The organism is Cohnella sp. (assembly GCF_041640265.1).
In the GTDB taxonomy this organism is placed as follows: domain Bacteria; phylum Bacillota; class Bacilli; order Paenibacillales; family Paenibacillaceae; genus Cohnella.
In genome coordinates this window covers 173,015-230,685 of record NZ_JBEQAP010000001.1, presented here as the reverse complement: position 1 = coordinate 230,685, position 57,671 = coordinate 173,015, and the positions used below count along the sequence as shown (strand labels likewise).

Annotated in this window: 48 protein-coding genes (1 of these 48 cut by a window edge); 39 read left to right on the top strand and 9 right to left on the bottom strand. The window is 46.7% G+C overall.

All coding sequences use genetic code 11. From position 1 onward, the window contains the following. The 9 genes from ACESLK_RS01085 to ACESLK_RS01045 all read left to right on the top strand — a co-directional run. On the top strand, nucleotides 1-1,186 hold the 3' portion of the coding sequence (locus ACESLK_RS01085) for an FGGY-family carbohydrate kinase (RefSeq protein WP_372660887.1). 374 nt of this gene lie to the left of the window's left edge; the window shows 1,186 of its 1,560 coding nt (coding positions 375-1,560); the start codon falls outside the window, past its left edge; it ends in the stop codon at nucleotides 1,184-1,186. Beyond that, nucleotides 1,173-1,955 (top strand): SDR family NAD(P)-dependent oxidoreductase, encoded by a 783-nt coding sequence (locus ACESLK_RS01080; protein WP_372660884.1) that lies wholly within the window; start codon nucleotides 1,173-1,175, stop codon nucleotides 1,953-1,955. Before ACESLK_RS01085 ends, ACESLK_RS01080 begins: the two co-directional genes overlap by 14 nt. Nucleotides 1,956-2,002: 47 nt before the next feature. Beyond that, complete coding sequence (locus ACESLK_RS01075) at nucleotides 2,003-3,622, top strand: gamma-glutamyltransferase family protein (RefSeq protein WP_372660881.1); 1,620 nt, start codon at nucleotides 2,003-2,005, stop codon at nucleotides 3,620-3,622. A gap of 60 nt (nucleotides 3,623-3,682) precedes the next feature. Then, nucleotides 3,683-4,501 carry a BtpA/SgcQ family protein gene (locus tag ACESLK_RS01070; RefSeq protein ID WP_372660878.1) on the top strand — a complete coding sequence of 273 codons (819 nt, stop codon included), beginning with the start codon at nucleotides 3,683-3,685 and terminating at the stop codon, nucleotides 4,499-4,501. A gap of 16 nt (nucleotides 4,502-4,517) precedes the next feature. Beyond that, the gene (locus tag ACESLK_RS01065) at nucleotides 4,518-5,126 is read left to right on the top strand and encodes a DUF1349 domain-containing protein (protein ID WP_372660875.1); all 609 of its coding nucleotides are present in this window, start codon (nucleotides 4,518-4,520) and stop codon (nucleotides 5,124-5,126) included. Between the two features lie 24 nt (nucleotides 5,127-5,150). Beyond that, nucleotides 5,151-6,314, top strand: coding sequence for an iron-containing alcohol dehydrogenase (locus tag ACESLK_RS01060; RefSeq protein WP_372660872.1), 1,164 nt, complete (start codon nucleotides 5,151-5,153; stop codon nucleotides 6,312-6,314). Between the two features lie 22 nt (nucleotides 6,315-6,336). Beyond that, nucleotides 6,337-7,380, top strand: coding sequence for a zinc-dependent alcohol dehydrogenase (locus ACESLK_RS01055; protein WP_372660870.1), 1,044 nt, complete (start codon nucleotides 6,337-6,339; stop codon nucleotides 7,378-7,380). Between the two features lie 15 nt (nucleotides 7,381-7,395). Then, a complete protein-coding gene (locus ACESLK_RS01050; protein ID WP_372660867.1) occupies nucleotides 7,396-8,157 on the top strand; it encodes an HAD-IA family hydrolase in 762 nt (253 codons plus the stop codon). Nucleotides 8,158-8,390: 233 nt separating this feature from the next. After that, the gene (locus tag ACESLK_RS01045) at nucleotides 8,391-9,602 is read left to right on the top strand and encodes a TetR/AcrR family transcriptional regulator (RefSeq protein ID WP_372660864.1); all 1,212 of its coding nucleotides are present in this window, start codon (nucleotides 8,391-8,393) and stop codon (nucleotides 9,600-9,602) included. A 5-nt stretch (nucleotides 9,603-9,607) separates the two neighbouring features. Here ACESLK_RS01045 and chrA read toward each other — a convergent pair whose 3' ends face one another. The 4 genes from chrA to ACESLK_RS01025 form a co-directional block, all read right to left on the bottom strand. Continuing rightward, entirely contained in the window at nucleotides 9,608-10,159 is a 552-nt protein-coding gene (gene chrA / locus ACESLK_RS01040; RefSeq protein WP_372660861.1) for a chromate efflux transporter ChrA, read from the bottom strand. Continuing rightward, nucleotides 10,156-10,755: a chromate efflux transporter ChrB gene (chrB, locus tag ACESLK_RS01035; protein ID WP_372660858.1), complete on the bottom strand. Its 600-nt coding sequence runs from the start codon at nucleotides 10,753-10,755 to the stop codon at nucleotides 10,156-10,158. The genes chrA and chrB overlap by 4 nt, the downstream gene beginning before the upstream one ends. A 3-nt stretch (nucleotides 10,756-10,758) precedes the next feature. Further along, nucleotides 10,759-11,211: a chromate efflux transcriptional regulator ChrS gene (chrS, locus tag ACESLK_RS01030; RefSeq protein ID WP_372660856.1), complete on the bottom strand. Its 453-nt coding sequence runs from the start codon at nucleotides 11,209-11,211 to the stop codon at nucleotides 10,759-10,761. 756 nt (nucleotides 11,212-11,967) lie between these two features. Beyond that, nucleotides 11,968-12,300, bottom strand: a complete 333-nt coding sequence (locus ACESLK_RS01025) for an SRPBCC domain-containing protein (RefSeq protein ID WP_372660853.1) — start codon at nucleotides 12,298-12,300, stop codon at nucleotides 11,968-11,970. An 84-nt stretch (nucleotides 12,301-12,384) separates the two neighbouring features. Here ACESLK_RS01025 and ACESLK_RS01020 point away from each other — a divergent pair, with 84 nt between their 5' ends. From ACESLK_RS01020 to ACESLK_RS01005, 4 genes are all read left to right on the top strand, one after another. Further along, nucleotides 12,385-13,281: a S1C family serine protease gene (locus tag ACESLK_RS01020; RefSeq protein ID WP_372660850.1), complete on the top strand. Its 897-nt coding sequence runs from the start codon at nucleotides 12,385-12,387 to the stop codon at nucleotides 13,279-13,281. A 391-nt stretch (nucleotides 13,282-13,672) separates the two neighbouring features. Further along, a complete protein-coding gene (locus tag ACESLK_RS01015) occupies nucleotides 13,673-14,707 on the top strand; it encodes an ABC transporter substrate-binding protein (protein ID WP_372660847.1) in 1,035 nt (344 codons plus the stop codon). A 133-nt stretch (nucleotides 14,708-14,840) separates the two neighbouring features. Next, entirely contained in the window at nucleotides 14,841-16,478 is a 1,638-nt protein-coding gene (locus ACESLK_RS01010; protein ID WP_372660844.1) for an ABC transporter permease, read from the top strand. Next, nucleotides 16,475-17,527 carry an ABC transporter ATP-binding protein gene (locus ACESLK_RS01005; RefSeq protein WP_372660841.1) on the top strand — a complete coding sequence of 351 codons (1,053 nt, stop codon included), beginning with the start codon at nucleotides 16,475-16,477 and terminating at the stop codon, nucleotides 17,525-17,527. The genes ACESLK_RS01010 and ACESLK_RS01005 overlap by 4 nt, the downstream gene beginning before the upstream one ends. A 183-nt stretch (nucleotides 17,528-17,710) precedes the next feature. On the opposite strand, the gene catR is transcribed toward ACESLK_RS01005, so the two are convergent. Beyond that, nucleotides 17,711-18,049 carry a catDE operon transcriptional regulator CatR gene (gene catR / locus ACESLK_RS01000; protein ID WP_372660838.1) on the bottom strand — a complete coding sequence of 113 codons (339 nt, stop codon included), beginning with the start codon at nucleotides 18,047-18,049 and terminating at the stop codon, nucleotides 17,711-17,713. Nucleotides 18,050-18,246: 197 nt separating this feature from the next. Between catR and ACESLK_RS00995 the strand changes: the two genes are divergently transcribed. From ACESLK_RS00995 to ACESLK_RS00900, 20 genes are all read left to right on the top strand, one after another. Continuing rightward, on the top strand, nucleotides 18,247-18,801 hold the full coding sequence (locus ACESLK_RS00995; RefSeq protein WP_372660835.1) for an NADPH-dependent FMN reductase: 555 nt from the start codon (nucleotides 18,247-18,249) through the stop codon (nucleotides 18,799-18,801). A 132-nt stretch (nucleotides 18,802-18,933) separates the two neighbouring features. After that, nucleotides 18,934-20,409 (top strand): amidase family protein, encoded by a 1,476-nt coding sequence (locus ACESLK_RS00990; protein ID WP_372660832.1) that lies wholly within the window; start codon nucleotides 18,934-18,936, stop codon nucleotides 20,407-20,409. 127 nt (nucleotides 20,410-20,536) lie between these two features. Then, entirely contained in the window at nucleotides 20,537-22,849 is a 2,313-nt protein-coding gene (locus tag ACESLK_RS00985) for a glycoside hydrolase family 95 protein (protein ID WP_372660829.1), read from the top strand. A gap of 118 nt (nucleotides 22,850-22,967) precedes the next feature. Further along, the gene (locus ACESLK_RS00980; protein ID WP_372660826.1) at nucleotides 22,968-25,268 is read left to right on the top strand and encodes a helix-turn-helix domain-containing protein; all 2,301 of its coding nucleotides are present in this window, start codon (nucleotides 22,968-22,970) and stop codon (nucleotides 25,266-25,268) included. Nucleotides 25,269-25,284: 16 nt separating this feature from the next. Continuing rightward, nucleotides 25,285-26,913 (top strand): extracellular solute-binding protein, encoded by a 1,629-nt coding sequence (locus ACESLK_RS00975; protein WP_372660823.1) that lies wholly within the window; start codon nucleotides 25,285-25,287, stop codon nucleotides 26,911-26,913. A gap of 529 nt (nucleotides 26,914-27,442) precedes the next feature. Beyond that, a complete protein-coding gene (locus ACESLK_RS00970) occupies nucleotides 27,443-27,580 on the top strand; it encodes a hypothetical protein (RefSeq protein WP_372660820.1) in 138 nt (45 codons plus the stop codon). Nucleotides 27,581-27,619: 39 nt separating this feature from the next. Continuing rightward, nucleotides 27,620-28,276 (top strand): FMN-dependent NADH-azoreductase, encoded by a 657-nt coding sequence (locus tag ACESLK_RS00965; RefSeq protein WP_372660817.1) that lies wholly within the window; start codon nucleotides 27,620-27,622, stop codon nucleotides 28,274-28,276. Nucleotides 28,277-28,616: 340 nt separating this feature from the next. Continuing rightward, a complete protein-coding gene (locus ACESLK_RS00960; RefSeq protein ID WP_372661377.1) occupies nucleotides 28,617-29,549 on the top strand; it encodes an ABC transporter permease in 933 nt (310 codons plus the stop codon). A gap of 15 nt (nucleotides 29,550-29,564) precedes the next feature. Then, the gene (locus ACESLK_RS00955) at nucleotides 29,565-30,464 is read left to right on the top strand and encodes a carbohydrate ABC transporter permease (protein ID WP_372660814.1); all 900 of its coding nucleotides are present in this window, start codon (nucleotides 29,565-29,567) and stop codon (nucleotides 30,462-30,464) included. A gap of 110 nt (nucleotides 30,465-30,574) precedes the next feature. Further along, nucleotides 30,575-32,251, top strand: coding sequence for a type 2 periplasmic-binding domain-containing protein (locus ACESLK_RS00950; RefSeq protein WP_372660811.1), 1,677 nt, complete (start codon nucleotides 30,575-30,577; stop codon nucleotides 32,249-32,251). An 86-nt stretch (nucleotides 32,252-32,337) separates the two neighbouring features. Next, nucleotides 32,338-36,894, top strand: coding sequence for a X2-like carbohydrate binding domain-containing protein (locus ACESLK_RS00945; RefSeq protein WP_372660808.1), 4,557 nt, complete (start codon nucleotides 32,338-32,340; stop codon nucleotides 36,892-36,894). A 79-nt stretch (nucleotides 36,895-36,973) separates the two neighbouring features. Further along, nucleotides 36,974-39,349 (top strand): glycosyl hydrolase family 95 catalytic domain-containing protein, encoded by a 2,376-nt coding sequence (locus ACESLK_RS00940; protein WP_372660805.1) that lies wholly within the window; start codon nucleotides 36,974-36,976, stop codon nucleotides 39,347-39,349. A gap of 32 nt (nucleotides 39,350-39,381) precedes the next feature. Further along, nucleotides 39,382-40,527 (top strand): SGNH/GDSL hydrolase family protein, encoded by a 1,146-nt coding sequence (locus ACESLK_RS00935; protein ID WP_372660802.1) that lies wholly within the window; start codon nucleotides 39,382-39,384, stop codon nucleotides 40,525-40,527. A 68-nt stretch (nucleotides 40,528-40,595) separates the two neighbouring features. Continuing rightward, a complete protein-coding gene (locus ACESLK_RS00930) occupies nucleotides 40,596-41,408 on the top strand; it encodes an SDR family NAD(P)-dependent oxidoreductase (RefSeq protein ID WP_372660799.1) in 813 nt (270 codons plus the stop codon). A gap of 289 nt (nucleotides 41,409-41,697) precedes the next feature. Next, the gene (locus ACESLK_RS00925) at nucleotides 41,698-42,795 is read left to right on the top strand and encodes a mandelate racemase/muconate lactonizing enzyme family protein (RefSeq protein ID WP_372660796.1); all 1,098 of its coding nucleotides are present in this window, start codon (nucleotides 41,698-41,700) and stop codon (nucleotides 42,793-42,795) included. Nucleotides 42,796-42,830: 35 nt separating this feature from the next. Continuing rightward, nucleotides 42,831-43,604, top strand: coding sequence for an SDR family NAD(P)-dependent oxidoreductase (locus ACESLK_RS00920; RefSeq protein WP_372660793.1), 774 nt, complete (start codon nucleotides 42,831-42,833; stop codon nucleotides 43,602-43,604). A gap of 35 nt (nucleotides 43,605-43,639) precedes the next feature. Beyond that, nucleotides 43,640-44,551: a fumarylacetoacetate hydrolase family protein gene (locus tag ACESLK_RS00915; RefSeq protein ID WP_372660790.1), complete on the top strand. Its 912-nt coding sequence runs from the start codon at nucleotides 43,640-43,642 to the stop codon at nucleotides 44,549-44,551. Nucleotides 44,552-44,594: 43 nt separating this feature from the next. After that, complete coding sequence (locus ACESLK_RS00910) at nucleotides 44,595-45,554, top strand: alpha/beta fold hydrolase (protein WP_372660787.1); 960 nt, start codon at nucleotides 44,595-44,597, stop codon at nucleotides 45,552-45,554. 116 nt (nucleotides 45,555-45,670) lie between these two features. Next, nucleotides 45,671-47,596, top strand: a complete 1,926-nt coding sequence (locus tag ACESLK_RS00905; protein WP_372660783.1) for an LTA synthase family protein — start codon at nucleotides 45,671-45,673, stop codon at nucleotides 47,594-47,596. An 84-nt stretch (nucleotides 47,597-47,680) separates the two neighbouring features. Next, entirely contained in the window at nucleotides 47,681-48,436 is a 756-nt protein-coding gene (locus tag ACESLK_RS00900) for a class I SAM-dependent methyltransferase (protein WP_372660780.1), read from the top strand. Between the two features lie 32 nt (nucleotides 48,437-48,468). On the opposite strand, the gene ACESLK_RS00895 is transcribed toward ACESLK_RS00900, so the two are convergent. Then, complete coding sequence (locus ACESLK_RS00895) at nucleotides 48,469-50,163, bottom strand: GMC oxidoreductase (RefSeq protein ID WP_372660777.1); 1,695 nt, start codon at nucleotides 50,161-50,163, stop codon at nucleotides 48,469-48,471. A gap of 71 nt (nucleotides 50,164-50,234) precedes the next feature. Here ACESLK_RS00895 and ACESLK_RS00890 point away from each other — a divergent pair, with 71 nt between their 5' ends. The 6 genes from ACESLK_RS00890 (at nucleotide 50,235) to ACESLK_RS00865 (ending at nucleotide 54,543) form a co-directional block, all read left to right on the top strand. Beyond that, nucleotides 50,235-50,642, top strand: a complete 408-nt coding sequence (locus ACESLK_RS00890; protein ID WP_372660774.1) for a P-loop NTPase family protein — start codon at nucleotides 50,235-50,237, stop codon at nucleotides 50,640-50,642. Between the two features lie 182 nt (nucleotides 50,643-50,824). Continuing rightward, complete coding sequence (locus ACESLK_RS00885; RefSeq protein WP_372660771.1) at nucleotides 50,825-51,436, top strand: DUF4253 domain-containing protein; 612 nt, start codon at nucleotides 50,825-50,827, stop codon at nucleotides 51,434-51,436. A 377-nt stretch (nucleotides 51,437-51,813) separates the two neighbouring features. Beyond that, on the top strand, nucleotides 51,814-52,275 hold the full coding sequence (locus tag ACESLK_RS00880) for a GNAT family N-acetyltransferase (protein ID WP_372660768.1): 462 nt from the start codon (nucleotides 51,814-51,816) through the stop codon (nucleotides 52,273-52,275). Nucleotides 52,276-52,497: 222 nt separating this feature from the next. Continuing rightward, a complete protein-coding gene (locus tag ACESLK_RS00875; protein ID WP_372660765.1) occupies nucleotides 52,498-52,929 on the top strand; it encodes a GNAT family N-acetyltransferase in 432 nt (143 codons plus the stop codon). 620 nt (nucleotides 52,930-53,549) lie between these two features. Continuing rightward, nucleotides 53,550-53,861: a hypothetical protein gene (locus ACESLK_RS00870; protein WP_372660762.1), complete on the top strand. Its 312-nt coding sequence runs from the start codon at nucleotides 53,550-53,552 to the stop codon at nucleotides 53,859-53,861. A 607-nt stretch (nucleotides 53,862-54,468) separates the two neighbouring features. Further along, nucleotides 54,469-54,543 (top strand): DUF4259 domain-containing protein, encoded by a 75-nt coding sequence (locus ACESLK_RS00865; protein ID WP_372661375.1) that lies wholly within the window; start codon nucleotides 54,469-54,471, stop codon nucleotides 54,541-54,543. A gap of 809 nt (nucleotides 54,544-55,352) precedes the next feature. Here ACESLK_RS00865 and ACESLK_RS00860 read toward each other — a convergent pair. From ACESLK_RS00860 to ACESLK_RS00850, 3 genes are all read right to left on the bottom strand, one after another. After that, a complete protein-coding gene (locus ACESLK_RS00860; protein WP_372660760.1) occupies nucleotides 55,353-56,045 on the bottom strand; it encodes a hypothetical protein in 693 nt (230 codons plus the stop codon). Nucleotides 56,046-56,263: 218 nt separating this feature from the next. Further along, nucleotides 56,264-56,986 carry a YheC/YheD family protein gene (locus ACESLK_RS00855; RefSeq protein ID WP_372660757.1) on the bottom strand — a complete coding sequence of 241 codons (723 nt, stop codon included), beginning with the start codon at nucleotides 56,984-56,986 and terminating at the stop codon, nucleotides 56,264-56,266. Between the two features lie 3 nt (nucleotides 56,987-56,989). Beyond that, a complete protein-coding gene (locus ACESLK_RS00850; protein WP_372660754.1) occupies nucleotides 56,990-57,250 on the bottom strand; it encodes a hypothetical protein in 261 nt (86 codons plus the stop codon). Nucleotides 57,251-57,671 lie beyond the last annotated feature (421 nt).

The following is a 57,671-nucleotide window of genomic DNA, read 5'->3' as shown; positions in this document are numbered from 1 at the left end:
GCGGCTGTTCGCGGAGACCGGAGGCTTCACGAATCAGCAGCACGTGCTGCCGCGATTATTATGGATCCGAGAGCATGAACCGAATGTGTGGGAACGGATCTCCACCGTTTGCGGCTCCTATGATTATATCAATTACAAATTGACCGGAGCCAAATCTCTGGAGATCAATTGGGCAGTCGAGAGCGGTATGTTCGATATTCGCAGCCGCAGGTGGCTGAGTGAGCAGTTCGAGCTGCTCGGATTGTCACCGGACACCTTCCCTGAAGTAAAGGAGTCCGCCGAAGTCATGGGTTTCATTTCCGGGGAAGCTGCGGCCCTAACCGGCTTGAAGGCAGGGACTCCGGTCATTGCGGGGAGCGCAGACCATATCGCTTCGACCTTGGCCGCAGGGATCATCGAATCGGGAGAGCTTCTGATTAAATTCGGAGGTGCGGGCGACATTCTTTATTGCATGAACGAAATCCGTCCTGCGCCGGAGCTGTTCTTCGATTATCACGTATATCCCGGCAAGTATCTGCTTAACGGTTGCATGGCTTCCAGCGGTTCGCTGGTCAAATGGTTCTCGAACGAGTTGCTTCAGGATGAGTCTATTGACTTGTTTAATCGTCTGGATCTTGCGGCCGAGAAGGTGAGACCCGGCTCTGACGGCCTGATTATACTTCCCTATTTTATCGGGGAGAAAACCCCGATCTTTGACCCTGAGGCCAGAGGAGTTATGTTCGGAATGAGCCTGGCTCACAAACGCGAGCATATGTTCAGGGCTATTCTCGAATCGGTAATCTACGGATTCCGTCATCATATCGAAGTCATACACGGTTTGGGCTATGAACCAACAAAGATCTTAGCCACCAACGGAGGAGCGAAGAGCAAGTTCTGGTGCCAGATCGCCTCGGATGTGCTGAATGCGGAGATTCGCTCCTACCCTTCCCATCCGGGCTCCGCTCTCGGAGTCGCTTTTCTGGCCGGGAAAACGATTGGCGTCTACAAGCAATGGGAGCAGATTAGGGACTTCCTGACGGATTACCGAGATTTCAAGCCCAATCCGAATAATGTGGCCGTATACGACAAGGCGTATGCCATTTACAGAGAGCTTTACACTCAGCTTAAACCAATGTTTACCTCCGTCAATCATTTGTATGACGGGACGGGCATAAGACAGGAGGAGCAAGTTTATGAAAGATCTTGATGGTCAAGTCGCCGTAGTTACGGGAGCTGCGAGCGGTATCGGCAAGAGCATCGCCGTTCGTCTGGCGGAAGCAGGAGCATCGGTGGTCGTATGCGATAGAAATGGAGAAGCGGCGAAGGAAGCTTCGGCGTCACTGCCTTCGATCGGAACGAGCAAGCATTACTCCGTTGCCGTCGACGTAACGAATAAGCAGCAGGTTCAGGCCTCAGTCGAAGCTATTATCGCTGAGAGCGGCACGATAGACATATTAGTTAACAATGCCGGCGTCTCAACAATGAACAGAATCGAGAATCTCACTGAAGAAGAGTGGGATTTCAACTTCAATGTAAACGCGAAAGGGGTATTCCTGTTCACGCAAGCGGTATTCCCGCATATGAAGTCGCGCAAGAAAGGGAAGATCATCAATACAGCTTCCATGGCGGGCAAAAGAGGCGTTCCTTTGCTTGCTCATTACGCGGCATCCAAATGGGCCGTTATCGGCTTCACCAAAAGCGCGGCTATCGAGATGGCTCCTTACGGGATCACGGTCAATTGCGTTTGCCCTGGCTTCGTGAAGACGAGCATGCAAGAGCGGGAGCTGAGCTGGGAAGCTGAGCTAAGAGGAATGACTCCGGAGGAAGTGAAGGAAGAATATGTTCGCTTGACCCCGCTCGGACGAATACAAGAGCCTGAGGATGTAGCAAAGGCTGTCTGGTTCTTGGCGACCGATGAAGCGGGCTTCATTACGGGTGAGGCATTGGACGTAACGGGTGGAGCTCATCTGCTGTAACGGACAGTGAGAATATAGAGTCACTTCAATTTATGGGGGAATCGTCTATGAGCTTTGATTTTGACCCTTTATATTATCCGAACGCTTCACGGAGAACGGCTGTCTACGCGAGGAAGGGAATGGTTGCAACCTCCCAGCAGCTGGCGGCTCAGGCGGGGCTTGACATTCTTAAGAAAGGCGGGAACGCCGTCGATGCAGCGGTGGCTGCCGCAGCCTGCCTTACCGTCGTCGAGCCGACTTCCAACGGAATCGGCGGAGACGCGTTTGCGTTAGTCTGGATGAAGGGAAGCCTGCACGGCTTAAACGCAAGCGGACCGGCTCCCGAGGCTATTTCCATCGATAAGTTGAAGGAACAGGGCTTCTCGGAGATGCCCAAGTACGGCTGGCACCCGGTGAACGTGCCTGGAGTTCCTGCGGCTTGGGCCGAGCTGTCCAAGAAGTTCGGACGGCTGCCGTTCCGCGAATTGCTGGAGCCGGCGATCCGCTATGCGCGTGAAGGGTTCGCGGTGTCTCCGACCTTGAGTTACTTCTGGAAGCAGGCTTATCATCGACACAACAAAGAAATGCCTAAGGAATTAATCAAGCAGTGGAGCGATGTCTTTACACTTGACGGACTTCCTCCTGAGGCCGGCCAAATCTGGTCGTCCGAAAGGCATGCGACTACGCTGTCCGATATTGCGGACACTTGCGCGGAATCCTTCTACCGGGGGGAATTGGCCGATCGAATGGACCGTTTCTCCAGGGAGAGCGGCGGATATTTGCGTAAATCGGATTTGGAGAAATTCGTCCCCGAGTGGGTCGATCCGATCAGTGCCCGATATAAGGGCTATGACGTTTGGGAGATTCCTCCCAACGGACAAGGGATCGTCACGCTGATGGCTCTAAACATCTTTAAGGGATTGGATACAAGCAAGGACGATCCGGCACGTTACTGCCATCGCCAGATCGAAGCGATGAAGCTGGCGTTAGAGGACGGGCTCGAAGAGGTTACTGATATGTCCCGGATAAAGGCGGGCATCGTGGAGTCGCTTCTGTCGGAGGAGTATGCGGCTCGGCAGAGGCAGAGAATTTCCGAAACGGCGATGACTCCGCGCACGCCTCCAATTCCAACTGGGGGCACAGTCTATCTATGTACAGCGGACGATGAAGGCAATATGGTGTCTTATATTCAAAGCAATTATATGGAATTCGGCTCTGGGCTCGTCGTGCCCGGTACCGGAATCGCTCTTCACAACCGCGGTCATTCCTTCTCGCTGAACCCGGCGCACCGCAATGCGCTGGAGCCCGGTAAAAAAACTTATCACACGATCATACCGGGATTTCTGTCCCGCGACGGTCAGCCGGTCGGACCGTTCGGCGTCATGGGTGCATTCATGCAGCCGCAGGGGCATTTTCAAGTCATAATCAATGCCTTAGATGCCAAGCTGAATCCCCAGGCCATATTGGATATGCCCCGTTGGAGATGGGATGAAGGAAAGAGGATTCTTATCGAACCGACTTTCCCGATGGAGCTTGCACAAGCGTTGGAGCAGCGGGGACATGAAGTGGTGGTCGGGGACAACCCTGGCATGTTTGGCAGAGGTCAGATCATCTGGCGGGACCCGGATACAGGCGTGCTGTGCGGAGGAACAGATCCTCGAACGGACGGAGCGGTCGCATCATGGTGATAAAAGGATGAACCGGCTTAAAACTATTAACAATAACTTTTCATTTAGGGGTGTGCTTCTATGAGTTGGTTAAAAGATGTCATTGGAACCGAGAAAGCCATTATCGCGATGTGTCATTTCAATGCCCTGCCTGGAGATCCTTACTACGATCACGGCAAAGGGATGGAAGATGTAGTTGCGTGGGCGAGGAAAGACTTGCTTGCTCTTCAGGAAGGCGGGGTGGACGCGGTGATGTTCTCAAACGAATTCAGTCTCCCTTACCTTACGGATGTCCGTACGGAGACGGTGGCTGCCATGGCCAGAATTATCGGCGAACTATTGCCGGACATCAGAATTCCTTTCGGAGTTAATGTATTATGGGATGCGAAAAAATCGCTTGATCTCGCTGCAGCGACCGGAGCAAAATTCGTGCGCGAAATATTCTCCGGTGTGTACGCGAGCGATTTCGGGATGTGGAACACCAACGTGGGGGAAACGGTACGCCATCAGAGAAATATTAACGCAACGAACGTGAAGCTGCTGTTCAATATCGTGCCTGAAGCCGCTCAGTATCTTGCGAATCGGGATATTGAGAGTATAGCGCGGTCAACCGTGTTCAACAACAGACCCGACGCCTTGTGCGTATCCGGACTGACTGCAGGGGCCGAGACGGACTCGCAGGTGTTAAAGCGGGTCAAGGAGACGGTGCCGGACACGGTTGTGCTCGCCAATACGGGAATGAGGCTCGATAACGTGGAGAAACAGCTGGCGGTGGCCGACGGGGCGGTTGTCGGAACGACGTTTAAGTACGACGGGAAATTCGAGAACCACGTCGATGTAACGAGGGTTAAGGCGTTTATGGATAAGGTAAAGGAATTCAGAGGAGCGCTTGTAAGATGAACAAGGAGAAGATCATATGAACTGGTTGGAGAAAAATCCGATAGTTTGGACGGATTCGGGATTAAGTTGGATAAATGAAGCCCGCACATGGAGCTTGATAGAAGGACATCCCTTGATTCTTACCGCTCCGCAGCATGCCGATTTCTTCAATGATCCTAGTCTCGGTTCTATCGTATCTACAGCCCCGTTTCTTTATGCCAGAGTTCAGGGCAATTTCGTCGCTTCGATTCAGCTAAGCGTCGATATGATTGCCCAATGCGACTCCGGCTGTCTGATGATGATGTCCGACGAGCTGAATTGGGCCAAAATATGCTTTGAGTTCATGAACAAGGTTCCTACTGTCGTAACGGTAGTTACTCGAACGAAATCGGATGATTGCAATTCTAAGGCGGTTGCAGTCACAGCACCCTTTTTCAGATTGACGCGATTCGGCAACTGCTTCGCTTTTCATTATTCCGAAGACGGCGATCAATGGGAACTGGTTCGATATTTCAGCATGGAGGTACCAAACGAATTGAAGGTGGGACTGGTAGCGCAGTCCCCGTTCGGATCTGGCTGCACCGTTTTCTTTCATTCCTTCGAGACGAATAGTAACGTCAATGACGATGTCAGGACAGTGAAGTAACGAGTATAGAGGAGGTATAGGGAATTGAATTCATTCGTTCATCTGAATCCGACTCGGCTTATTTTCGGCAAAGGAACGTTGAGTCAGCTTGGCAGTCAATTGAAGCCGTTCGTTAAGAAGGTTCTGGTTGTTTACGGAGGAGGAAGCATTAAACGCAACGGTATCTATGAGGATGTAATGGAGCAACTAATAGGGACCGGGGCCTCTGTATTCGAGCTTAGCGGAGTCGAACCGAATCCGCGACTCACGACCGTGCACAAAGGCATTGACATATGCAGAAAGAGCGATATCGATTTTATTCTTGCTGTAGGAGGCGGCAGCGTCATCGATTGCGTCAAAGCGATTGCCGTTGGAGTTAAGTATGACGGCGATGTCTGGGACATTATCAGCAAGAAGCAGTCTCCTCAATCGGCTCTGCCTTATGGAACGGTTCTTACGCTTGCGGCCACCGGCTCGGAGATGAACGCGGCATCTGTCATCACGAATTGGGAAACGAAGGAGAAGTATGGCTGGTACGCGCACTTCAATCACCCTCAGTTCTCCATCCTTGATCCTGTTTTCACGTTTTCGGTTCCGCTGGATCAAACGGTAAACGGCATTGTAGACATCATGTCTCATATATTCGAGCAATATTTCCACCATAAACCGAACTCCCCTGTACAAGACGGGTTCTGCGAATCGCTGCTTAGAACAGTTATCGCTGCGGCGCCCAAATTGGTGAGCAATTTGGAAGACTACGAATCTCGCGAAACGATTCTTTATGCCGGGACGATGGCGCTGAATGGGACGCTCTCGATGGGGACGGGAGGAGATTGGGCGACGCACAACATTGAGCATGCCGTCAGCGCGGTGTATGATATCGCGCACGGAGCCGGCCTCGCCGTTTTGTTCCCTTGCTGGATGGAGCATGTGGTGAACGAGGGGCTTGAGCGGTTCAAGCAGATGGCCGTCCATGTGTTCGGAATCGACCCGGCCGGCAAGACGGATCGGGAGACAGCCATGGAAGGAATCCAGGCGCTGCGCAATTTCTGGAAGTCGATAGGGGCTCCGAGCCGGCTTGCGGACTTTCAGATCGGTGACGAGCAGCTGGAAGTTATGGCAGACAAAGCAATGGCTAAAGGATCCTTCGGGGAGATTAAGAGGCTGCAACGCGAGGACGTCCTCTCTATTTATAGCCGAGCTCTATAAACTCCAGAGAGGAGCTGATCAAATGAAGAGTTTGATCGTTGACGAGAATGGAACGCTTTCAGTCCGAGAAATAACAAAGCCAGTTTACGGTGAGTATCAGGCGCTGGTCAAAATGGTGAGCTGCGGAATTTGCCGCGGAACCGATTCGAAGCTGATTCATGGAGAGTTTAAAGGGTTTAACACGTATCCTGCAGCGCTTGGGCATGAGGGAGTTGGCCGTGTGGTGGAGAAAGGATCGCTTGCACGGCATCTGAAAGTCGGAGATCTTGTACTGTTACCATTTCTGGAGAGAGTAACGGATGGAATTCATTCCGCTTTGGGGGCTTTTTCCGAGTATGCTGTCGTAGCGGATAGTATGTCTCTGCTGGAGGATGGCAAGGGACCGGGAGCTCCTGAATTCTCGGAAACCTATTATGCCCAGCAAGTGCTGCCTGCCGATATCGATATTACAGCCGCGCCGATGATCGTAACGTTCCGTGAAGTGCTTGGAGCTTGTAAGCGCTTCAATTTCCGGCCAAATGCCAGCGTTGTCGTATTCGGCGCCGGTCCCGTAGGACTGACCTTTATGAAATTTGCTAAATTGCTTGGCATGGGACCGGTGATTGCCTTAGTAACGAGCGATGCAAGGGTGGGTGAAGCGCTGGAGGCTGGAGCAGATTATGCTTTTAACAGCAAGAAATGTGATTTGGTTGCCGAGGTGCGGAACATATGCAAGGACGGCGTAAACTTTGCAGTGGATGCGGTCGGCAAAAACGAAATCATCAATCAAAGCATGGAATTGCTTGCGCCTTACGGACATATTTGCATCTATGGCATCTCACCTGAAACTCAAATGCAGTTGGATTGGAGTAAAGCACCGTATAATTGGTATTTGGATTTCAACCAAAGGCCATCCAAATTGGATGAGTCCGAAAGTCATCTTCAGGTGATGAACTGGATTGAATTAGGCGTTCTGAAGTCGAAATCTTTCGTCTCGAACGTGTTCAGCTTCGACCGGATTTTAGAGGCATTTGAACTAATCGGTCAAAAAAGCGGTTTGAAGAAGACGGTTATTACATTCGAGTAAAAGGGGTGATATAGCGTGGGGATACTGCAAGTGAACAGACGGCGGTTTGACGTGGATGTTGTTGTCTTCGATAAAGACGGATTGCTGTTCGATTCCCAGCATTTCTGGAAATGTCTTGCAGAGGCCCGGCTGAGCTGGTTATCGCGGCATGTCGGAAAAACAGGTATCCGCGATTGGTGCGAGCAATTCGGAATTCGGGAGGAAGCTGGGAAGATAACGGGCGCCGATCCGAACGGAATTTTCGCGCTGGCGTCTCCGCAGGAAGAAATCATCGTAACCGCTTCTGTGCTTAGAAGGCATAAAGGGGGCGATTGGGGAGAATGCAGGCGCGAAGCGATGTCCATATTCGAAAAGTCGGATCGCGATTTTGATCTCATTAACGCGCTGCTGCCGAAGCGGGGCTTCCCCGATGTGTTCAACAGATTGCGTACAGCGGGCATCGTGTACGGAATTGCGACATCCGACGATTTGTCCCGTACTTTAACATCGATTGGCCGTTTCGCACGAACCGACGATCTGAAGTTCATCGTCACGCCGGTCGATGTCCGCCGCGGGAAACCGAACCCGGATATGCTCGAACTTATTGCCGAGCAAACAGACGCCAGTCTTAATCGAATAGCTATGATAGGAGATTCCTTCGTTGATGTTCAGATGGCCAAGGAGGCAGGCTGTATCGGAATCGGCATTCCCGACGATCCTGTCATGCTGGAGAAGATGCGGCCTTTTGCAGACGAAATCGTGAATTCGCTTGAAGAGATATCGGTTGTGAACGGCTAACCATTTCAGGGGAAGGCATTTCGCTTAACGCAAGCCGGTCCATACTGGGGTGAATTCCTCGATGCGACCGGCTTTTTGGGTATTTTGGATTTTATAAGTTATCTTTGATGACATCAAATAGGAAGCTTATTTGCGGCCGCTTCTGGTCGAGGTTGGGGTCGTTTGCCCGACGAGCGGGTTGTACGTAATAGACTCCCAGATCGATCAGCTGCCGGAGACGGTCGGCAACTGGTATGAGACATCGGCGAAGGCGCGCAGCGCCGTTCTCGGCAAGGGGGCATGAGAGGAGACAGAACGAATTGGCCACGAAAACGTTGGATGAAGAAAAGTCGGCGGTGCAGATGCGAATTCTGAACGCGGCTGAGGATATTTTCGCTCGGACCGGGTTTGTAGGCTGCCGCATGAACGACATCGCGGCGAAAGCGGGCGTCAACCAGGCGCTTATCCACTATTACTTCGAATCCAAAGAGAAACTGTACATGGAAGTCGTAACACGGCTTTTCGAGCAGTGGGAGCTCCATATGAACGAGATCCTTCTTGAAGACGGGATGCCTCAGGCGCTGCTGCGAAAATATATCAAGGAGCATTTCGAGCTGAAGTGTAAACTGCCGAACCTGCACAAGCTCTACCACCGCGAATCGCTGGAAGGCGGCGATTTGTTCAAGAAGTACGCCTCGGCCAAGTGGTTCGGGGATACGGAGGAGAAGGTGCGGATGTTCGCGGAATGGAAGAAGGACGGGCTCATTCAGGGCCAGATCCATGAGCGCATGCTGCTGCAACTGATTTGGGGCATGATGAATCAGTACTATTACCGCAGAGAGAGCAATTTACGGGAAGAGATGAAGCTGCAAGGCTCCTATGAGGAAATGAAAGAGCTGTTGGTCGATCAGATCATCCAAATGACGCTGTACGGGGTGCTGCCCCGCGGCGAAGGGCAAAGCAGGGCGGGAGGCGGCATGGCCATCTCCCGGAGCGCATGCGTGCTGCTTCCGAGTGAAACTCGCCGGAGAGACTCCGAAGATATCGACGAGCTGCTATACGAGTTGCGCATTCTGCACGGAATGGAGCTGCACATCGTTGAGAGTGCGAGCGAGCTTCTGGAGGGGGTCAACGAGGACAATCCTTGTCTTGTCATCGTCTTGACAGCGACGGATTTCGGGGAAGTTCCTGCGCCCGTGCACGAGCTGTTGACCCGCCTGGAGGCGGAACCGGGTGTGATCGTCGACCGCTTCGTCGCCGTATGGGCGGTGGCAAGGGAGGGGAAGGCCGGCGAGCAGTTGCAGCGAACGCTGGAAGAGGCGTTTAACCGCCTCGGCGCATTCGCGGTATCCCGCGTGTCCGGCCGGAGCGGCCGCGAGTATGCTGAGCGCTGCGCTAAACAGCACGCAACGAGGTGGGTCGTGCAGCCTGAGCTGATACTTCGGCAGTCAACCGGAACTGTATGACGTACTCACAAATTAACATTAAAGTGCGGCACTACCAAGCCGCCGTATATGAAGGCGCAGAGGATGACAAATGCAGGATGTATTTTACGTTTCTCCATCGCCCACAAAGCAATAGCGGCAATGATTAGCGATTGCCATATTCCGATGGAGTCGATGGAGGTTTTACCCATCTTCCAAGTTAGAAGCAGCATCAAGATAGCGATGACAGGCTGGACGAGCAGCGTCATTCCTTTGACCACCGAGGATTGCCGGTAACGCTGCAATATCTTGAGGAGTACGATGAGAGCTGCAGAGGAAGGGATAATAGTTGCCGCCAAAGCAACGATTACGCCTCCGGTTCCTGCGACTTCATAACCTGTGAAAGCAGCGATTTTGGTAGCTATGGGACCGGGCAACGTATTGCCTAGTGCGAGTATATTGGAAAACTGATGATCGGTCATCCAATGATAATGGGTGACGATTTCTTGATACATTAGCGGAATGGATGCAGGACCTCCCCCATACCCAAGCGCATTCGCCAGGAAAAACCCGAGGATAAGGTCGATGATGTGGTTCATGATGCCGCACCTTCTTCTTTATTCTTTCTTGCTTTTAATTTGCTCAAAACCTTGAAATGAACGGCTCCATAGGCGAGAAAAAGGACAATGACGATGGACGGATGAAGCGGAATGAGCTGAATCATAACGAATGCAATACCGCAAAAGACCACCGCCATTATTCTCCCTAGCCCTTTGTAAGCCCTCTTCGCGAATTCATAGGCCATGACTCCAAGCATGACGGAGATGACGGGCATAACGGCTGCAATCATACCCTGGATAACCGGGGAATTGCTCAGATACTCCACGAATGAAAGCAAACAAATCATTGCAATTGCGGAAGGAAGAATATGCGTAAGTACCGCAACGATGGAACCAAGGACGCCCTTCTTACGATAGCCTAGGTAAGCGGCCATCTTAGTTGCGATTGGACCAGGCAGCGCGTTGGCGATAGCGAGAATTTCACCGAATTCATCATCATCCATCCAGCGGAAACGAGTAACCGCCTCGTATCGGATTAAGGGAATAACGGACGGGCCGCCTCCGTACCCAAGAATACCTGTTTTCCCCATAGCCCAAGCAAGCTGGTAGTAATGTCTATCTTTTTTCTCCTTCATATTTTACAACCTCATTCCCATGCGACTTTTATACCTTGTAATCAACACCTGACAGTCGACGCTCATAACGCCGGGTAGTCTATAAAGCTTGTCGTTCAGGAAAGCTTCCATTTCCATATTGTCAGTAAACAAACCGTGCATATGAAGCTTGCTGGGACCGGTCATGTGATATAGGCTCGTGACGGCCGGTTCATCGGCAAGCTGGTCTGCGACGGCTTTCAGGCACTTCGGTTCGACCTCGACATTAAAGAAAGCCGATACGGTGATTCCGATTTTCTCGGGATTAATGACTGCGGTAAATCGCTCAATGACACCCTCTTCCATAAGGGTGTTTATTCGTGCTTGTATCGCAACGCGCGAAAGTCCGATGTTCTTGGCCAAATCCGTGTAGGATATTCTTCCGTTCTTGTTCAGCGCTTTGATGATTTGTCGATCGATCTCATCGATATGCTGCAATGGATCAGCTCCTCCGACTATAATTCGATATGAAAGTTTATTTATTGAATATATTACTATACGAAAGAAACTATATCCATAATTAATCTAAATAATCTGTAATTAGAACGAATAAATTTCGAATTGTTATTCATTTTACACATCTCAATTCATGATTTGCAGACGATATCATTTCTAGAAACATAAGGTTACTTCGAATATCGATAAAACTCAACGACGGCACTCAAGTGAATTGGACTGTGGCAAATTCCTGTTTTTGAACATTGTAATGGAATGAATAGGCTTGGATCATTCGAATAACGATAAATACGTAACCAAAAGGGGTTGTCCCATAAGGTCGTTAAAGACCTTATGGGACAACCCCTGTTTATTGGTAGAACCTGTATTTACTACAGTTAATATTGCCTAAAAACGACTTATTCGCCAACCAACCTGCATTTCCTACAGGTGTTCAACCCAAAATTGGCTATAATGACTCGACTAACCCCAAACACCTGTATTTTTTGCAGTTCAAACGTTCTAAAAACAGTTGTTGGCGAAAGAACCTGCGCTTTTTACAGTTGATCCTGCAAAATAAATGGAGACGATCGGTGGAATCTAGCATTAAAAAATATAGAAACAAGATTCCCTGAACAAATCACTTTTGGGACAGCCCCTTTTCAAACAATTAACTTTTACATTTTCGCCAAATGCTCTGCAAGACGATTTAAGGTTTGGTTTCCACCTTCGATGGCTCCATGCTCCCTGACAACCTTATCACGTGCTTCTTTCGATATAAAGAGACTTTGCTTCGGTTTTGTTACCTTGATCATCAAACGTTATTGTCACCTGAAATCGCTCGGGATCGTTCTCCTCATCCGAGCCATGGGCATACACCAGGCGTTCGGGTTTTACAACCTCTTCATAAACAATCTTATTCGGATAATCGACGCCATCGGGACCGTGCATGATGAAACGCCAAACACCTACAGGTTTTACGTCCATTTCATGAATGGTGTTGGTGAATCCATTAGGTCCCCACCATTGCGCTACGTGTTTTGGATTGGTCCATGCCTCGAACACAAGCTCGCGAATTTTCTTTTTCTTCATGCTATTTTTAGTTCCACTTAAGATTCGTTTAAGGTGCAGCCTGCATGATAGATACATAGGAAGCAACAAGAGAGGATGATTCAAATGACTTTTAATTCGATGAGGGCTATACTTGCATCGTTTCTGGTTGGCGCAGTCGTAATCGGCGGCTTCTCTTATATGGCGGACAAAGAGAATTTGTTCAGTGGGGGCGGGGAGGCTGCCAACGGAATTATTGGTGACGTAAGCAGCAGCGCATCACAGCAGACTTCAGGATTGGCAACGGCAGCTCTTAGCGCAAGCGGTGATATTTCTTCGGTATATGAGACAGCTAGTCCGGCTGTTGTGAAGATCGAGAATTACATGACGGCTGGACAAACCAATCCGAATTCACGTCATTTTTTCTTCGGCGGTGTTCAGAGTGATCACAGGCAGCAGCAACAGAGCAGCGAGTTGGTGTTAGCGGGCGAGGGGTCAGGATTTTTCTTCAAGGAAGACGGCTATATTCTGACCAATGAGCATGTTATTTCAGATGCTAAGGAGGTTAAGGTTTCGGTAGAAGGCTATAATGAGCCGCTAGTTGCGAAGGTCGTTGGCTCAAGCTATAAACTGGATCTAGCCGTACTGAAGGTGGAGAGCCCGGATGAGAAGGCATTTCCTGCGCTGATACTCGGAAATTCTGATGAGACTAGCATCGGAGAATGGGTGATTGCAATCGGGAACCCTTATGGCTTTGACCATACGTTAACCATGGGTGTGCTGAGTGCGAAGGAACGTCCCATCACCATTAGAGATGAGCAGGGCGACCACGAATATGAGCATCTTCTGCAAACGGACACATCGATTAACCCGGGAAACTCCGGAGGTCCGCTTCTTAATGAGAAGGGTGAAGTGATCGGAATAAACACGGCAGTTAATGCCGAGGCTCAAGGGATTGGCTTCGCCATCCCAACAAAGACGATTCTAGATGTAATAGATGAACTGATGAATAATACGCTGTAATTGGAGATTAAGCCAATAGCAGCAGAAGTTCAACCGAATGCGAGGATCCGTACGACCGGTTCTGTAAGAGGCCCATGCAATTGCGCATGGGCCTAAGTTTGCTGCGGATCATCATAAACGATAATTTCCACCACTCCAATTTCACAAGCCTTCTGGATCATTTTCGAAATAATAGGACGCGATATGCCGAATATCTGAGGGCGTCCTCTCTGCGGGTTTAATAGAGTTTACATATCTTAACGATCTCGTGACACTCAAAAAACATGCTTGGTTTACAATTGTTTTGAGTCCGAGGAAATGTAATTGGAATGCGAAGGATAGTTGAGGTGCTGCGTCGGGCTTCCCGAAACATACCAATTAATCAAAAAATAGAAATAAGAGGAGAAACTACATGTTGAACAAAAGATCCGCTATTGCTTTACTTGCTGTAATGATGGTTTTTAGCGGCTGCAGCTCGAAGTCAGAAACATCCGCAAACGGTGGAGCAGAGCAATCGGCTTCTGAGAAAGCATCTGGACAAATCACATTCTACACTTCGCAGCCGGAGGAAGATGCAACGAAGCTCATTCAAGCTTTTAATAAGATCCATCCGGAAGTAGAAGTTGAAACTTTTCGCTCCGGAACGGAGGAAGTCATCGCCAAGATTCAGGCGGAGCAGCAAGCAGGCGGAGTACAAGCCGATGTTCTGTTGCTTGCTGATTCCGTCACCTTCGAGGGATTGAAGAAGCAAGATTTGCTGCTATCCTATAAATCTCCTGAAAGAGACCGCATTGCAACGGAGCTTGCAGACCCGGACGGTATGTACACAGGTACGAAGGTTATGGCTACCGTTATCACCGTCAATACCGATAAAGTACCCTCATTGCCGACATCATGGAAGGCACTTGTTGCTGCAGAAAGTAAAGATGCTGCCATTATGCCAAGCCCGCTATATTCCGGAGCTGCAGCTTATAACGTTGGGGTTTTCTCTCGTATCGACGGCTTTGGCTGGGATTTCCTGAAAGCTCTGAAGGACAACAACATGACGGTTATTAAAGGGAATGGGGCTGTTTTGAAAGCCGTAGCCAGCGGGGAAAAATCATACGGAATGATCGTAGACTTTATGGCAGCACGTGAGAAAGCTAAAGGATCACCTATCGATCTGATCTATCCAGAAGAGGGTGTGCCTATTATTACGGAACCGATTGCCATTCTGAAGAACACGGACAATAAGGATGCCGCACAAGTCTTTGTCAATTTCGTCTTGTCGGATGAGGGTCAGAAGCTTGCCGCCGAGATCGGATATACACCGATTCGGGAAGGCGTTACTCCTCCGGAAGGTCTTAAGGGCATATCGGAGTTCAAGATTTTGTCCGGCGATCTTGTTACATTAACGAACGAACGCGAAGCGGACAAGAAACAGTTTACCGATCTGTTCGGAAACTAATGGGCGGAGCGAAAGCTTAATGACTGATTCAAACACATCCAACATAGAGGTGAGGAAGAGGGACGGGGGTTTCCCCCGCTCTCTTCTCTCTGTTTCCTCTTTAGGCATAAAAGGATTCTTCTTGCTAGGTATCGTGGCAACATTATTTTTCTTTGTTCTTCCTGTAGCTAAGCTTCTTTTTCTCAGCATAGCAGGGGAGCAAGGCTTTACACTCCGTTATTACACCGAGTTGCTCAATCAAGGACGGTTTTGGAAAGTTCTTCGACATACCTTCGTGATCGTACTTGGTTCAACTGGCCTTTCCATGGTGCTCGGCGTAATAGCGGCTTGGTTTATGGCTTATACGGATTTAAAACATAAGAAGCCGCTGCATCTGCTCATTCTGTTATCTTTTGTACTTCCATCTTATGTGCTTACCTTGTCTTGGTCTTCCTTCATGAGTTCGCAAGGCTTCATGGCCAGCTTCTTACAGATGTTCAACCCGGCGGCAAAGCCTTGGAGTATGTATAGTGTTGGCGGCATTATATTTGTAATGGGAATACACCACTTCCCTCTTGTCTATATGTTTACCCTGAATGTACTAAAGAAGATCCCCCGCGATTTGGAATGGGCCGCTAGGACCGGCGGAGCCGGGAGGATCAAGACAATTTCTCAAGTGACGTTCCCGCTTGCACTGCCTGGTATTACGGCAGGGGGATTGATTGTATTCCTGGCTTCACTGGACAATTTCGGCATTCCCGCCTTCTTGGGTACACCGGTTAATATCAGTGTACTGAGTACGCTGATATATGAAGAAATTATTGGTTATGGTCCCTCTGCCTTTGCACGCGGGGCTTCGATTTCGGTGCTATTAGGCATCATTGCGATTGTGGGAACGATGCTGCAGTGGCTTTCCATCCGCAAGAGCAAAACTTCGGAAACGGCACGTATAGATGACCAGACTCGCTACTCGTTAGGGCGGCATCTCTTATGGATCAGCATGATGATTTGGGGCGGCCTTATCTTTATAACGATCGTACCTTTGTTCGCCATGGTCTCTCTCTCGCTGAGAAAATCCTACGGCGGTAAGCTAAGCTGGGTTAATCTGACGTTTGATAACTATCGATATATTCTTTTTGAGAATCCGACGATTTGGCAATCGATCAAGAACAGTCTAGTCCTGTCTCTAACCACATTATTTGTATGCTTAGTCATCGGTTCGTTATTTGCTTATTTCCGGGTGCGAAGACCATCTAAGCTTAACAGACTAGCTGAGCTAGCCATATCCATACCCTATACGCTTCCCGGAATTGTGTTTGCATTATCGATGATTCTAGTTTGGATGGAACCTATACCGGGCTGGAATCCTGGTATCTATGGAACGACTACGATTTTGTTTATTGCGTATATTTGTCGTTTCTTGATTCTTCAAATTAGAGCAAGCGTTACAGCGTTCATGCAAGTCGATGCTTCAATGGAAGAAGCCGCCCGAATTTCCGGTGCAGGTCCATGGAGAAAATGGAGAGCCATTTTGCTGCCGCTGCTCCTCCCCGGTCTTCTTGGCGGAGCTTTGCTTGTCTTCTTAACAGCACTGACGGAACTGACTGTATCAGCGCTTCTGTATTCCTCCGGGTCACAGACGATTGGCGTTACGATATTTGGTTTCGAACAGGCGGGGAACTCGCTTTATTCAACAGCATTATCCAGCTTTATCGTTCTATTGATCTTTATCGGTGCAGGATTATTTCAACTGGTGCACAAATTCTCTTTCCGCCAAGGGGGAAAGTCATGAGTATTCAACTAAACGAAGTCAGTAAAACATTTGGTCATTTCAAAGCGTTGAAATCTGTCAGTTTGAGCATAACGGATGGGGAATTCATCGCCATCCTTGGTCCATCCGGTTGTGGAAAGACGACCTTGCTGCGCATGCTTGCGGGCTTTGAACAACCCTCATCCGGTGAGATTCTCATGGATGGTTCCGTGGTCGCCGCCTCCGACTTCATAGTTCCGCCTGAGAAGAGACGGATCGGAATGGTATTTCAACACTTTGCCTTATGGCCTCATATGAATGTATATGAGCATGTACGGTTTCCCATTCGGACGCACAAGATGACCCCTAAGGTCATCCGTGACAATGAATCGGTCCGTATCGAGCAAGTGCTGGAGCTTGTCGGCTTGTCGCAACTCGCGAAACGTATGCCGCATGAGTTATCCGGCGGTCAGAAGCAGCGGGTCGCCATCGCAAGAGCGATTGCGTCCGAACCTTCGCTTCTCCTTATGGATGAGCCTTTAAGCAGTCTAGATGCCATTCTGCGTATGAATATGCGCCGAGAGATTCAATCCGTTCACAGGGAAACGGGGTCAGCAATCGTATATGTCACTCATGATCAAGGCGAGGCATTGTCTATGGCAGACCGGATCGTCGTCATGAAGGACGGACAGATTGAACAAGTCGGCTCACCGCAGGAAATTTATCTACAGCCTCAAACCGAATTCGTAGCTCAATTCGTATCTAAAGCCAATCTAATTCGCGGCCGATGGGACAAAGATTATTTTATACCAGACGGCGCCAATTCCTCCATTCAGTGGCACGGAAGGGATATAGCTCACTACTTCAAATCTAACGGTCTTTATCCAGTTAGGCCGGACCAATTACAGTTGGGTTCCGCGCAGGCAGACGGGCTGGTTGGCGAAGTTGCCAACGTTCAGTTTCAGGGGAAGGAATTCAATTATGATATTATTGCCGCTGGACAGCAGTGGGAGGTCATCTCCCCCGTACTTTATAAGCTGAATGATAAAGTGACGGTGAATATACCGGTTCTAGAGCTGCAGTATGCATGAAACCCGAGGGGATCCATTTTCAACGAATCATGGTTTGAGTAGCGAATAGGATTCTTGATAGGACATTTTTGTCATTTAGTGAACCTAGAACCTTTTAGGACAGCTCCTTCAAAAATGAAGAGAAACCCCTACGTCTTTAATAGACGGGGTTTCTCGACGATCTGAGAACGCCGCTATGGCGTTCTAATTTTTTGCAGTTGAGCCTTCAGAAACCGGGATCCATTCAGTAGCCCATTTCGCTATATCGGTGAACAGAGGTGAAAGAGCAAGGCCTTTCTCCGTTAAGGAATACTCAATTCGTACAGGTATATCCGGATAAACATCGCGTTTAATAAGCCCTTCTATCTCTAACTCCTTTAAGCGTTCTGAAAGAACCTTTCCGCTTAAGTTCGGCAACGAATTATCAATCTCACTAAAACGCCGTTTACCAGAAAGCAGCTGAAAGACGATTAATGCAATCCATCGTTTGCTTAACAGTTCCATTGCCTTCTCGAAGCGTGGGCACATTTGCGGTTGTTCCATCGCTATCACCCTTTCATGTCATATAATTATAGCTTCGATAAATAGAATAAACAATGTTAGTAAAGTTGATTGGAAATACATATACAACGGTTAAGTACACCATAGCAGAGGTTTTGAAGGGTTAAATCGAATAATAAATCGGCAAACAAGTCATACTAATTAAGAATGCACAAAATGAGGTCGAGGAGGAAAAAATTATGAACAAAATTGGTATAATTATTGGCAGCACACGTCCAGGTCGCAATGGTGAAGCTGTTGCCAAGTGGGTACACGAAATCGCGAGCAAACGCAGTGATGCTGAATTCGAGCTGGTAGATATCGCAGACTTCAACTTGCCGCTGCTTGACGAGCCGGTTCCAGCTTCAATGGGGCAGTATTCAAAACCGCATACTCTAGCTTGGGCAGCTAAGATCGATTCCTTAGACGGTTTTGTATTTGTGACTCCAGAGTACAATCATGCAACATCCGGGGCACTAAAGAATGCAATTGACTTCATATTTAAGGAATGGAATAATAAGGCCGCAGGTTTTGTTGGTTACGGCAGCCTTGGCGGTTCCCGAGCAGTGGAAAATCTAAGACTTATAGTGGGTGAGCTCCAAATTGCCGACGTACGCAATCAAGTCGCACTTTCCCTTTTTACCGATTTCGAGAATTACAGCGTCTTCAAGCCCGGTGCGCATCAAGAGGCGTCAGTAAATGCAATGCTTGACCAAGTTGTCGCCTGGACCGGAGCATTAAAGAGCTTGAGATAACATGAGAAGTTAATATCGTTAAATAGTCTAGGGAGCTGCCCGTGTGAGGGGTGGCTTCCTTATTTTTTTGCCCACACAATATACGTAGAAGCTATAATAGACAAAGGTCAGATAGGATAAGGAAGTGTTTACATGAATATTAATTTGCAGGAATGGATTGTTGAAGCAGATATTACGAGTATGCAGACAGCTATGGAGGCAGGCACTATAACCTCAGAAGAACTCGTCCAACAATACTTAGATCGAATACATAAGTACGATACGAGAATCAATTCCATTTTAGAAATAAATCCAGATGCATTACAAATAGCCGGAGCTTTAGACATGGAGCGTCGAGTAAAAGGCAGTCGAGGAATTCTGCACGGTATTCCTATACTGTTGAAGGATAATATTGATACACAGGATAGAATGCACACGAGTGCTGGTTCTATTGCTTTAGCTGACTCATTCGCGGCGATAGATTCATTCGTAGCCTCGAATCTCCGAGCTGCAGGCGCTGTTATACTAGGCAAGGCAAATATGACGGAATGGTCTAATTTTATGTCGAGTACGATGCCGGCGGGGTACAGCTCCAGAGGAGGGCTTGTACTAAATCCATATGGCGCGGGTGAGTTATTCATTAGCGGTTCTAGTTCGGGACCTGCAGCGGCAATAGCGGCTAATTTGGGAGCAGCAGCGATCGGAACAGAAACGGCGGGATCCATTGTTGGACCTGCTAGCCAGAATTTTCTGGTTGGAATCAAACCCACTGTTGGATTAGTTAGCCGAGCTGGCATAATACCAATATCTAGCAGCCAGGACACCCCTGGACCCCTAGCAAGAACGGTATCGGATGCTGCGATTATCTTGGGGGCACTAATTGGAGTTGACGACAAGGATAAGGCAACGCTAGCGAGCGAAAATAAATCTTTTCAAGACTACACCCCTTTTCTGGATGCAAGCTTTTTACGCCATGCAAGAATAGGAATTCCGCGGCATTATTATAAGCATTTGGACGAGGGAAGACTTTCAATAATGGAGGCTGCCATTGCGACTTTGAAAAATGAAGGTACAACAATAATAGACCCCATTACTCTTCACGTAGAGCAGCAAAGCTGGAATAACGAAGTCATTACTTATGAATTCAAGAGGGATTTGAATCATTATTTATCCCAATTAGCAGCTTCCGTACCGATTCACTCTCTGAAGGAGCTTATTGATTACAATGAATTAAATGCGGATGCAGCATTAAAATATGGGCAAGACACGCTAATAAGATCGGAAGAAACGCAGCTTGATGAGCAAGCCTATCTGCAAAAGAAACGGGAATATATGGAGCTGCCGCTTAAGCATGGAATTGATTATGTATTAGATAAATATGAGTTGGACGCATTAATGCTGCCCGGAGATGTGGATGGCATGTATATTGCTGCGCGATTGGGCTACCCTCTGATTTCTGTTCCGGCAGGTTATTCCCCACAAGGAGTGATTGACTCTGATGGAGATTCTACAAAAGGTCCTTTTGGAGTCGTCTTCTCGGGAAGAGCTTTTAGTGAACCCATGTTGATAAAAATCGCATATGGATTCGAGCAAGCCGCACACCACCGTTATCCTCCGCAGCTTGATTAGTTGTAGATAATAGGGGGAGAATCGTACGCTATGAACCGCAATTGTACCTTTACGGCTTCCCGTATTCTCGTTAATCTTTCGATAAGGAAAGCGTTAACAATGCAATAAGAATACGGGATGGTGCAGCATGAATGGTTTGAAGCTTTGGTATTCTCGTCCAGCACTTGGCTGGTCGCAAGGGCTGCCTATTGGAAACGGAAGATTGGGCGCCGTTATTCACGGGGGAATAGAGAAAGAGATTTGGAGCATGACGGAAATTACTTATTGGTCCGGACAGGAAGAGAGCCTGGATAACTATTCAAATGACAAATCAGATATCGAGGAAATGAGAAAGCATTTCTTCGAAGGGAACTATAAACAGGGTGAAGAGCTGGCGAAGCTTGCATTACAGCCTAAAAAGCGAAACTTCGGCACCAACCTGCCGCTGTGTGATCTCATTCTGCGTTTCGATAATCATGGCGAGAACCTCCGCAGAGAGCTGAATTTGGATAACGCCATAGCTGCAATTACTTACCAATCAAATGGGAATAGTTACAAGCGGGAAGCATTCACTTCTCACGTAGATGGAATTATGGCATCGCATCTGTGGAGTGAACAGGCAAGTGGAATATCGTTCACGCTCGAAATGGATAACAAGTCAGGAGATTTCATAACCTCTCTCCCCGAGGAAGGGACGATTCTATTCACGGGGAAAGCCACGGAAACGATGCATAGCGATGGTAGCTGCGGTGTCATCAGCACAGGAATCGTTAAAGTCGTTGCCAAGGGAGGAACGATAGTAAACGCAGATGGAAATGTGGTGTTAAAAAATGCGGATGAAGCTTGGATCTACTTCTCGGCTGCGACCGATTACGGAAGAAGCGATGAGTCATGGTCTCAAGAGTGCCTCATACAAATGGAGAAAGCCATTTCCAAAGGATATGTACGAATCAAAGAAGATCACATCACCGATTATCGCCAGCTGTACTCCCGAGTGAGTCTCGAGCTTGGCGAATCAAGCCTAGAGAGCCTCCCAACAGATGAAAGAATTAAGCTTCTAATGGATGGCAAAATTAATGACCCGCAGCTATTCGCTTTGTTCTACCAGTATGGACGATATTTGACGATTTCCGGATCGCGTTCGGATTCGCCATTGCCTATGCATCTGCAGGGGATCTGGAATGACGGGGAAGCTAACCGGATGCAATGGAGCTGCGATTACCATCTGGATATCAATACACAGATGAATTATTACCCGACGGAAGCCAGCAATCTGGCAGAATGTCATCTTCCTCTGATGAGATTCATTGAAAGGCTGTCGGTCGCTGGCAGGTCGGCTGCGCAATCCTTTTATGGCTGCGAGGGCTGGGTAGCGCACGTATTCACCAATGCTTGGGGATTTGCATCTCCCGGCTGGGAAACCTCATGGGGACTAAACGTAACGGGAGGCTTATGGTTGGCCACTCACCTTCGCGAGCATTATGAATTCGGCTTGAGCCATGAGTTTTTGAAGGAGATGGCATACCCCGTTATGAAGGAAGCGGTAGTCTTTTACCTGGACTACATGACGGTGCATCCCAAGTATGGCTGGTTGGTTACCGGACCTTCCAATTCACCGGAGAACAGCTTTTACCCAATGGGAGGCAAGGAAGGTGAGCACCATCTGTCGATGGGCCCGACCATGGATCAAGTGTTAGTCCGCGACCTGTTCGAGTTCTGCTTGAAATCGGCAGAGCTGCTGGATACGGATGCTGATCTTCAGGAGCGATTGAAGAGGGCTATTGCCCTCTTGCCTCCTTTGCAGGTTGGGAAGAGGGGACAATTGCAGGAGTGGCTCGAGGATTATGGGGAAGCACAGCCTGATCATCGGCACCTCTCCCATCTATTCAGCCTATATCCCGGAAATCAAGTGACAGTGGATGGAACGCCCGAATTAAGCGCAGCCGCGAGGAAGACGCTAGAGTACCGTATGAGCCGCGAAACGCTTGAGGACGTGGAATTCACGCTGGCTGCCATCGCAGCATGCTTCGCTAGATTGCGAGACGGCGAGAATGCGCATAAGCAATTGACTTATTTGATCGGGCGATTGTGCTTCGATAATCTACTCACGTATTCCAAGGCAGGAATTGCCGGAGCCCAGACGAATATATTCGTGATTGATGGTAACTTCGGCGGAACTGCTGCAATAGCGGAAATGCTCTTACAGAGCCATGCCGGAGCGATTGATTTACTTCCTGCACTTCCGGAGCAATGGCATACGGGCAAGGTGAAGGGATTAAGAGTCAAGGGAAATGCGGAGATCGACTTGATCTGGGAGTACGGAGAGCTGGTTCAAGCGACAATTAAAGCATTCTCATCAGGAGGAACAGTACTTCGATACCGAGACCGCACCGTCTCAATGACACTGGAGCCTAGCGGTGTCTATAGAATAGATAAGCATTTGCGCATACAAAACGAATAGAAAAATAAGCAACTACGGTAAGTCTCTTATCGGTAGTTGCTTTTCATTTTAGAGCGGGCTCATAATAGTGTTGCAGCTTTAATTGGTAACGCTCTCAACCGGAAAGGGGGAAAAGCTTGTGCCTAGGTACTCTAGGGTATTCAGAAGATTTCTGATCTCTTATATCGTCATTCTAATCATTCCGAGCATCGCTGGATATATGTCCTACCGTACTTCGATTTCCGTAACACAATCCGTTTCGATTGAGAATAGCGTTACCCAGCTTCAGAAGAGCAAGGAAATTCTGGAACGCCGGATGGCAGAGGTAGAAGGCTTTACAAGGCAGCTCGCAATCAACCAAGACTTGAATATTCTGATGAGCGAGAAGAGCTCTGACGAGAAGGCTAATGTGTTCGGGATTTGGAAAATGATGAGGAACGTCCTAACCTTCGGCCAGACGAATGATTTTCTGCAGCATTTCTTCATTTATCTGAGTAATTATAATGTTATACTGACGCCGGGATCTGCTTATTTTCGCCCTGAGCATTACTATGAGAGCTACCATTACAACGATCTCTCCCTAGAGGAGTGGAAGGAATCCATTCTAGGGAAAACGCATAGAAGCGAGATTATGCCGCTCAGTCCGTTCAAGAATAAGAATACGCAAACGTCTGCTATTACCTATATGCAATCTCTTCCGCTCGACAGCTTTAATGGTTCATCGCCTGCTATTGTGGTCGTAATTATCGATAAAAAAACAATTTCAAGTCTGCTATCAGGTATTACGGATCGGTATGGCGGCTGGGCACATATTAGTGATGCTCAGGGTCACACCATCGCTTTACAGGGAATCGCCGAAGAAGACGTTGGGAAATTATCGTCCGACACACGCTTCGATAGGGAAAAGGTTAGTCAGTTTTACGAGGAGGATTTGGTTATTACCATCCGTTCCGGCACGAATGACTGGGTATACAGAGCGGGTATTCCAAGGCATGTCTTGCTAGAAAACGCGAATAAAATCAAATATATTACCTGGACCGTGACAGGTATTGCTATACTGATTGGATTGTTAGTCGGTCTCTTGCTCTCTTATCGGAACAGCGTTCCCATCAACAGGCTGCTAAGCGTAATGAAGGAGCAGTTCGGCAATGAAGGCAGTGCAGGAAGAAACGAATATGACTTCCTGCAAGGTAACATCTCTGAGATGATTACCAACAATACGAGACTCGAAGCTGAGCTTCACCGCCAGCGTCCGTTAATAAGAGATGCTTTTCTGAAGCGGCTAATCGCGGGGGAGTTCCAATCACGGGAAGAAATCATAGCCGCCGCCTCGCAGGCCAATGCCGGCCTGACAAGTAAAGCTGGATACGCAGCAATCCTGCAAATTAACGGTTATTCCGGAATGGACAGCGTAGATATTCTGAACGAGCTGAATGCAGCACGGCTGATTCTGAAGCAGGCGTTGCTAGATTGGGGAAGCTACATTCCTATGACGGATAGCGGTTCGGATAAGATTGTCATCCTATTCGCGACCAAGGAAGCGGATATGGCAAGCGATTTCGGCAGAGAGGAAATCGGTAATGTACTGAATAATCTTTCTCAGCTCGTATTTAATGAATATAGAATTTCTATCACAGCGGCGGTAGGCGACCGTTTCACATCGGAAGCGGAAGTCAGCCATTCCTTCGAGCAAGCGAAGCAAGCGCTGGAATATGCCGTTCATATGAGTAAAAAGGGGATTTCATGGTATAGCGAGACCTTACTGGAAAGCGCCACCTATTATTATCCGCTAGATATCGAGCTGCGCTTGATCAGTACCGTCAGAGCGGGTGAAATCGAAGAAGCCAAACGGATCGTCCAATCCATAATCACGCAAAACATCGATCAGCGAGAGCTGTCCATAGAGATGAAGCACCAGCTAATCGGGGAACTGAAGGGGACGATTCTGAAATTACTCGATCAGAAAGCATTTATGGAGTCCGATTTGTTCGAAAGCGTCAAAAACCGAACGATTGATATCCAAGCAACGGAAACGATCGAATCTATTCAAGCAGAAATCAATGAGATTATGGTTGTGTTATGCGGTATCATTACAAGCAAGAAGAACGATAGCCATACTCGTACGGTAGAGCAGATCAAGCAGTATATACGCGAAAACTATTCGGATTCTGAGCTAACCTTGTACCGAGTGGCTGAGCAGGTGGAGAGACCGGAGAAATACATTTCCCAATTGTTCAAGGAAGTGACTGGAATCAATTTATCGGATCATCTGGAGAAGATAAGAATGGATCAGGCTGAGCAATTGTTAAGGAAAAACGAATACACAGTGGACGATATCGCCTCGCTTGTCGGCTATAATAGCTCACACTCCTTCAGAAGAGCTTTTAAGCGGGTAACTGGAATATCCCCGAGCTCCTACAGACAATCCGCGCAGGAATGAAAAGGAGAGGAGTACGATGAAACAGAGAGTAAGCTTTCTCTACATAATTCTAGTATTCAATCTTATTCTAATATCATGCTCTAAGTCACCAGAAGCGCGGCCCGCGCAGCTTGATTCGATAGAAATCAACATCTTTGCGCAGCAGGCTGCGACGCAGAATCTGAGAACGAACGACTTCACTAAGTTCCTCGAGGGGAAATTTAACGTTTTCTTTAATTGGGATATTGTTCCTTACGATGGAGCAAAAGAAAAGCGTCAAATATCTCTAGCCAGCGGTAATTACGCCGATGCTTACATTCTGACGTCCTATATAGATCAGTTCTCGCAGGCGGATGTCCTTCGGTATGGAAAGCAGGGAGTTTTTATCCCATTAAATGATTTAATCGATCAATATGCTCCCCATGTCAAAGCGGCAATAATTAACGATGCATCTCTAAGAGCTATCAACACCGCTCCAGACGGTAATATCTACGGACTCGTCGGCTACAGCGGATGCTTCCATTGCTATTATCCAAACAAGCTATGGCTGAACACCAAATGGCTTAAGCAATTGAAGCTTGAAATGCCGAGGACGACGGAGGATTTCAAGAAGGTACTGGAAGCGTTCAAGCATCAGGATCCGAATGGCAACGGCATAGCTGATGAAGTGCCGCTCAGCGGGTCTACAGAAAATTTCGGAGTGCACGTAATCCCCTATCTAATGAACGGATTTATCTACAATGACGACAGGAATTTCCTTATCATGAGCAACGGGAAAGTGGATACGGCAGCGAACAAGCTACAATGGCGGGAAGGCTTAGCTTATATCAAGTCCCTGTTCGATGAGGGTTTGATTGATCCAGGAGCATTCACTCAGAACGCCGATACCTTTAAGAAAATGGGCGAGAATGCTGAAGCGCAGATCTTAGGAGCGGGAGCGGGAATGCATCCTGCTATCTTCGTAGACACCGGTCCGGATAATAAACGGGGAGGCGATTATAACCCGTTGCCGCCGCTAACAGGTCCGCATTCCTCTTTTGCGGTATATCATGAGAACGGTGCGGTACCAGGCGCGAAATTCGTTATTACCAACAAAGCGAGCAAGGACGCTCAGATTGCATTAATTAAAATGGTCGATTATATGTTTACGCCGGATGGACAAGCCTTTGCTGAGGTAGGCAAGGAAGGCGTGGAATGGAGAAGGCCGATTGAAGGGGAGAAGGCGCTAGGCAATGATGTCACCCCGGCGTTTATGAGAATACCCTTCAAGGAGGGAGACAAACCTAACAATTCGGGCTGGGGAGGAATGGGCCACTTCTACATGCCCAAGGAATACAGGGATAGTTGGGTTCAAGGCTTGGATATCTATGCACCTGACGGTTATGAACGTAGACTTTATGAGGCGACCCAATTGTATGAAAGCAAACAACCGAAGGAGCTATTCCCGGTCTGGGCTGTATGGATTGATGCGGACGAAGCAGACGAGGCGGGCATCCTGCAAACGAATATCAGAAATTATGTGGATCAGAATACGATCCAATTCATTACGGGAAATAAGGATTTGAACGAGGAATGGGATACTTATGTCAAAGGGCTGGATAACATGCAAATGGACAGGTATCTGGAGATTATGCAGAAGGCTTATGATACTTCATATAGGAAGTAATGAGTAACCGCAAGATTTTAACCTGGCTGCTGCTGAAGATTGCATGAAACAAACGTATACATCTGTCATTGTTGCGATTTCGTTCGCTCAGTCGACTCTAACCTGCATTTAGTACAGTTAGATCTCGGCTATTTCATTTTTTATGCTCATCCACCTGCATTCTGTACATGAATTTTGGCTCAAAAATCCCCATTTGCTCTAATAGGGTTGAAAGTAACTGTAGTTTTTACAGGTTGTGAGGCTCGATTGTCTCTATACGCGAATAGTCCCTGTAGTAAATACAGTTTGAGTTAACGACACTTACGAATTCTCCGAGTATAGCAGCAACGGAGAAACAGAATGATGGAGACGAAACGATTCTTCCCGAATGACAGGGATGAATCGTTTTTTCTTTAGAACTCCCTAAAGCTTCTCGGCACGGATTGCAAACCGCAAAAGATCTCCATAAACAATGGAAAAGTCGAATAATTCCTGGAAGCCATGGACAACATCATAGAGGAAAAACAGAAAGCTTGGAGGGAGGATTGGCATGTTCAGTTACGGCAAGGATATCCCGCTGGATGACGTTGTTTCTGCTGAAATTGCGGACAATCAGAGCGAGGAAGCGAAATCCGCAGAGTATCTCTTTACTTATGGGATGGATGTTTTTCCGGATGACGGAAATTAGGATTAGAATTAAAATCAGCAAGTGAAAGGTGATAACAATATGGCCACTTTGCTTTATATTACGGCAAATCCCAAAGTAATCGAGCAGTCTGTCAGCCTTTCGATTGGGAAAGCGTTTCTGGACGCCTACCGTTCTGAAAAACCAAATGATCAAATCGTGGAGCTCGATTTGTACAAAATGAATGTACCTCAAATCGACACCGATGTGTTCAACGGTTGGGGAAAACTTCAGCAGGGTAAAGCGTTCGATGAATTATCTGCGGAAGAGAAGGATAAGGTTTCCAGAATTAATCAGTTGACCGATCAATTTATAGCAGCTGACAAATACGTATTCGTAACGCCTCTGTGGAATTTCAGTATTCCCCCTGTAGCTAAAGCGTATATCGACAACATCTGCATTGCCGGCAAGACGTTCCGTTATTCGGCGGCGGGGCCGGAAGGCTTGATGAAAGGCAAAAAAGCGCTGCATATTCAGGCTCGGGGCGGGGTTTATTCCGAAGGACCGGCCAAAGAGATGGAATTCGGGGATCGCTACATTCAAACGATATTCAATTTCGTTGGAATTACCGATATGTATTCGGTTATCGCTGAAGGCTTTTCCCAGATGCCCGATAAAGCGGAGAACATTAAGCAGCAAGCAATCGCGAGTGCGAAGGAAATGGCGAAATCATTCGCCAATGATCTCGTGAAGGTTTAGTCGATGGATTCGAGGCCTGTTACTGCAGGAACTAGGCCTCGATCTTTTCTTTCCCACCACTCCCACGCTCGCAGCGTCATAAAGGCTGTTCCCTAAGATCAATTACAGGGGACAGCCTCTTTTCTTTTGTGGCGCTATCCGTCGGAATACCGTACGGTCTTACGGGAAATTGCCCCCCTCGAAATCAGGAGAGCTGTACGCAAAACTACCCAAATGTACCTTCCGGACAGCTAGTAAAATCTACTATGATCAGTCGTATAGAAAGCGCTATCATCCATCGGTGGCGAGCAACTTAGGGGGGATTGTTCTGGAGAAGGAATTGGTGTTGAGCCATAAATCGATGGCGCATAAGAACAAGCGAGTATTCGCATTTGAGGCGAAGAGAAGCTTGAAGAAGCATTGGCAGCTCTATCTTATCGTTTTTCCGCCGCTGCTGTTTTTTCTAATTTTTAAGTATTATCCGATGTTGAATACGGTGCTTGCCTTCAAAGATTACAACGTCATTAAAGGCATATGGGGAAGCCCTTGGGTGGGTCTTAAATACTTTCATCTATTCTTCGATAATCCGATGTTCTGGCCTCTGGTCAAGAACACGATCTATATTAGCGGGTATCTCCTGCTGGCAGGCTTTCCTATTCCGATTCTGCTTGCGTTGATGCTTAACGAGGTGCGCAGCGGCCGCTTCAAGCGGCTAGTACAATTGGTATCCTTCGCGCCTTACTTTATCTCAACCGTCGTCATGGTATCGATCATTATGCTTTTTCTAGCTCCAAGACTCGGCTTCGTAAATATCGCGTTGAACTTCTTTGGACTAGATTCCATCAATTTCCTTGGAGAGCCGGGAATGTTCCGATCGATCTACGTATGGTCCGATATCTGGCAGAATGCGGGCTACACGGCAGTCATTTACTTGGCGGCTCTCGCGGGAATTGATCCTACGTTGTACGAAGCGGCCAAAGTGGACGGAGCATCGCGGTTTCAGAAAATCCTTAATGTGGACCTGCCAGGCATTCTGCCAACCATTATGATCGTTCTTATCCTCAATGTGGGCAGCGTGATGGCCATAGGCTTCGAGAAAATCTATTTGCTGCAAAATCCGCTTAATCTCGTTAATTCGCAGATTATCGCCACCTACGTCTACGATATTGGCCTCTTGAATGCCAATTACAGCTTCGCGACCGCGGTTGGATTATTTAATTCCGTTATCAATCTTGTCCTATTGGTTTCGGTTAACAGCTTGGCCAAAAGATTCTCGAACACCAGCATTTGGTAGAAGGAGTGAGCTCGTATGGCAGCAGTGAAAAGTACAATTAGAGATTCATCAGGCGATAAAATATTTCTGTTTACGATCTACGCGGTTCTAAGTGTGGTGTTAATCGTTGTGTTATATCCGCTCATCTACATCATAAGCAGCTCGATCAGCAGCCCTGCAGCGGTAACGTCCGGCCGCGTCTGGTTGTGGCCCGTGGATATCTCCTTCAAGGGGTTCGAGGTTCTTCTGAATACACCGCAAGTCGTAACGGGATACGGAAACTCGATCTTCTATACGATAGCTGGAACTATGATCAGCGTAGCCTTGACGATTATGATTGCTTATCCATTGTCACGCCGATCGTTTTTTGGCCGAAATGTGCTGATGATGCTCATTACGTTCACCCTGCTGTTCAGCGGGGGACTGATACCCACCTATATGGTCGTTAAGGAAGTGGGCTTGATCGATTCCAGATGGGCTCTGCTCATTCCGAATGCGATATGGGTATGGCAGGTTATTATCGCCCGATCGTTCTTCCAATCGTCCATACCGGATGAGTTGTTCGAAGCCAGCGAAATTGATGGCTGCAGCGATCTCCGTTTTTTGCGGAGCGTAGTGATCCCGTTGTCCATGCCCATTATCGCAGTATTGGTTCTGATGTATGCGGTAGGTCAATGGAACGCTTATTTCGATGCTCTCATTTACCTGAAATCTGCTGATCTATTCCCGTTGCAGCTGATTCTCAGGAGCATTATTATCCAGAACAACAGTGTAGGAGGAGTAACAGATGCCCTAAAAATGGTAGAAAGACAGCAGTTAGCCGAGCTGCTGAAGTATTCCTTGATCGTGGTTGCCACCTTGCCCGTGCTCATTATCTATCCATTCGTACAGCGTTACTTCGTGCAGGGAATGATGGTTGGCTCCGTTAAAGGTTGATCAGATATCGTCTAAGGCTTGTCATTCTTGTTGGAGGTGATTCAGATGTAGGGCGTTCAGGGCTTAAACCGAATAGCTATAACTTCAATAATGAAAAGGGAGCGAGAAAAATGAAAAAGAAGCTATTGAGTTTATTGGCATTTGTACTATTAGCCAGCGTGGTGCTTGCTGCATGCTCGAATAATAACGAGGCGAGCAACACAGGCTCCAGCGCGCCAGCATCGCAATCATCAGGAGCAGCATCTGAAGCGCCTTCGGAGCCGATAGAGGTCAGCGTGTTCGCCGTACAGGAAACAAACATTGATCTAGCGACGAACAAATTCACGAAGCATGCAGAAGAGATGTTCAATCTTAAATTCGACTGGGAGCTCATCCCAGGGGATGGAGCTAAGGAGAAACGTCAAATCTCGCTTGCCAGCGGAGATTATCCCGATGCTTATCTGTTAACGGCCTACATCGACCAGTTCTCGCAAGCTGACGTTCTGAAATACGGTCAGCAAGGAGTGTTAATCCCATTAAACGATCTTATTGATCAGTATGCGCCTAATATTAAAGCGGCTATGGAATCCAATGCTGACTTGAAAGCGTTTAACACGGCACCGGATGGCAATATATACGGTCTTGTTGCTTATTCCCAATGCTTCCACTGTTCTTATCCGAACAAAATGTGGCTCAACACCAAGTGGCTTCAGAAATTAAAACTAGAAATGCCTAAGACACCGGAAGAGTTTAAGAAAGTACTGCAAGCCTTCAAGACACAGGATCCGAATGGCAATGGCAAAGCTGATGAAGTACCGCTTAGCGGCTCGACGGAGGATTTCGGAGTACGCTTAATTCCGTATCTTATGAACGGCTTCGTCTATGATGACGATCGCAATTATTTGAATCTGACGGGCGGGAAGGTTGAATCCGCTGCGATCAAGCCGGAGTGGAAGGAGGGCTTAACCTACATTAAATCCTTGTATGATGAAGGGCTGATCGATCCAGGCGCGTTCACGCAGAATGCGGAAGCGTTCAAGAAAATCGGCGAGAACGCAGATGCGCAAATTCTTGGTGCAGGTGCGGGTATGCATCCGGCGATCTTCGTTAATATCGATAAAGGAAACCAACGTGCTGCTGATTATAATCCGGTTCCACCTCTTGAGGGTCCTCACGGGTCATTAGCCACTCATGACGGAGGCGGCGTTGCACCAGGCGCGAAATTCGCGATAACGAACAAAGCAAGCAAAGAAGCCCAAATTGCCATGATCAAGCTTGTTGATTACATGTACTCGTGGGAAGGACAGACCAATGCCGCATCAGGTATGAAAGGCATTGACTGGGAGGATCCTGCCGCGGGCGATGCTGCACTCGGTGAAGGAGTTGAACCGAAGATCAAGCCTATTCCAGCTGTTGAAGGAGAAGCTCCTCGGAATGCAGGCTGGAGCGGGATGGGACACTTCTACATGCCTTCGGAGTACAGAGACAGCACAGTTCAAGGTACGGATATTTACGATTCCGCCAACTATGAACGCAGATTATACCAAGCTACCTTGTTATACCAAGGACATGAGCCGAAGGAGCTATTCCCGATCTGGGCCATATGGGTTGATCCAGCCGAAACAGACGAAGCAAGCATCCTTCAGACGAACATCAAAAATTATATCGAACAGAATGCGCTTCAATTCATCACTGGCAACAAGGATCTAAATAAGGATTGGGATGCCTACGTTAAAGGGCTGAAGGATCTGAAATTGGATCGTTATCTTGAAATTCTGCAAAAGGCTTACGACGCAACGTCCAAGTAATCGAATGGAGTTAAGAACCAGGTGCTGTATAGCGATATAGAGCACCTGATTCTTCATTAGTTAAAACGACAAAGGGGATGAATGATTTGTTTGATCAGCTGAAAAAGGCTCGAGTATGGCTCTTGGTTATCGCTCTATTAGCAGCACAGGCTGGCGGTTTGATTCCGAATACGAATTCGAGCTCGTACGCGAATGCGAATCCGGATGTAAATGCGAACGCGAACGTGAATAGAGGAAGCGAAGCCGATAACGTATTAGGGAATAAACCGTACATGGGCTGGAGCAGCTACAGCATGCAGGTCTATTCCGGCAACGGTCAATGGATTACAGCCGACCAAATTAAAGCCCAATCGGACGCGATGCATGAAACTCTGCAGCCCTTCGGCTATGAGTACATAAACGTGGACGCTGCCTGGAATGGGGGAATGGACGGTTATGGCAGACCGATTCCAAGCACGACTCTTTATCCTAACGGGCTTCAGGAAGTGATCGATTATGTCCATGCCAACGGACAGAAGTTCGGACTATACGCGATTCCGGGCTTGTCACCGCAAGCTTATAATGACGACTTGCCCATATACGATGCGCCTGGCTGCTCGATGAAGGACATTGCCGTTCAGCCGCTAACCACATCGGACTATTGGGGCTTGGGCTACAAGATAGATTTCTCCAATCCGTGTGCACAAAGCTACATTGATTCAATTGCTGATCTACTTGGAGCTTGGGGAGTCGACTTCCTGAAATTCGATAGCGTCACTCCGGGGTCTGGCCATAACAATACATCGATTGACGCGCGTGATGATGTGAAGGCATGGTCTCAGGCGCTGGCTCCCCATAACATTTGGCTTGAGCTCTCATGGGCTTTGGACATTAAGTATGTGGATACTTGGAAGCAGTACGCGAACGGCTGGCGTGTAGATTGGGATGTTGAGTGTTACTGCGGGAGCGGGGGGCTGACGAAATGGGATAACATCGCTCGGCTGTTCCCGATTGCAGAGCAATGGTGGCGACATGCGGGGACGGATGGCTGGAATGATTTCGACTCTATGAATGTAGGAAACGGAGCGATGGATGGCATCACGCAGGACGAGCGTCGAACAGCCATGACATTCTGGTCGATCTCCTCGGCTCCTCTATACATTGGTAATGATATGACTCAGCTTGATAGCTTCGGAATCGACCTGCTTACGAACGAGGAAGTTATCGCTGTTAACCAGGCGGGTAGACCTGCTCATCCAGTGTCGACGGAATCCCAGCAGCAGGTGTGGTATGCGAACAACGGAGATGGTACCTATACCGTCGGGTTGTTCAACCTTGGAAACGCTGCATCGACAGTTACCGTCAATTGGAGCGATATTGGGCTGCAGGGCTCGGCTGCGGTCCGTGACTTATGGAGCCATACCGATCTTGGAGTATTCGCCTCGGGTTATAGCGCCGTAGATTTAGCTCCGCATGCTTCGCGATTGTTCAGAGTAACGGTCGAAGAAGGCGCCTCAGCTGTCAACGATGATGATACCGGCATGAAATATACCGGTTCCTGGATTCGTAATGGCAGCCAGCAATTATCGGCAGCAACTCAGAACTTTATTGTTGCAATTAGCGATACGAATGCACAGAACAGCTCGATAAGCCCGAATGAAGGAAGCTTCGACAAGAAGGCAGCCGCTCAAGCGGATGTCATCACTACGCTGACTCTAAACGGAAATCAACTAAACAGCATTGCGAATAGCGGATCGGCATTGGTGGCAGGCACAGACTATATCGTGTCGGGTAACGAGGTCGCGATTAAGAAGGAATACCTAGCAGCCAGGCCAATCGGAACGGCCAATCTGGTCTTTTCCTTCTCGGGAGGAGCCTCGCAGACACTGTCAATTACTATTAGCGATACGACGATACGCGATAGCGGGGTTACTCCTGCAGCAGTGAGCTTTGATAAAAAGGAAGGTGCTCAGAGTGATATCCCTACGACGTTGCAGTTGAACGGAAATAGCCTAAGCGGTGTAACTCATGGGAGTTCGCAATTAGTGCAAGACACTGATTATACGATTACAGACAATAAACTCATCTTGAGGAAGGAATATCTGGCAGCACAGCCAACGGGAACGACCAATCTGGTCTTCTCCTTCAGCGGGGGTTCTGCGCAGAACGTTGCGCTTATCATTAAAGATACATCTATTGGAGGCTCTATCTCCCTTAACGACGATGATCCTTCAATCGTGTATACGGGAGCTTGGAACCGCAGCTACAACAGGGGACTTGGAGACTACAAGGACGATGTGCATTACCTCGAGAATAACAATGAATATTTCGAGTATACGTTTACGGGAACAGGGATTGAAATGATTACGGAGATGGATCCTTCCCAAGGGGCTATGGACATCTATGTGGACAACGAATTCAAGCAAACCGTCAGCACTTATAACTTAGGAAGATTAGCGCAACAAACGGTATTCAATATTACAGGACTGCCGCAAGAGATTCATACTCTTAAGGTGGTTAAGAAATCAGGATGGTTCCTGCTCCTGGATAAATTGAGGGTTACCGTACCTGATCTGATCAGCCCCTTAACGGCAAGCTTTGATAAAGCGGCAACGTTACAAGCAGATATGACAGTAACAAGCACCGTCTACGGAAATAATCTAAGTGACATTAGCAACGGACAGTCACCCTTAGTCCTAGGTTCGGACTACGTGGTATCGGACAATGAGATAACCATCAAGAAGGAGTACCTTACGGGTATGCCGATTGGAACAACCGGCTTAACCTTCTCATTCGAAGGAGGAGCTATACAGACCCTTGTCATCGAAGTGGTCGATTCTATAAGTCAGAACAGCACGATCAGTCCGAATACCGGAGCCTTCGACAAACAGATCGCAGCACAGTCTGATGTCACAACAACGATGAACCTTAACGGGAACACATTAACTAGCATTATTAATAACGGCGTTAATTTAATTTCTGGCACTGACTATGAGGTTGCTGAAAACTTGGTGACGATCAAGAAGGAATACCTTGCAGGGCTGCCGGTTGGACAATCGAGTCTGAGATTCTCCTTTAACGCAGGGGCCATGCAGACTCTTGTCATTACCGTAATCGATACGACGGCGCAGAACAGCACGATTAGCCCAACAACGCTCGACTTTGACAAGAAGGAAACGGCACAGGCAGATCTCACGGCAAAGTTGACCCTTAACGGCAATGACTTAAGCAGCATTTCTAATGGGGGATCAGCTTTAGTTGCAGGTACCGACTACACGGTAATTGACAACGTGGTAACCATCAAGAAAAGTTTCCTTGCCACGCTGCCAAATGGAACGATTAACTTGATCTTCTCCTTTACAGAGGGAGCCGATCAAACCCTTACCGTTATCATCAGCGATACATCCAGAGGCCGTTATTTACTCCTCAATGATAATGATTCGGGAATTTCGTACTTAGGCGCTTGGCAGCATAACAGGAATAGAGGACTCGGTGATTATAAGGATGACGTGCATTTCACCGAGACGAATAACGATTCCTTCGAATTCAAGTTTAAGGGTACCGGAATTGAAGTGGTGACAGAGACAGATTCCTCACAGGGCGATATCGATATTTACGTAGATAATGAGTTCAAGCAAACGATCAGTACGTATAGCGCCAGCAAGCAGGTTCAACAAACGGTGTACAACATTACAGGACTTTCGGATGGCGACCATACCCTTAAGGCTGTTAAGAAATCGGGCTATTATATGCTGTTAGATCAGTTGAAAATTCGCATCGCGGATTTGATCAGTCCGGATTCAGCAAGCTTTGATAAGAATGCACAGACAGATCTATCAACAACGCTGACAATCGATGGGAGCAACCTGTTAAGCATAACAAATGAGGGAGTTAGCTTGGTTCCGGGTACTGATTACACGATATCGGGCAATCAAGTGACTCTTAAGAAGGAATATCTTGCAGCCGTACCGGTGGGAGTAGCCAGCTTAATTTTCTCCTTCCGCGGGGATTATCAGAATGATGTGCATTCCACTCAGACGAATAATGACAGCTTTGAATTTACGTTTACGGGCACGGGAGTAGAATGGATTACGGCAAAGGCTCCAACTCAAGGTGACGTGGAGATTTACGTAGACAACAAGCTCAAGCAAACATTGAGTTTGTATGCAGCCAGCAGGCAAGCAGGGCAAACCGTTTACAGCATTTCCGGACTTCCGAACGGAACGCATACGATTAAAGGGGTAAAGAAGTCAGGAGACTACATGCTGGTGGATCAGCTTGTGTACAGCGTGGCGGGTTCAACCCAAATAAATGATTCCGACTCTGAAATCAAATATAGCGGCAATTGGGTGCACAGCACCGCTAGAGGGTTTGGAGATTACGAGGATGATGTTCATTACACCGAGAGGAACAAGGATTATTTCCAGTATAAATTTAAGGGCTCAGGGATTGAGCTGCTGATGGAGAAGGATTCTTCCTTGGGTGAAATCGATATCTACGTAGACAATAAATTTATGCAAACGATCAGTGCCTATCATACTAGTAGACTAGTAGGTCAAACCGTGTACAGCCTTTCCGGACTCTCTAAAGGTTCCCATACGATCAAAGTTGTAAAAAAATCAGGAACATATATGATCTTAGACTCAATAAAAGTAAAGCAATAGCTTCTTATTCGTGCCCACCCTGCTGTGGTTTAGGGTGGGCACGATCATTAGAATGTGCAAAGCGATGGAGGCGGATTTTTTGAACACAATATCACAAGCGCGCAAGCATAAGCTGACTTACGATCGCCCGGCTCCGAGTTTTTTTGAAGGGGCTTTGCTCGGCAACGGGGGCTTGGGGGCCGTTGTAACAACCCGTCCCGACGCGGTTGTCATTCATTTCGGACATAACAATGTATGGGATATTCGGATTGAGGAGAATCATCAGGACCAGATCGGCACCTTCGAGGAAGTATTCGCCAAGCTGAAGGAAATACCGGAGCATTATGTATCGTTGAGCGATGAGTCTTGGTACCGCGAATATGTATCAATGACCTGCGAGAACTATAGCTTTCCGTATCCGCGCCCCATGCCCTGTGGATCCCTTCTTCTGGGCATAGACCGGCGGACAACGGAGGTGCTTGGACATACACTGCATCTTGAAAACGGCCTATGTGAAATAGCATTTCTAGTCGAGAATACCCCCTTTACGCTGCAGGTGTTCGTCGATCAGCAATCTGATCGCTTGTGGGTTGCCTTTAAGGAGTCGGAATCTTATCTGGAATCGGCTGCTTCTATATTCAATCGGATAAAGCTTCTGCCGGATCCTCTGACGCCTAAGGAAATCCCCTCGCTAAGGGCTTCAGTCGACTTATCTAAGAAGCAACTATCTTTTCGCCAAGTGCTGCCGGTTTCCAATGGACAGGAAGATTTGGGACTCGGCAATCCGAAGGATCGAGCCTTCCGATTAACGGCAAATGTGTCAGAGTCGTCTACGCTCCATACCAGCGAGAATGAACTCGAAGCGAAGCTAGAGATGGAATTGGGCTTCGTCATATGTGTGCAATTGGAGGAGGGGCTAGATTCGGACGTCCCAAGAGAGAGCCAGTCTATTGGGTTACCGTCGAGACAGTCATTTGATCAAGCATACGATCATGCTTGTGCGAGCTGGCAGGCGTATTGGTCATGTTCGGGCGTCGTTCTGGAGGATGAGCTGCTGGAGCAAACATGGTATCGGAACCTGTATTTCTTCCATTGCTCCGTGAAGCCAGAAGCGACGTGTCCGGGAATATTCGCTAATTGGAGCTACGGGAAGATCGGCTCGGAATGGCACGGGGATTACCATATGAATTACAATACGCAGCAGCCCTTCTGGCTCGCCTTCTCGAGCAACCATGTGGAAAAGCACTTAGCGTACGTGAACATGGTCGATCATGTCCTTCCCGTCAGCAGGAAATGGGCCAAGGAATATTACGGCCTGCGCGGTGCCTATTATCCGCATTCCGCCTATCCTGTGGAGATGAGCATGATGCCGTACCCTGTCCCTCATTGGGGCTGGGAGATTTGCGAAACTCCGTGGACAGTGCAAAGTCTTTGGTGGCACTACTTGTATACGATGGACAAATCGTTTTTAGCCGAAAGAGCCTTTAATCCTATTAAAGAAGCCGTTTTATTTATGGTTGATTACATGAGCAGACCCGAAGCACACGGAGAGAAGTGGGGGGATGACCGCCATCATATTTTCCCTACCGTTGTTCCGGAGTTATATGAGTTAACGCCTGGCTTCAAGAAGAACAGCGATTGCATCGTGGATTTAACCTTAACAAAATTCCTTTTCCTAGCCTTTGTGAAGGCTTGTGAGGAGCTCGGACGAAACGAAGAGGAAGCGGAGCTAATATCCGAGGTGCTTGAAATTCTAAGTGAGTTTCCGGACTATCCAACCGCGGAATCACAGCGGGGGGAAGTGTTCGTCTCGGTTACTGGCGAGAATCCGGAGGTTGTTTACAACGTACCGAACGGGATCACGACGGTTTTCCCGGGAGAGGATCATGGCTTGCATTCCTCGCCGGAGCAATATGAAATCGCGGTGAATTCTTATCTCAACCAACGTAACGAGGGTGGAAACGAGCTTGTTTTCTTGAATTTAGCCGGGGCTCGGCTAGGGAAGCTTGATCTAGAACGCTTCAAGCGACAAATTGCCTACTGCATGCTGCCTAATGGGACATGTACAGACAAACTTCTAGAAGCAGGCGGAAGATACTCGGATACAACGGATTTCGACTATATGAGTCCGATGGGCATATGGTTCGAAAATTTCGCCCTGCCCGTCGTTATCAACGAGTGCCTCTTGCAAAGCTATAACGGAATCCTTCGTTTTTTCCCCAATTGGCCTTCAGAGAAGCATGCCGAGTTTTCCACCCTGCGCGCGGTTGGCGGATTTCTTGTGAGCGCTGCAGCAGAAGCGGGAGAAGTCCAGTGGATAGAAATCACGAGTAAGGCTGGATCGAAGCTCATCGTCTACAGCCCTTGGGAAGATGGAGTCAGGTGCATAAGTCATCGAGGGGAAGAAATCAGAAGAGGAAGCCTAATCGAGTTTGACACGGATAAGGGTGAAAGCATTAGATTGGTGCGAGCATAGGGCGTCACGATATCAGGCTCAGGGGATTAACGATGAAAAATAAAACGAGCTTCCATAATCAAAGCTTCCATAACCATTACGGAAATCTACGCAAGGGTTTACCTAACACGATAGATAGACTCTCTCGCCATGAACCTCTTGTTGTCGCCTTTCTAGGCGGATCGATAACGGAGGGTGCAGGGGCTTCGGATGCGAACATAACGAGCTGGCGAGCTCTAACTGAGAAATATTTGAGAGAGCGCTTGTCCGAGGATCAGGTTACATTCATCAATGCGGGCGTCGGCGGCACGAATTCTACCTTCGGCGCGCACCGACTTCAAGACCACGTGTTATATAGAGGCGCGGTTGATTTGTTGTTCGTTGAATTCAGCGTGAACGATGATACGAGTGATAGAGAGGAATCCATTAGAGGAATGGAAGGCATTGTTCGACAATGCGGACGTCTATCGCCGCGAACGGATATTTGCTTCCTTTATACGGCGGCAGATAAAAACCTGTCTGAGGAATTGCCTTTTAATATTGCCATCCATGAAGAAGTGGCCTCCTATTACGATATCCCATCTATTAATTTTGCGGGACCGATCTATGCTCAGGTGAAGTCAGGCCGAATGCAATGGGAGGAGCTCGCTCCGGACCGCGTTCATCCGAATGATACGGGATATGCTCTGTATGCCCGTTATGTGCGGGACTTTCTAGAAATCGCTCTGAGCTTGGAGGTCGAATACGCTTACGGGGGAGTTCAGACTAAGATTCCGCTGGACCACCGAAGTTATGAACATGCGACTATGAGGAATTGCAATGAAGCCGATCACTCCGAAGGCTTTCATTTGAAAAGCATAGAACAAGAACCCCTGATGAACTGGAGGTATAGCTCGGAGCAGCTCTACACGGATAGTCACGAGGCTTCCCTTACGTTTACTGTGGTCGGACAGAGTGCCGGACTTCTGATGTTATGCGGCCCGGACACTGGGATATTCGAATATTCTTTGGATGGGCTGCAATTTCAGTCGGTTAATCCGTTTGACGATTGGTGTTTAGTCGCATACCGACCTGTGATCACCCTGTTTCCTTTCCGAGAGGAGCGGGGAAGTATGCGAATAACGGTACGTAATACGGGATTGAAGGATGAGCGAAGCACGGGAAACAGTTTTCGAATCTTGAAGCTGTTGAGCAATTAACGGTTAGCCCGTTGCAATAAAAGAGCTGAGTATACATGCGGCATGCAGTATAAGACAGGAGGGATACGATGCGGCTGCAAGGTAAGGTGGCTATTATTACGGGTGCGGGCTCCGGAATTGGGGAGGCTTCCGCCAAGCTGTTTGCCAGCCTAGGCGCCCATGTCATCATTGCGGATTGGAACGAAGCGGAAGCGAACAGGGTGGCAGATGAGATTAACGCGAGGAAATCGGTGTATGCGCAAGGTAACGTTCAAGGCAACACTCAAGGCAACACTCAAGGCAGCGCTCATGCAGTGAAGGCAGACGTTTCCTCAGAGCAACAGGTTAAGTTTCTCGTACAGCAGACCATTCATACGTATGGCTCTATCGATATTTTGTTCAACAATGCCTCGGTCCTCTTGCCTAAGGAATTGGAGGACATCACGGAGTCGGAATGGACTCGCACCTTGGATATAAACCTGAAAAGCGTGTATTTAATGATTAAATATTGCATACCCGAGATTAGGAAAAATCATGGAAGTATAGTAAATATGTCATCATTGAACGGATTGCTGGGACAGCGTCAAAACCCTGTCTATTCAGCGACCAAAGGCGCAATCGTAGCCATGACTAAAGCTTTGGCGCTGGATTATGCGAAGGATGGCGTACGCGTTAACTGCATCTGTCCGGCAGGTGTATCGACAACCTTATTAGAAGAGTGGATTGGGCAACAACCGGACCCCGCGGCTGTCGTTCAAGCATTAGTAGAGATGCATCCTCTGGGTAGATGCGCCACAACGGAAGAAGTGGCGAAGGCAGTTCTGTATTTGGCAAGCGATCAATCCGGCTTTGTTACCGGAATTGCTCTTCCTGTTGATGGCGGCGCCTCGCTAGGCTATTGATGCAACGATAATACGGTACGAAAGTAATCGAAGTAATTTCGTCTATTGGGCAAATTTTGCCGTTATATCACCTTACTGGTAGTACCCAGGCACTTAGCGGAAAAATTTACCGTTATACGAAGGCTAGTAACTTAGTTCTAGTCATTATCAGTTCAATAGCGGCAAAATTTGCCGTTATCCCTGTGAGAAATGAGATTTGTGAATAGATAGCGGCAAATCCTGCCGTTAGTTGAAAATTGGGAGGTTTTTTTTCCTGACCCACATCATCTATTAAGAGGAGAATACCAAAATGAAAATTACTAAAGTAGAAAGCTTTATCCTGCACGTTCCCTTAACCCCGCCGATTACCGATGCGATTAACTCGCCTACCCATTGGGGATTAGCGGGAGTCAGAATATATACCGACGCAGAGATTACCGGCTACGGCTATACAGGGACTTGCGCCAATGGGGACAAGCTGATTACGGATACAATCGATCAATATTATGCGCCTGTCCTCCTAGGTAAGGATCCATTAATGGTGAAAGAAATATGGGATGAGCTGCGCTTTGGCAAGATGCATTGGATTGGCCGAGCGGGCGTTACGCATATGGCACTAGCGGCGGTGGACATCGCGCTCTGGGATATGATGTCGAAGGCATCGAAAAAACCGCTCTGGCAATATCTCGGAGGACACAAATCCAAGCAAATCAAGGCTTATAATACGAACGGCGGCTGGCTGAACTGGTCGCAGGAAAGACTTCTCAAAGACATAAGCTCCTATGTGGAGGATGGGTTTACGGGTGTGAAAATGAAGGTGGGCAAGCCGAACACGAGAGAGGATTACGATCGCGTCAAGGCGGTCAGGGAGGTCATCGGCAAAGACATTATTCTAATGATCGACGTCAACCAGCAGTGGAATATCAATACGGCCATGACCTGGGGGAAGAAGCTGGAGGAGTTCGATTTGTTCTGGCTGGAGGAGCCATTAAATCCAGACGATATCATGGGCCACAAAAAGCTGGCGGATGAACTAAACGTACCGATTGCTCTCGGGGAGCATGTATACAGCAAGTATGCTTTCCGCGACTACATTCACGCCGGAGCGGTAGAGTATGTCCAAGTCGACTGCACTCGCGTAGGCGGAATCACCGAATGGCTTCAGGTTTCAGGACTTGCTGCCTCGTTTGATTTGCCCATCGTTCCGCATGTCGGAGATATGGGACAAATTCATCAGCATCTTGTCGCTTCGACGCAGAATGCAATCATGCTGGAATACATTCCTTGGATTCGCGAGATTTTTGTTGAGCCGGCCACAGTCAAAGACGGATTCTATATTCTTCCGCAATTGCCGGGCGCGTCTACTGAGGTCATTCCGCAATATTTTGACAAGTACAGAGTGAAATAGAGTGGAATCTTTTTATCAAAGTTGGGAGTTAAACTATGCGTTTACTGGATAAGGTTACTTTAATTACGGGTGCTGCCTCCGGCATTGGCCGCAGCACGGCAATGCGTTTCGCTCGAGAAGGCGCTGCCGTTATTGTGAATGACATAGATGAGATGAAGGGTCAGGAAACCGTTCGAGAAATTAAGGAATCGGGCGGAAATGCAATAGGCCTGCAAGCGGACGTAACGAATCCGGAGTCCGTCAAAGCTATGGTAGAGAGGGCAATCAAGGAGTTTGGGCGCATCGACGTACTGTTTAATAACGCCGGTATTAGCGGTGTGGGCGCACTGCACGAAGTTGAACCGGATGCGTGGGATCGGATCATGAGCATTAACGTGAAAGGTGTCTATTTGTCTTCCAAATACGTCATTCCTTATATGATCGAGCGCAGAGCGGGATCTATTATCAATATGTCTTCCTGCGTTGCGGAGATCGGTCTTGCCCGCCGAGCTTCTTACGCAGCGTCGAAGGGGGCTGTGCTTGCCTTAACCAAATCGATGCAAGTCGATTACGCGGAGTATAACATCCGAGTTAACGCACTTCTGCCGGGTACGATATTAACGCCTTTTGTGGAAAGTTACTTAGAGAATTCCTACGACGACCCGGCGGCGGCCATTGAAGCGATAAAGCTGCGCCAGCTAAGCGGCGCTCTTGGCAAGCCCGAGGATGTCGCTAATGCGGCGCTCTTCCTTGCATCGGATGAATCCAAATTCATGATGGGCGCACCGCTATACATTGATGGTGGCGTTGTATTCGGCAAAAATGCATAATGAAATGAGAACGGACTGGGGAGGGCGATTTACGAGTGAAGTTACTGACGTTTGTGGAGGAAGGCAAGCAGAAGCTTGGGATAAAGACAGGCAAGGGAGTGCTGGATGTCTCCGCATCCCTCACAGCTTTGAAACCAGAAGGTAAGCTTCCTACTACTGTAATGGAAGTCATCGAAGGCGGAGCCGCCGCAGTTTCTTCGCTGCAGCAGCATGTTGAGGATGTGCTTGCCTCCGGCGCAACAAATGAACCCAATTGGCTCGATGAGGCAGGTCTAACCTATGGTCCTTGCGTCACTCAACCGGGCAAGATCATCTGTGTAGGATTAAACTATCGGAAGCATGCCGAGGAGACAAAGGCGGAGATTCCGGAGTATCCGATTCTCTTTAATAAATTCAATAATGCGCTGACCGGGCATGGCTGCGACGTTCCGCTGCCGGAGAGAGTAACGAGCAGGGTTGATTACGAGGCTGAGCTTGTAATCGTAATCGGCTCCAAAGCAAAGTATGTCGCAAAGGAACATGCGCTTGAGCACGTATTCGGCTATTGCAACGCGAATGACTTATCCGCACGCGACCTGCAAATGCGAACGCAGCAATGGCTGCTGGGTAAATCCTGCGATAGCTTCAGCCCGCTAGGACCCTATCTAGTTACAGCGGACGAGGTAGGAGACCCGAATGACTTGGGTATCCGTTGTATCGTTAATGGCGAAGTCCGCCAGCATTCGCATACATCGGATATGATCTTTCCCTGCGACGAGATTGTCAGCTATATTTCGCAGCACTTGACCTTAATGCCGGGGGATATTATTCTAACAGGGACGCCATCCGGCGTTGTGTTAGGTCTTCCCAAGGAACAGCGGGTTTATCTTAAACCAGGCGACGTCGTAACGATTGAAATTGACAGGCTGGGCGCTCTAACCAACCGGATGGTAAGCGAAGAACTGTAAGCTTTTCGATAATCTAGCTGTTAATCTGAAAGGAACGGTTGAGATGCCACAAGTAGACATGCCTATTGAAGCATTGAGAGAGTATCAAGGAATCAATCCGCGTCCAGCTGATTTCGATGCTTATTGGGATCGGGCAATCGCGGAAATGCGAGCTGTGGATCCGCAAGTGGAGCTTGTGCCGAGCTCTTTCCAGACGCCCCAAGCGGAATGCTTCGACCTTTATTTCACAGGTGTTCGCGGAGCGCGTATTCATGCCAAATACGTTCGTCCGAGAAATGTTGCGGAGCCTCATCCGGCTGTGGTCTTGTTCCATGGCTACACAGGGAGCGCCGGAGACTGGAGCGATAAGTTAGCCTATGCCTCGCTTGGTTTCTCGGTACTCGCTATGGACTGCCGGGGTCAAGGCGGATCGTCGCAGGATGTGGGCGGAGTGATCGGAACCACGCATCATGGACATATTATCCGCGGTTTGGATGACCATCCTGACAACCTGTTATTTCGGCACATTTTCCTAGATACGGCGCAGCTAGCCGGTATCGCGCTGGAATTGCCGGAGGTTGATCCAGAGCGTGTCTATGCTGCTGGTGGCTCACAGGGTGGAGCTTTAACCATCTCTTGTGCGGCGCTAGAGCCTAGAGTGAAGAAGCTTGCGCCTGTCTTTCCATTCCTCTGCGACTACAAACGGACGTGGACAATGGATTTGGCGAAGGACGCGTATCAAGAACTGCGCACCTATTTCCGCCACTTCGATCCTTTGCATGAGCGCGAAGACGAAATTTTCGAGAAGCTCGGTTATATCGATCTGCAATATCTTGCGAACCGAATCCGCGGGGACGTTCTAATGTTCGTTGGCCTTATGGACACCGTTTGTCCGCCTTCCACGCAGTTCGCGGCGTACAATAAAATCACGGCACCCAAGCAGCTGGCGATTTATCCCGACTTCGGACATGAACACTTGCCCGGCTCGACGGACCGGACAATCCGATTTTTCTTGGAATCCTAATTTGCTTCCATTCCCATCCTTCTTTCCCAGTTGTCCCGATCGGACACACTTCGTTCACGACTCGTTACTGTAAATCTGCTATTATTAGGGAACTACAGAACGGGAGAGGATCGAATTTGTCTGATCGGATTCAAATGGGAAAGTCGCTTCTTAACGTCAACAAACAACAACCCTTCGGGCTTCTCGCTATGCCCTTTTTCTATACGTTTCTACTGTTGCTTATCAAATTAGCGGTACTTCGGCTGACTTTGTTTCAGCAAATCGAATGGAGTCGGCTCCCTGCAGACGGCCTGGCTTTGCTGGTTCTCCTTTGTTTGGTTGAACTGGTAACGCCGATGAAGTGGAAGAGAATATCCTTCTGGGCGATCAATCTGATCATTTCGCTGATGCTATTCTCGTCAACGTTGTATTTTACCCATTTCGGCTCCGTGCCGACTTATACTGCACTCCTTGCTTTGAACCAGGTGATGCAGATTAGGGCAAGCATTGAATCAACAGTTGAGCTAATTCATTACATTTACTTCGTCGATTTAATTTTACTGTTCCTGATATGGGGCTTTACGAACAATAGAAGAAGTCGAATTGCACGCAGCGATATCGTTTGGAAATCGAGTATCCTTCTAGCAGCAATCGTCTGCGTCCTGCTTTCCTCCAGGTATATTCGCCTCGGCGGTTCGATTTCTAATGAAATTGTGCAAGCGGAAAGTCTTGGTTTTCTGAACTACCAGGTAGCTGCAGCTGTTAGAATAAGCCGAGAACAGAGTGAGTTGAATAACGAGACATTAGAGGATAAGATCAATCAAATTGATCAACTAAAAGCAACATACCCTTATCAAACCTCGTCAAGCAGGGGTGTGACTCCAACCTATTTCGGAGCTGCAAAAGGTAAAAATCTGATTGTCGTGCAGCTGGAATCCCTTCAGAACTTTCCTGTCCACCTATTGATTGAGGGACAGGAAATTACCCCGGTTTTGAATAAGCTTGCGGGTGAAGGGCTCTATTTTCCTCATGTGTTCCAGCAAATTGGACAAGGCAATACATCGGATGCGGAGTTCATATCCAACACTTCGATATACCCTACGGGAACGATTGCCATGTCGATGGGCTATGGGGATCGCGAGCTGCCAAGCTTGCCGAGGCTCCTGCAGAAGGAAGGATATGTCGCAGATACTTTCCATGTGAACGAGGTTAAGTTTTGGGATCGGATTAAGCTGTATCCCGCGCTAAACTTTGACCATTACTACGACAAACCATTCTACGAGAATGATCATTTTAACGATTTCGGTCCTTCGGACGAGAAATTATACAAGGTCGGGATGGACAAAATATCCAATATTTTGAAGCAAAAAAAACCATTTTACACCCAGTTTGTGACTGTGTCGAGTCATTTCCCGTTCAAGGTGCCGGATGACCGTAAGCGGATTACCTTACCGGACGCGCTCTACAATACGCAGCTTGGAGACTACCTTACCTCCGTTAATTATACCGACTACGCGCTAGGTACTTTCATAGAACAGTTGAAAGAAGAAGGGCTATGGGAAGACACGATTATGGTTGTGTACGGAGACCATTTCGGACTTCAGCCGCAGGATAACGATCCGGCCTGGGTGCAGGCGCAGCTTGGTATCCCTTATGATTCGCGCGTATCGCGCTTTAACATTCCGCTAATCATCCATCTTCCGGGTGAGAAGGAAGGGAAAGTTATCGACCAAGTTGGTGGCCAGCTGGATATTCTACCGACTGTTGCCAATCTCTTAGGGATAAAGCTCCAAGAGGAGAAATTTGTTACACTCGGGCAAGATCTGCTTAATATCGATCGTAACGTACTCGGTATGCGCTATTATCTTCCGACCGGATCGTTCCTGAACAATGATGTTCTATTTGTGCCGGGCAAGGGGTTCGACGATGGAACGGCGATTTCGATTAAGACGTTAGAGCCAGTTAATGACATCAGTCCGTTCCGCGAGGATTACGACTATATTCTGAAGCTGATGCGGCTTTCCGATGATTATGTTCGAATGTTGCCGAAGCGAGGACTATAAAAAAAGAGGGGATCCCTGAAGTCTGATGACTTTTTGGGGATCCCTCTTTTCATTTATTCATTTTGTAGATTGGAGTGAAGCAGTATGGAGAACAAAGAAAGATTTTCAAACCGGGTCGAAAAGTATGTAAAATATCGGCCAAGCTACCCGAAGGAAGCGATCGATTACTTGTACACTGCCGTTGGCTTACGGCAGCATTCGGAGATTGCGGATATCGGTGCGGGAACGGGTATTTTCTCTCGGTTATTACTTGAGCGGGGAAGTCGTGTGACTGCGGTCGAACCCAATCAGGCTATGCGGGAAGCGGCGGAGAAGGCATTAGGGGGAAACCCGAACTTCAGTGCGGTTCCAGAGGCAGCAGAGGACACAAGATTGCCTGACCATTCCGTCGATTTCATCGTCTGTGCACAGGCGTTTCACTGGTTTGACCATACTGCAGCCCAAGTTGAATTCCGTCGTATCCTCAAGCCGGGAGGAAGGGTGATCCTGATTTGGAACACTCGAGTGACCCAGGGCACTCCCTTCTTGGAAGATTACGAGCAGTTACTGATCGCCTTAGGAACCGACTATGCGAAGGTTAATCACAGAAACATTTCACGTGAGAAATTAGTTGCTTTCTTTAGGGAAGATTACCTGCAGGAAGCACGATTTACGAACCGACAGGTGTTCGATTACGACGGTCTAAGCGGACGACTGCTGTCGTCTTCCTACAGTCCCATTGCCGGGCACCCGAAATACGAGCCTATGATGGCGGCGCTAAGAGACTTGTTCGATCGCCATGAACAGGGCGGGGTCGTGCACTTCGATTATGAGACAGAGGTGTACTGGGGTGAGGTTTAATGACTAGAGGATAGATATATAACAAATTCCAGCTATTGCCGAGAGATATGGTCCGCCGTTCGAATGGCAAGCGCAATTGTTGTCAAAGTCTGATTTTCGGCTCCGATGTAAGGTAAAGCGCTGTTATCGGCCACATAGAGACCGGAGACGCCTCGGATTTGCCCATATTGGTCAGCAACAGAGGTAGTTGGGTCATCTCCGATACGGCAAGTACCTGAGTCATGATGCAAATCACCGAGAGGACTAACACATATGGGAGGTCTGCCATTTTCCGAAGTTAGACGTATGCCTGCATTTGCGGCAATGTTCTTTATTCCTTCGCTCATCTGGCTAACGACTGCCCAATCGGTGTCGCTTAAGGAATAATGGACTTGAATTTCAGGGACGCCGTACTCGTCTCTTTTGTCCGGATTCAGAGTAAGATGATTCTCGTATCTGGGTTCGACCTTGCCATAACCATAGAAGTTGACTGTTGTTTCATCGGTGAATGGCCTTTCCACGGTAACTGGATACCAATAGAAAGCTTCTGGTCCAGTCATTAGCACGGAGTAAGGATTATCCGGAGTTTGAGGAATCATGATGTTCAAGGGCCCCCAAGGGACCGGGAAATCAGCTGTGCTTATATTTCCTAACGCTTGCACAAAGGTTTGATTCGTCAAATAGTGTCCCAGCGCCGGGTGTCGATATCCGGAGTAGAGCAGTAAACGCGGCGTTTCAAAAGTACTCGCACACAAAACAACCTTTTTGGCTTTCAGGTTATAAGAGGTTTTATCCGGAGAAATGACCTTGACACCGGTGACTGTCTGATTGTCATGGAGTATCTCCAATGCACGTGCGTTCACCGCCAGATCGAACGGCCTTAGATTCAGAGCTCTGGCGAGTAGGGAAATGGAGCTCGTAAACATATCCGTATGAATCTGCCCGAATGAATGTGGTAAAATATCGGCGGCAACCGGAAGAGGCGCCGCTTTGGAATAGCCGCTCATCCACAACCGCTCCAGTAATATTTCCGTGAACGAAGATCCCTCTGCAAAAGCTCTGGTGACACGCATGACTTCTTCTGCCACTCCATAATAGCTTTCCAACTCATCTATCGGTATTGGATATTTCGCCAAATCCCACTCGGGTAACCGGGGTGCAAAAGCATACCAGAATAACATTCTTCCTCCCAACGCAAATAGCTGCCGCGCTCCAGGAAATTCTGGAACAGCACCCGGCAACGGCTGGGATAAATAATTAAAATACGCGACTAGTCGCTCTTGATTCATTGTTGAAAGGTTTCGGGCATGGGTCGGGATCACTTGGCCTCCCCGTTCAATGATACCAATCCGTTTCCCTTCTCTTTTCCATTTTTCGCTTAACCTCCAAAGGACAGTACCTCCGCCAGCCCCGGTACCGACGATTAGAACATCATACTCCTGCTCAGCCATCTGTTCTAGCGGCGTGAGGGGGATCCAGTTATTAAGCGGTTCTATAGGTGCGGCTTGGCAAGTCGGAAGCGGGCCGTTCGGCTGTTGGCCATTCGACTGTTGGCCATTCGGTGAAGGAAACCAATTTATTCTCTTGCTCGATTCAGTTATAGATTGAAGGTACACCGATTTGCCGGTAATGTCCTGATCGGGATGTCCAATGTGCGGATTGAGCATGATGAGTTCCTCGATAGATATGCGGGTTTTACTCGCGATGATCCTGAGTGTTTCTTGTTGGTTAGGAATCCATATTTTCAATGCATTCACTCCCTGCCAAGTCTGTAAATACACTTTATCTTTCTGAGTATAACAATCCTATTTATACTGTAATGCCGAACCCGCGAATTTATGTATGGCCATACCAAGAGGATATTATTAACAAAAACAGAAGCGGAAAAACTACACTTGCTAGAAATTTGTCCAGTAAGCATAACATTCCTTATTATGAATTAGATAACGTGATGTGGAAGAGGCACAAAACTGGAGATATAAGAAGAACTGATGAAGAAAGAGATGAGTATTTAGACGAAATAATCTGTTCTGATCGTTGGATTATAGAAGGAAAAGCGAACTATACTCCGACAATTAAAATGTTTATTAAGATGTTTGAATGGAATGCTGGATTTGAAAAACAAAGTAAACCAATGATACTAAGCATGTTCCGTCAAGATAATATTAAGTTTCTTATCTTAAAAGATAACATTATGATTGATAAATACTATTCCTCGTTGAACTGATGGGGAACGATAGTGAAGGAGCTTGCAGCGATGCAGTTCCTCTTTTCTATTGAAGTAACGGAGGATAGTGGAATGTCTGAACTACTAATTTTATCTCAGTGACCAACTTCGTTTGCATTATTATGATGCTGGAAACAATATCTGATAATCGTATTGATAAACTATAAGTGAGGTTCAAATAGGTGGATTGGAAAAGGATTTTTGGATTGGGGAAAAAAAGAGAAAATAAAACACTTAGCGATGAGGTGGCTGAAGAAATGGGGTTTAGTCGTAACGTATTAGATATTATTAAGCAAATATCTAATGCCAATTTACAACGATTAACCGTAAGAAATGATGAAGGAGAAATAGAGATTGATGGGATTTCTTTCTTCACTTTTAATGAAGATGATGAGAAGTTGATCATTGAACTTCAATCTAAACTTAAACCTTTAGAGTGTATAGTCTTTTTTAACGATCAGGAGCATTGTAAGGTTGGAATAATAAAAGGGCAAGACCAATTTGAAATCCTTAAAATTCAACAGACTAATGGTGACAATTATGATATAGGAAACAAAGAGGTAATTGCGAAGTTAAAGAAATGGAATAGTCGATTCCCCTTTGATATTATTGGGGCAGATTTTGATTGGGTTGAGGCAAACTTCAAAGTCATGCCAGACGATAATGAAATAAGATCTTTTGCACAAGAAATTTATGATTTTTGCCCAGATATAGTTGATCAAGGAACAGGAAGTATTGAATCCCTAATTGAAGAAATAAAAAAATCAAAAAAACTTTATCTTTGGTGGGATTAATATAAAATTTTTTATTGCACTAACAGATAACATTAGCATTGAGGAGCTTGCTTTGCGGCAGCTCCTTTTTAGTTTGCTGAGGTAAGGGAGATTAGTTTAAGTTTAATTGTAATATGCTGATCCGTATCTCAAATAACTGCAAGTTTTTTGGTTGAACGTGAAGTGGAGACTACAAACTGCTTTGGTGAGATGATATCCTTGAGACAGATTATGGAGAGAGAGTGTGATTTTTGATGATTATTAAATATTGCGAAAGGTGGATGACTCACAAAAGAGGAGGCAATGCTTTTGTACAACCATTTAGAACTAATGAACATTCAAGCAGAGGTTCTATATGTTCATAATCATGATGGTCGTATCACAACGATTAATGGTATGTGAACCAGCCAGCACCACAACTTTTTTGGGGGCAAACCAATACTGGCCGCGTAATAAGATTCCGAAGCGATGTTCCAAATAACTTAGTTCGTGATATTATCCAAACAATGGATATAAATGATCCGTCTAAGCAGTTGGCCAATGTCATTAACGTATTGGAAAAGGATAAAGGAATAAGCGGCTTTTGGATTGGTCCTGCTTATGTATTTAATAAAATCGTAACGGAATACACTGACGCTACCTTGGTCACTGAAGACAATAAATTCTGCTTGGAACACGGATTTTCTTCTCTATTGTCGGAACTAAAGTTTCGAGAACCTTGTTATATGGTGACGGAAAACAACATTGCTGTATCTGTTTGTTTTAGTGCAAGGAATAGCGATAAAGCTTCAGAGGCTGGGATGACGACATTGGAGGACTATCGAGGAAAAGGGTATGCGGCTCGCGTATCATCTTCCTAGGCTCAAGCTATACTCCAATCTCAAAGAGTCCCTTTATATAGTACATCATGGGATAATTACTACTCACAGTCCTTGGCAAAACGCCTTCAACTTCACCTTTATGGTACGGATATTTATATATATTAAGATCAGCAAAAGTGCAACGTTACAAAAAAAGGAAGTTTAATATCCTTGAAGAATTTATAATTGAATTATCGGATTTTGAGAAGAGGTTGATAAAACATGTTATGCAGAGAAGCAACATTACAAGATGAAGATGAAGTATTTAGACTGGCAGCAAACCTAGCGACAAGTTTCATTCTTAATAAAGAGCGTTTCTCACAGATTTATCTAGATATCATAAATAACAGTAACGCTGATCTGATAGTCGCACAAATTGACTCGAAAATAATTGGCTATGTGCTGGTATTCCACCATTCAACATTTTACGCAAACGGTGTAATAAGTTGGGTAGAAGAATTATTTGTTCTAGAAGAGCACAGGAGAAAGAAAATTGGTCAGAAACTAATGGTATTAATTGAAGAGCAAGCTCAAGACCGTGGGTCTAAATTAATTGCCCTTGCGACAAGAAGGGCTAGCGAGTTTTACAAGTCTATAGGTTACACAGAATCAGCTTCATATTTTAAAAAGATACTGGCTAGCACCAATGGCTGACCCCTTAAGCTTCCATGAAAAATTAAACCAGTGGTCACTGTAAATAGTTAGAATTATAATTTTTTAGAAACTAAGTATACAACAACCCGCTATTGACGGACACTCTAGCTGAATAAAGGAATAACGGCAGCCGGACAAGCAACAGGCTGCCTTTTCCTTCGTTCTGCGTCAGCTGTTAAACAAACGGGTAGTATAAAGAAATTGCCTATTTTTATTAACTCCGTTGCTCTGGGGTGTTTTGTGGATACTATTCTCAAAAAAGAACCCGGTCATGTAGACCGGGGTTGGTGATGCTTTCATAATATTTAACTGGGCATGTCAGCTTTACTTCGAATTATTTTGCACTCTAGTTCTACCTTGATCGTTCGGGTCGTTAGATCGTGACGGGCTATTCTTTGGGTTGTTTTTATCGGGTTTGGTTTTAGTGCTCATTCTATAGTTCACCTCCTGTGTTATCCATAAAAAGTATTTCTCAAAACCGTTATCCTTATTAGAATAATGTGTGTATCCTGGAATACTAAGGGGAACGATAACTCAACGAGCCGATGAGTAATTGCCAACGAAGTTTGCTCCATGTTGTAATACCTTTAACAGGCATAATTGTTGGAGGTGCTATGTTTATGGAAAACTTTTCGTTCCTCGATCCATGGCAAGTTTCAAAATCAGAAAAATTCATAGTAGAGCTTAAGAAGGAACTATGCTCAGACCATGTCTTATACAAAAAAGAGCTGGAGATCTTGGCTCGAAGAAGGGATAGGGACGAGTATCTGTACTGGTTGAAAAATGAGAACAAATTCGCACAAGTACATTTGACATGGCGCGGTTCCGTTGAGTCAGACCCTTTCTGGCCTGTAACAACAGTATACGATTCCTTTAGTGATTGGGCGCTTAATGTGATGCAGCATGAAAATGTGGAATATGGTGAAGAGTGATTTTTCAACTCCCTCGGTATGATTTGATTATCTCACTCAAGCTCGTGTATTCGCAGGATTTCATCTTCCTTAGAATCGGATGAATAAAGAAAGAGAGGTCAGTAGGTAGTGATCAAACGTTAGAAGGCATGTGGGAACAGAAGGTGGAGGTAGCCTCACCCAATTAGTTCCATATGCTGCACGTATTCTCCACGGTGCCCTTAGCGATTTTCACTACCATGTCTCAACGGGTCAAAAGCCCTTTCAGGATCGTCAAAAGGCTGATTGACGATATGGAAGATATCAAGTCGATGCGGTTATCGGAAATGCTAATAATCGAGAAAAAATTAATGTTCAGGTTGGAATGTTTGAAAAGTGGAGAGAGCTTGTTTCAATCGAGTTGATGAAAAGCGGGATGATTCAAGAGGGATATACTAGAACAACCGATGAGGAACTAGAGAACATGAACTTCTAAGATATTTTGGAGCTTCGTGACTTTTACATAAAGTGGCGTAATGAAGATGGTTTATCCTATCCGTGAGATTGGCGTTGAGCTAACGAGTAACGATAGCCCCAAATGATACTTGTAGTTAGGTTTTTTTAATTGAACTAAGGAGTTGTAAAAGATATGGGTGCATGGGGTACTGGAATATTTGATGATGATACTACTTGCGATGTACGTGATACATTAACGAGTTATTAGGACCAGGGTTATCTTTTGAAAAAGCGAGTAAAGCTATCCTCAAAGAATATTACGAGGAGCTTGATGATGTAGATGATTTGGAAGTCATGTCATTAGTATATATCGGACTTGCTAGCGTTCAACTGGAACATAATACAGTTTTAGATGAAATAAATGATGACGTTACGCTCCGTCGGTACCCGATAGCTCAGGAGCTTGCTTTATGTCGGCTCCTATTTCTTTTTGTTGAAGGGGTGTTTAGCGAAATTGGTAATGACATTTAAAATGCTCCCAGATTGGTGAAACCGTAAACGAATTATTCGTTGCCCTGTATGTAATAACGAGCTTAACGTTTACGCTTATTCCTCTGTTGAGTCTTGATCTTATTGTGTGCATCATGTAAAGAGTATTATTATAAATTGGATTCAACCACTACCACTGTCAAAAATGAAGTGCCTGAAGGTCTCAAGAAACAATTTGAGATGGACCCAAATATTACACTGGGCTTCGAATAAGTGAAGCCTACGAACCGCATTGGATTAAATATATCCGTAAAACTTAGAATACGTTGATTTTGCTCATGAAAGAGGTTGATGAGCAAAATGTGATGTATTCGGTTGTTCCATTATTGGTTGCTCTAGCGACTGGCGGAATTGTAAGGGCATTAAGTGAACCTGATGCCACTTGGATCTGGATTTCATTGCTGTATATTTCTTATTTACTAGGTCGATCACCTATGCTTGTCATTCGATTTTATAGTAGATGCCACTTTGACGTAAACGTTTACACGTCTCTACTCTTTTTGATTTCCTCTCAATTGTCAAATCTGACTATTTCCCAAAATGTTTCGCAATTCCCAGAGTATAATTTACATAACAAATAAGCAAACAAACGATAAATAATGCTTCATCCAGGATAAATGCAGAGCATGAGTCTAAACATGCAAGAAATATAATATATGCTGCAAGTATTTCAAGCCAACACGGAACGGGAAGCACCTTGATTTTATTGGAGAATATTATAAAGTCCTTTTTGAGTGTCTTTGATAAAATTTCCAGGGGTCGAGCTATTTTTCTATTTACTCTCATTCTCGGTCTGGTTCCATTAACAAATTTTAAACATCCTGTGGAGTATTTACCCTCAAGACCTTTTGATACTAATGCCCAAGGTTTGATTAGTTTACCATTAATCTTTCCAGTAACAACACCCTGTCTTCCGGGATTAGCTGAAGAAACATGAAGAAATACATTTCTTGCCCCAGAAGTTAGTGTTGATCCAAATTTAGCAAGTATTGTACTCGTTCCGGTTTCTGGAGAAACATTCACTTGGCTTGAAATGAATAGTTGATTATTGAATCGAATTTCAGAAAGAGTCAAAATATTCCCGCCAGGAATCTTTTGCTTAATACATGTTCTGACGCTAATACGGCCTTGTTTGGTTTGTATTGTTTTATTAATAATCGCTCTAACTTTGTTAGGTGTAAATATTAGATCAAAAGGTCCGGATTTAAAAAGTTGTCGCATTGGATACCTCTCCTTTCATGCTCTATCTTATACTTTATGAATTTATTTGGAACCAACAGGTATCTCGTATTAGAAAAAATATTAGAAAATTTATTTTCATGTTTAATCCTTCGTGTCCTTATTTCGATAGCCACTACAAGAACATAATTGAGAAGAAGGGAAATCCGCCCTGACAAAAGCATTATAACTGTGAACAGACTGCCGATTGGCAGCCTGTTCTATCTTTTTTTGAACAACATAATCTTCCGATACATTGATTTATCACTTAACCTAAGAAAAGGTGAAACCGATGGATAAAAATTCGCTTCAATTACCCCAATATTACCTTTTTTATCTATCCCAATATCAACACCTAAAGTTCGAATCTTGTAAAAATTATCTAGTTTTTTCGCTACAAGTTTAGCAATGCTATTTATCTTTGATACTTTAGGTGTTTTTTTAAGTGAAGAACGTTTCATTGCAGTTTCCACTAATACAATACCTCTAGCAGCATTGGTGACAAAGTATCCTTTTTGAGCGATTTTCGCAAATTTACCCGTAACTTCCCATGGAGCTTTGTAATTTTGTCGCTGTACCATCACTCTTATATCGAAAGGGGTTTTATCAACGGTCGCCAAAGGAATTCGCTGCTGGATTATATATGCTCGAGACCCAATCTTTCGGGTGATATATCTATAAATTTGATCCCTTCCATGAAAGGTCTTTCTTATCTTCTCTGAATAAATTTCAAATCGGTCATTTTTTATTTTTGATACTTGCATTACACCGTAACCAGATTTACCAACGCGGGGTTTTAGAATGACTTTAATATATCGATTTATCATCGACCAAAAGGAGGTTTTTTCCAGTACTTTTGTATCCGGCAAATAAGGAACCAAGTTTGCCGATCCCTTCATAATTCCGTATGATCTCCATTTGTCTCTTATTGGTTTCCTAATCATAGTTTATTTAACAGTTACCTTAATCGAAATGGTTCTTACTCTTCCCGTGGTAGAATTACGGATTGTAATGCCTACTGTACCAGATCCTACTTTTAATCCGCGGATTTCTACATCGCTTCTTCCTACTCTCGTAACTTCGACTGCCCCTCTACTAGCATCATCATCTGGTGAAAATGCTACTCCGATTATGCTTTCACCCGATGCTAAGTCGACCATAGCAACAGAAGTTTCACCTACTTTTATTGTCAACCTTCTTACGCCCATTTCAAATCACCTCGTTTTTTGGTTTATAAAGTCATTAATCATCATATCGTTTTATGTATCAGGCGACACGGTATTTACCTATCAGTTTTATAAACCTTGAGATAGCCGACAAAGAGATTATCTTAACTCCGAAGAGGGGATAGAGCTTCCTCCTTTGGTACCACATCAAATTTTTAACAAGTCAAATGATGAAATTGAATTTTTCGGTCGGTAATGCAGAATTTCAAGTCGTTTCTTCTTGCGAACGTTGTTCAATGAAGCTTGAAATCAATGAACCTTATCCTCTTGATACTGACTGACTAATTACGAAGGTTAGACTCCATTACTTCGATAAATCGGGAAGCACGCGAGTGGTGAGATTGTTAAATTGAACGGAATTGAAGCGAGGTTTACTTATGGAGCACTTGGAGGATGTTTGCGG

What these genes read in the sequence shown, in the direction of transcription:
- ACESLK_RS01080 (WP_372660884.1), top strand. Translation starts at nt 1,173, where the DNA reads ATGAAAGATCTTGATGGTCAAGTCGCCGTAGTTACGGGAGCTGCGAGC.
- ACESLK_RS01075 (WP_372660881.1), top strand. Translation starts at nt 2,003, where the DNA reads ATGAGCTTTGATTTTGACCCTTTATATTATCCGAACGCTTCACGGAGA.
- ACESLK_RS01070 (WP_372660878.1), top strand. Translation starts at nt 3,683, where the DNA reads ATGAGTTGGTTAAAAGATGTCATTGGAACCGAGAAAGCCATTATCGCG.
- ACESLK_RS01065 (WP_372660875.1), top strand. Translation starts at nt 4,518, where the DNA reads ATGAACTGGTTGGAGAAAAATCCGATAGTTTGGACGGATTCGGGATTA.
- ACESLK_RS01055 (WP_372660870.1), top strand. Translation starts at nt 6,337, where the DNA reads ATGAAGAGTTTGATCGTTGACGAGAATGGAACGCTTTCAGTCCGAGAA.
- ACESLK_RS01045 (WP_372660864.1), top strand. Translation starts at nt 8,391, where the DNA reads ATGAGACATCGGCGAAGGCGCGCAGCGCCGTTCTCGGCAAGGGGGCAT.
- chrA (WP_372660861.1), bottom strand. Translation starts at nt 10,159, where the DNA reads ATGAACCACATCATCGACCTTATCCTCGGGTTTTTCCTGGCGAATGCG.
- chrB (WP_372660858.1), bottom strand. Translation starts at nt 10,755, where the DNA reads ATGAAGGAGAAAAAAGATAGACATTACTACCAGCTTGCTTGGGCTATG.
- ACESLK_RS01025 (WP_372660853.1), bottom strand. Translation starts at nt 12,300, where the DNA reads ATGAAGAAAAAGAAAATTCGCGAGCTTGTGTTCGAGGCATGGACCAAT.
- ACESLK_RS01020 (WP_372660850.1), top strand. Translation starts at nt 12,385, where the DNA reads ATGACTTTTAATTCGATGAGGGCTATACTTGCATCGTTTCTGGTTGGC.
- ACESLK_RS01015 (WP_372660847.1), top strand. Translation starts at nt 13,673, where the DNA reads ATGTTGAACAAAAGATCCGCTATTGCTTTACTTGCTGTAATGATGGTT.
- ACESLK_RS01005 (WP_372660841.1), top strand. Translation starts at nt 16,475, where the DNA reads ATGAGTATTCAACTAAACGAAGTCAGTAAAACATTTGGTCATTTCAAA.
- catR (WP_372660838.1), bottom strand. Translation starts at nt 18,049, where the DNA reads ATGGAACAACCGCAAATGTGCCCACGCTTCGAGAAGGCAATGGAACTG.
- ACESLK_RS00995 (WP_372660835.1), top strand. Translation starts at nt 18,247, where the DNA reads ATGAACAAAATTGGTATAATTATTGGCAGCACACGTCCAGGTCGCAAT.
- ACESLK_RS00990 (WP_372660832.1), top strand. Translation starts at nt 18,934, where the DNA reads ATGAATATTAATTTGCAGGAATGGATTGTTGAAGCAGATATTACGAGT.
- ACESLK_RS00985 (WP_372660829.1), top strand. Translation starts at nt 20,537, where the DNA reads ATGAATGGTTTGAAGCTTTGGTATTCTCGTCCAGCACTTGGCTGGTCG.
- ACESLK_RS00975 (WP_372660823.1), top strand. Translation starts at nt 25,285, where the DNA reads ATGAAACAGAGAGTAAGCTTTCTCTACATAATTCTAGTATTCAATCTT.
- ACESLK_RS00970 (WP_372660820.1), top strand. Translation starts at nt 27,443, where the DNA reads ATGTTCAGTTACGGCAAGGATATCCCGCTGGATGACGTTGTTTCTGCT.
- ACESLK_RS00965 (WP_372660817.1), top strand. Translation starts at nt 27,620, where the DNA reads ATGGCCACTTTGCTTTATATTACGGCAAATCCCAAAGTAATCGAGCAG.
- ACESLK_RS00960 (WP_372661377.1), top strand. Translation starts at nt 28,617, where the DNA reads ATGGCGCATAAGAACAAGCGAGTATTCGCATTTGAGGCGAAGAGAAGC.
- ACESLK_RS00955 (WP_372660814.1), top strand. Translation starts at nt 29,565, where the DNA reads ATGGCAGCAGTGAAAAGTACAATTAGAGATTCATCAGGCGATAAAATA.
- ACESLK_RS00950 (WP_372660811.1), top strand. Translation starts at nt 30,575, where the DNA reads ATGAAAAAGAAGCTATTGAGTTTATTGGCATTTGTACTATTAGCCAGC.
- ACESLK_RS00935 (WP_372660802.1), top strand. Translation starts at nt 39,382, where the DNA reads ATGAAAAATAAAACGAGCTTCCATAATCAAAGCTTCCATAACCATTAC.
- ACESLK_RS00930 (WP_372660799.1), top strand. Translation starts at nt 40,596, where the DNA reads ATGCGGCTGCAAGGTAAGGTGGCTATTATTACGGGTGCGGGCTCCGGA.
- ACESLK_RS00925 (WP_372660796.1), top strand. Translation starts at nt 41,698, where the DNA reads ATGAAAATTACTAAAGTAGAAAGCTTTATCCTGCACGTTCCCTTAACC.
- ACESLK_RS00920 (WP_372660793.1), top strand. Translation starts at nt 42,831, where the DNA reads ATGCGTTTACTGGATAAGGTTACTTTAATTACGGGTGCTGCCTCCGGC.
- ACESLK_RS00910 (WP_372660787.1), top strand. Translation starts at nt 44,595, where the DNA reads ATGCCACAAGTAGACATGCCTATTGAAGCATTGAGAGAGTATCAAGGA.
- ACESLK_RS00900 (WP_372660780.1), top strand. Translation starts at nt 47,681, where the DNA reads ATGGAGAACAAAGAAAGATTTTCAAACCGGGTCGAAAAGTATGTAAAA.
- ACESLK_RS00890 (WP_372660774.1), top strand. Translation starts at nt 50,235, where the DNA reads ATGCCGAACCCGCGAATTTATGTATGGCCATACCAAGAGGATATTATT.
- ACESLK_RS00875 (WP_372660765.1), top strand. Translation starts at nt 52,498, where the DNA reads ATGTTATGCAGAGAAGCAACATTACAAGATGAAGATGAAGTATTTAGA.
- ACESLK_RS00870 (WP_372660762.1), top strand. Translation starts at nt 53,550, where the DNA reads ATGGAAAACTTTTCGTTCCTCGATCCATGGCAAGTTTCAAAATCAGAA.
- ACESLK_RS00860 (WP_372660760.1), bottom strand. Translation starts at nt 56,045, where the DNA reads ATGCGACAACTTTTTAAATCCGGACCTTTTGATCTAATATTTACACCT.
- ACESLK_RS00855 (WP_372660757.1), bottom strand. Translation starts at nt 56,986, where the DNA reads ATGATTAGGAAACCAATAAGAGACAAATGGAGATCATACGGAATTATG.
- ACESLK_RS00850 (WP_372660754.1), bottom strand. Translation starts at nt 57,250, where the DNA reads ATGGGCGTAAGAAGGTTGACAATAAAAGTAGGTGAAACTTCTGTTGCT.